Raw genomic sequence first — 51,250 nt, 5'->3', positions numbered from 1 at the left:
TTTTAAACGTTTTATTTGAAATAGCACAACAGGTTAAATTAGTAGCACCAATGGTATGCTTCAGGTCGCGAAAAGAAGTTTCGATGCCCCAGCGGAGATTGTAACAGTATTTTATATCGTCCGGTGTAAAAGCTTCTTCGGAAAGTGTAGTGATGATATTTTCAAAAACACCATCGGACACTTCAACGCGGACGATTCTTAGTTTCAGCAGATATTCATCGGAAATATCATCTGGATCAAGATAGTCGAAAGCTATGTTTTTACAAATATAGCGGTATTGTGATTCTTTTTCGGGATGTTTATGTTTCTTTTTTGATTGTGTTCTGGTCAGAATCAGTTCTATGGTTGTATCCAGTTTGTCAGGAAGAGTCTCGACTCCAAGAAAACGCTGTACATTCAAATCCTTAGCACGAATCAAAAAATCAACATGATTTTCGATTGCATGGGCAAAAACATTGTAACTGGAAAATCCTCTGTCAGCAATGAAAATGGGGGATCCCCCATAGGCATACCGATCCATAAGATTGCAGATAGCTTGAAACTCATTTTTAAGACGCCCAGGCTGAACTTCTAAATCAAGATACCGCTTAGAACATACCTCATATAAAGAGATGGTATGAACCATATTAAAACCGGATAGAGATTTGCCATTAGGCTCGTGGAAGGTGTCGGGATTGTTAGGATTTCTGGCAATGTTAAATTCAGAACCATCACACGCAATAAGATAGTATTTTCCGCGAAATTTTTCTAAGGGGAATTTAAGGTTAAATTCCTTAAGAAGGTGACGGAATGCAGAAACGGAAAGTTTGGAACGTTGTTGATAAAAAGCAGAGCCGGTAGGAAGCGAGGAATCATACTCAAAAAATTTGAGAAGTTCATGATTCAGGCATCCGCTTTCCATGGAAATGATCAGATGCATCATTTTCTTAAAATCAAGTTTGCGTTTGCGGATAAAATCTTTATCTGGATTTTTTACAAAAGAAGAAAGTGAGCGGGACATCTCATCAATAATGTCCCAAAGTATAGTTTTGACAATTTCAGGAAATGTCATAGGTAAACCTCCTTGAATCAGAATGAAATATAGTTCTAATTCAAGGGCCGCTCTCGTTACCTTAGAATTATATCGGCAACGAGAGCGGCCGCACATTTTGATTGATGTGTCAACTATAATTTATAAATTTTTGTTAGAGGTTTACCTCTTAGTGAACCAATAAGCTTAACTAAGTGACATTGGTTCAGATTCTTTACATTTCTGTCATTTTTCTTTCATTCTCTTTACAAAGCCTCTTATATCTGACCGTATTCCTTCATTTTTTTTTGACAATTTGGTCACACTTTTTTGATTTAATATGGATCATAAAGAAAGAGAGAGATCCTTTGAAGCACCTGGATCTTTCGTTTTTTCTCTTATATTTTCGATATTAGAAAGGAAGACTTAAATTATTATGAAAAAGAAATTACTTCTTACCACTTGCATCGCAGGTATCATCGCACTGGCAACCGCATGCTCTTCCCAGAGCACAACTGCTGCAACAACCGCTGCTTCTACAACGGCTGAGACAACAGCGGCTGCTGTGAAGGAGAATACAACTGCTGCTGAAAAGGAGACAACTGCCGCTGAAAAAGCAGAAGGCAAGAAAGAGGCTGATTCCAAAGCTTCCGAAAACAGCAGTGAAAAAAGCGACGAATCAAAAGAGTCTACAATGACTGGTACCATCAGTGACATAAAAGATTTCATGTTCACGGTAAGTGCTGATGGAAAGGATTACGCGTTCACCTTCGAAGCCGATAAAAAACCGGAAGGTCTCTCCGAAGTCAAGGACGGCGATAAAGTTACTGTAACTTACACCGGAACGGTCAATGAAGTAGACGCTTTTGATGGAACCATTCTTTCCGTGACAAAGGCTAAATAATATACACACGGGTGTGAAATGCGGCACCGCCAGGTCCCAAAAAAGGACCGGCGGTGCCGCGGCTAAAAGGCTGAAGGTAGTCAGCAGTTAGAATATTGACACACCACGATCTGGATCTTATCAAGCAATCGCTTAAGATTCTCATTTTCTTTCTGAAGTCTGGTGCAGCGCTCCCGGTACAGGTCCCTCTGCCTTTCAATGATACGGAAGTTATCGCAGATCTCTTTCATATCCTCGCTCTCTTCCCACGGCAGGTCAGAAAATTCTTTCCCTGCCGCTGGTTTCAGATTCTGCAGTATCTCCCCTGAACATATTTTCTTATTTGCTTCATCTGTTAATTTTTCTGCTGTTTTCATAATCTATCTCCACTGACGATCATCCACATTTTCTATCCTGTTTATTTCTGTTGTCCAGCCCTGCCCTTTTCATCCAAAACTGGAAAAGTTAAAATTTATCAAACAGCCTTCCTGGCTCTCACAATAAGATGCCAGATTGGAAGCAGATACAGGAACACCGCCGCCCCTATCGACACAAGCGGCGCCGACACAGACGCCAGCGGAACCGCACCCGCGATGGACCACGGAATGAGCGGAGCCGTAACGATTACCGAGTTTTCCATATCTATCGCAAACTTCTGCTGATCCGGCTCCAGATCCTTGCAGACCTGGTCCACCAGCATCGTTGCCAGTGTCTGGTTGCAGGCCACCATCCCCGCCACCATGGACGTCATAAGGATCGTACCAAATACGGTGATTTTTCTGCTCACCGAGCCCATCTTCGATTTTAAACCATTTAAAAGTCCGGTTTCCTCAAAGATACCTGAATAGGAGGACGAAATCGTGATGATCAGTGCCACCCGCACCATGGACATGATTCCGCCGCCGTCGATCATGGACGAGATTGATGGATCCGGAGATTGATAACCGTTGACCAGAATTTCAACGATCAGGAACAGGTCCGTGTGCTGCCAGAAAAGGCACACGCCGAGTGCCGTCATGATACTTGCCAGCATCGCCATCCGCACCTGTACCCGGAAAAGTGATAATACCATGATCACCACCGCGGGAAGAATTGGGATCAGTCCCAGATGGAATACGCCAGAAAAGCTCTCCGTCAGCGACAAATTTCCGGCTTCCGCCGCCGGAAATGCGATTCCGCAGACACCGTAAAAGGCACAGGTCAAAATTAGCGGCACGATGGCCGTCCTCACCATCAGACGGATATTGTCAAAAATATTTGTGTGGGTCAGCTCCGAGACCAGCAGCGCGCTGGTGGATACCGGCGAACACCGGTCCCCGAAGAACACGCCGGAGAGGATCGCGCCGCCTGCAATGATCTCGTTGCACCCCATTGCCTTTGCCATCGTCATACAGATCACACCCATGGTCGCCGCTGTACCAAATGCCGTTCCAGTCAGGACAGAAACCAGAGCATTTAAAAGAAATGCCATCAAAATCATTACCGACGGATTCATAAGCCCTGCGCAGTAGGAGACGATCGCCGGGATCGTTCCCGCCGCCCGCCAGAGCGCCGTCAGCATCCCGATGAGTAAAAACGTAATTAAAATATTTTTCGCCGTCTTGATTCCCTTCCAGGACATCCCGAGAATATCTCTGACCGTATAACCGCGGCTCAAAGTGTACGCGAAAAAGATCAGATATCCAAGTGCCAACGCTGCCAGGATCGGGATTCCCGCAAGGATGCACCCGATCAGCGTCACCGCGAACACGACCAGAACAGCCGTCTCACTGGTGTGTACCTTCATAATGTTTACCTCTTCCCTGTTTTCTTTCGTGAACCATTCCCTCAGCCAGCCGTTCCCTGTTCAGATATCCTGATCCACCTTTATGATTCTAGTATACGCCTGGATTTTCCACTTGTCTAACTGTATTTTCCGATATATAATACAGCTAAAAAACTGTATGTAAGTTACAGATTTCATTCTTTTACACGATTTTCCCAGTTCATTCTGGCTGTCCCGTATCCTTTATGATCAGCACAGCTGATTCGAGACTCTGCACGACACTTACAATCAAACTTTCTTTGTAACTGTTCAGTACCTTCACAGTTACATGCAAAAATCCATTCCAAATCGGCTACGCCGATGGATTTTTGCCTTTTAGCCTATGTTTTCTTACGGTCAGCGCAGCAAGTGCGCAGACCTACTGAACAGTTACCTTTCTTTTTTATATTCCGGAGGTTTTATATGAACTTTCTTTCCATGGACTATTTTCTCATGACCGCCGAGAAGCGCAGCTTCACAAAAGCCGCCGATGCTCTCCATATCACCCAGCAGACCCTGAGCACCCACATCGCCAATCTGGAACAGGAGCTGGACTGCAAGCTCTTCGTCCGCCATGTTCCCCTGGAACTCACCTACGCCGGAGAGATCTTTTGCCAGTACGCCGCAGACTTCCAGAAAAAATACCGGGCAATGCAGCACGAATTTGCCGACCTGACTAAAAATGAGCAGGGCATCCTGCGGATCGGCATCTCTTTTACCCGCTGCCACGCGATCATGCCTGCGATCATCACGGAATACCAGCGCCGCTACCCGCATATGGAGATCCAGGTCATCGAAAATGCGAACACTGGACTACAAAAAGACCTGATGGAACATAAGATCGATCTCGCCATCGCGAAGTTCCCGGATTTTCTGCCAGGGATCACTCTGAGCGATTTCTATGAGGAGGAGGTCGTTCTTCTGCTTGCTGATTCTCTGTTTCATGAGGTCATTTCCGATGCCGCCCCAGCAGATGCCCTATTTTTACATCTTCCAAAGACTATCTACTGCTCCGGCTCTGATTTCACTCATGACACCGCTGGCACTGTCTCCTTTTCTGTCCAGGATCTCCCTGCACTGACAGATTCACAGCCAGAACCGTTAATGTTAAGAAGCCCGGAAGACTTCTCGATCTTCGAACACTGCCCATTCCTTCTAAACTACGCCACAGACATCGCCGGTCAGCTCGGAAGACACTTCATCACCATGGGCAATTTCAAACCGATCGTAAAGACCCAGTCCGACAATATGGGAATGCTTCTGGAGCTCTGCGCCGCCGGAAAAGGCGCCTGCATCTCCCCGCTGAACCTTGCCATGAGCTCCCTCTCCCCTGAGCAGCGCAAAAAAATGCGGATCATCCATCTCGGACGATCCGCAAAATATAAGATCCGCTTCGGTTCTCTGGAACAGCCTTACCAGTGGAAGGCAATCCGGAACTTTATGGATGCCGCGAACGCTGCACTCACAAGAACCGGCACAACCCCCTAGCTTTACGTTCTCTATCGCATGCGGTGTGCCGTTTTTCAAATGAACAAAAATTTCTAGCGCTTCTCCTGGCTGAAAACAATCGACCTGCCGGGGCCTCTCACCCTGCCAGATAACACCAGACTGGCAGGGTCAGCATGGACATTAGCGTCGTCATAACCACGCATCTCGTTGCAAACAAGGCGTCACTGTCATATCTTGCCGCAAAAATCGCCGCCGTAGCTCCGGCAGGCATGCCGGTCATCAGAACGCTGATTCCCAGTGATGTGGCATCAAGTCCAAGTCCAAGTCCAACGACCAGTGCTGCTGCCGGGAGAATGATCAGACGGAATACAGAAAACATGGCTGTATCTTTATTAAAGATCGTTGTAATTTTTACATCCGCCAAAATCGTTCCCACGATCAGCATCGTGAGGGCGCTGTTACAATTCCCAAGATACTTCACTGTCGCCGTGATGACGGCTGGAAGCTTCACCTGAGTCACCATGCAGATCAAGCCCAGATAAATTGCGACCAGACATGGATGTGTCAGCACGTTCTTCGCGACTTTCTTCTTATCCACCTTCTCATCCGCCACAAAATAAGTTGTCCCCACCGACCACATGATGATCCGCATAGGGATCAGGAAAATTGAAGTATACAAAACTCCGATCTCATTATAGATCGCCTCTGCGATCGGATTTCCGAGAAATCCACTCATTGGAACGATCGTGCAGTACTGGAGGACTTTCCTTCTCCGCGGCACATACCGGTTAAAGATAAACTTATTTAAAGTCAGACAGACCGCCTGCATGATCACCGCCGCCAGTAAAAGCAACGCACAGGACCGAAATATTTCCATGTTGAATTCAATCAGGCACGACTTAAAGATATTACATGGGATCACCACGTTGATGCATAAATCCGTCAGACATTTCTTTCCATTGGCATCGATGATCTCCTTTTTCTTTAAGATTGCTCCGACAATCATCAATGCAAACAAGGTTCCCTGAAGACTGAATAGATCGAGTAAATTCATATATATGCCTCCCGCCTCTTTCTGATGTAAATAAATTTTTGCAGCAACTTTATAGAAGTCTTCTCACTGCCCCTGCATGTTTCTTAAATCTATCATAGCACGGTCATATTTCTTTGTATAACTGTTTTATTCGGTGAAGTGCACAGCTATTTATCTGTTTTTTATTCGAATTTCAAAAAGTACCCCAATCGTCAGTCTTTATTACAGCCAACGACCGGGGAACTTCCAGTACTCTATTTTTTCTTTACCATACAGCGCCTCTTATAAAAAGCGATTCTAAAACACCGCCCCATGCCGGAGATCTTTTACCACAACATCACTCGCTCTTCACCATGTTCCCTATTTGACTCCACCATATATCCGGCTCCGGTAAAGATTCCCGCCAGAAAAGCATGATAAAAATCTTCCTGGTAATCGTATCGCTCTTCATATCGATAAAAGAGCGGATGATCGCGTTATCGCTGGTATTTTTCCAATAACTCGCCGGTCTTGCGCTTGGGTCCGTCTGCAGCCTTTACACATAGTTCATAACGTCCCACGGACAATAGATATCAAATTCACCGAAATGGTGACCATCATACCAGACTTTTACCGTTGCAAGCTGATCTTTCCTCTTTGCATATGTCAGGATCTGGTCCACTTCTTTCTGTGTAAATCCAAAGTATTCATTCAGGCGGGTATCAGAGATCGTATCAAAAACAAAATTATTGGTTCCGGTAAAAATACTCTCTTTCGATACACGAGGACATCCGATTGACACCGCAAACTGCAGGGATGTGTTGTCCCTCAGCGCCGTACTCATCATTGCCCGGATAATCTCCAGCATGGCATCCGTCAGTCTGCCCTACACTACATTCGCAAGTTGACCGAATATTTCCCGGTCATTTTCATTTACCCGTTCACTCTTTCAAAATTGGATACTCCTACCGGGATGTTTAGTCTCTTCATTTTCGCTCCTCAAATTTAAACGTGATTTCTATACTGCGTTTTACTTAAATTTTTGCATATCCCTACATTGCAATATAATAACTTATGTACATATATGAATTTTTTCCACCCTATTCTCACTCATCTCCCTGTCTCTCAGGTATTCCCCGTACTCTCTAAGCTCACTCATACACAACATAAAAAATCCTCCATTTATCAGTCTTCTATCATTATAAGCAACAAACGAAGAATAATCCAAGGACACCATAACGCAAAAATCCCCGCCCGGAAATCCGGACGGGGATTTTATCACCTGTTTGGACACTGCCGGCAGAATCGCTCTGCCTACTTTTATTCGTTCCAGGTGCCAAGTTCAAAACTTTTCACCCTGGTATATACAATTCACGTAAATTATTTACCTGCTGCAGCCTTTGCTTCTTTGATCTTCTCTGTCAGCATCGGAACGATCTTGTTTAAGTCGCCTACGATACCGTAGTCAGCTACATCGAAGATCGGAGCGGACTCATCTTTGTTGATCGCAATGATGATGTCAGACTCTTCCATACCAGCTACGTGCTGGATAGCACCGGAAATACCGATTGCGAAGTATACGTGCGGACGAACAGTCTTACCAGTCTGTCCTACCTGAAGATCTTTCGGCTTCCAGCCGGAATCTACAACTGCACGAGAGCAGCTTACTGTACCGCCAATAGCCTCAGCGAGGTCATCAAGCAGTTTGAAGTTCTCTGCGCTGCCAACTCCACGACCACCGGAAACAAGGATCTTTGCATCCATGATATCAGCTACGTCGGATACTGCCTTAACGATCTCGAGAATCTCAACGTACTTGTTGTCCGGAGTGAAGCCCGGGTTGAATTCGATAATTTCAGCTTTTCTGCCAGCCTCACGGTCAAGCTTCTGCATAACGCCTGGACGTACTGTAGCCATCTGCGGACGGAATTCCGGGCAAGCGATTGTAGCGATCGTGTTGCCGCCGAATGCCGGACGGGTCATAAGGAGCTGACCATGTTTCTGCTCTTTACCCGGCATAGCTACGAGCGGGAAATCTCCGATATCGAGCTGTGTGCAGTCTGCTGTAAGACCTGTATGGATACGTGCGCAAACACGCGGGCCAAGGTCACGACCGATTGCTGTAGCACCGATTAAGAAGATGTCCGGCTTGAACTCGTTGATAACAGATGTGATCGCATGAGTATACGGCTCAGTTCTGTAATCCTTTAATTCCGGATCGTCAACAACGATAACTTTGTCTGCACCGTACTCACCGAGTTCGTCTGCAAGACCTTTTATGTTGGAACCAACTAAAACTGCTGTTACAGTTGTTCCTAAATCTTTTGCCAGGTCTTTACCTTTACCGATCAGCTCCAGAGCGATGCTGCTGATCTGATTGTCTACCTGCTGTGCAAAGACATATACACCCTTATATTCTGCTAAATTCATCACTTTTCACCACACTTTTCTTTTTTTGAATTAAAGTACATGTTTCTCAGTAAGTTTCTCAACAATGTAATTTGCAGCTGCGGACGGATCAAGGTTTGTCTCCTTAACGCCTGCACCCTTTCTTACTTTGTCGGAAGCCTTAGCGATCTGAGTCGGGGATCCCTTAAGACCAAGGTTGGAATCAAGGACATCTTTCAGATCTTTTCTGCCCCAAACGGTGATCTCTTTCTTGTATGCATCGAAGATTCCGCCCGGAGTCATGTAACGCGGCTCATTTAATTCAGAAAGTGCTGTAATTAAGCACGGCATTTTAGCCTTTAACATCATGTATCTATCATCGAACTGACGCTTAACGATTACGGAATCGCCATCGATCTCGATGCCCTCAGCATAGCTGATTACCGGGAGACCAAGGTGCTCGGAGATCTGCGGACCTACCTGAGCTGTATCACCATCGATAGCCTGACGGCCTGTGATGATGAGGTCATAGTCAAGGTTTCTTAAAGCACCAGCGATTGTCTGGGATGTAGCCCATGTATCAGCACCGCCGAGAACACGGTCTGTAACAAGGATACCGTTATCAGCGCCCATAGCCATAGCCTCACGAAGAACTTCCTCAGCCTTCGGAAGACCCATTGTAACTACTGTAACTTCTGCACCATACTGATCTTTTAAGCGAAGAGCTGCCTCCAGACCAGCTTTATCATCCGGGTTCATGATTGTGAGCATAGCTGCTCTGTCAAGTGTTCCATCCGGTTTGAACTTTACGCCGCCCTTAGTATCCGGCACCTGTTTTACACAAACAACGATTTTCACTGTATTTCACTCCTTATTTTCATTTATAGTTATGATCTTCCAGCTGTTAAATTATTATTTTAACAGTGCGCCGGAGATAACCATTCTCTGAACTTCACTTGTTCCTTCGTAGATCTCGGTGATCTTAGCATCACGCATCATACGCTCTACGTCGTACTCTCTGATGTAACCATAACCACCATGGAGCTGTACAGCCTTTGTTGTAACTTCCATAGCAACCTCTGCTGCATACAGTTTAGCCATTGCTGCCTCTACGCCGTAGGACTTCTGAGTAGCCTTAGCCATTGCTGCACGGTAAACCATCATCTGAGCAGCTTTTACCTTTGTTGCCATATCAGCAAGCTGGAACTGTGTGTTCTGGAACTGACCGATTGTGCGGCCGAACTGCTTTCTCTCTTTTACGTAAGCAACTGTTCTGTCAAGAGCGCCCTCTGCAAGACCAAGAGCCTGAGCAGCGATACCGATACGTCCGCCGTCAAGAGTATGCATAGCGATCTTGAAGCCCTCACCCTTCTTACCTAAGAGGTTGTCCTTCGGGATGCGGCAGTCTGTGAAAATAAGTTCATATGTTGCAGATCCGCGGATACCCATCTTCTTCTCTTTTGTACCAAAAGTGAAGCCCGGTGTACCTTTCTCTACGATAAATGCGGAAATCTCTTTCTGCATTTTGCCACGTTTCTCAACAGTGCCTGTTACAGCGATAACGATGTATGTATCAGCATACTTACCGTTCGTGATGAAGCACTTGGAACCGTTTAATACCCACTCGTCGCCGTCTAAAACAGCTTTTGTCTGCTGACCCTGAGCGTCTGTACCAGCGCCCGGCTCAGTTAAACCGAATGCGCCTAACTTCTCGCCTTTTGCAAGCGGAACGAGGAATTTCTGCTTCTGCTCTTCTGTTCCGAATGTCATGATCGGATCCATGCAAAGGGATGTATGTGCGGAAACGATAACGCCTGTAGTACCGCAAACTTTGGAAAGCTCCTCAACGCACATAGCGTATGTAAGCGGATCACAGCCCTGTCCACCATACTCCTTCGGTACCGGAATACCGAGGAAACCGTTTTTAGCCATCTTCTCTACGGTTTCAACCGGGAATCTCTCTTCCTCGTCAACCTCCTGAGCAAGGGGTTTGACTTCCTTCTCGGCGAAATCATGGAACAGTGTTCTCGCCATCTCATGCTCTTTACCTAATGTAAAATCCATGTTTTTAGTTCCTCCTTGTGAATTGTATCATGTATAACATAGGGAAATGTGGATGCTTCATTTCTCCGATGTACCTATCCATTGGACAAACGTGGTTTCCGCCCGCGTTTATCCTGTCCCGCATTTTGCGGATTCAAAATTCCCGGCATATAACCCAACATATATGCCCAGAATTCCGATTGTGAAAAAAAACACAATCTTGGTTAAAAAATAAATTTAGCGTTTTCTTTACCTCATAAACCTGCTTTCGCTGATATTTAGTGGAAAAAGTAAACGCTATCGGGTTATCTGCCTGACGGGATCAGATCCCCGTCAGGCATTTCCCATACCGGTAACTATCTCCGGATTACTTTGTGTAATCGTAGAAACCCTTGCCGGTCTTTCTTCCAAGAAGGCCGCCGCGAACCATCTTCTTAAGAAGCGGATGCGGACGATACTTCGGATCGCCTGTCTCTGTCTCAAGAACATTCATGATTGCAAGAACAACATCAAGACCAATCAGATCACCGAGAGCTAACGGTCCCATCGGATGGTTAGCGCCAAGCTTCATGGCAGTATCGATACCCTCTACGGAAGCAACGCCCTCAGCATAAATGCCGACTGCTTCGTTGACCATCGGAATAAGGATTCTGTTTACAACGAAACCTGCAGCCTCTTCTACCTGTACCGGAGTCTTGCCGATCTCTTCAGAGATCTTCTTAACAGCTTCAACATCTTCCTGCTTTGTGTTTAAGCCAGCGATAACCTCAACCAGCTTCATAACCGGTGCCGGGTTGAAGAAATGCATACCGATTACATGTCTCTCAACAGCGCTGCCGATCTCTGTAATGGAAAGAGAGGAAGTGTTTGTTGCAAAGATGCAGCTCGGTTTGCAGATCGCGTCGAGCTCTTTAAATGTCTGCTTTTTGATCTCCATGTTCTCGATCGCAGCCTCTACAACGAGGTCACAATCGCCGCAGATATCTTTCACACCAGTTGTGATCTTGTTAAGGATCTTGTCAGCCTCTTCCTGAGTCATTTTGCCTTTTGCGATTCTCTTCTCGAATCCAGCGGCAATCTTCTTCTTTCCGTTCGCTGCAAATGTTTCATTGATGTCGCAGAGCATTACCTCATAGCCTTCAGTCTGTGCGAATGCCTGTGCAATACCGGAACCCATGGTTCCTGCGCCGATAATACCAACTTTCATGATTTTATCTCCTTATATATGCAACAATGTTATGTAATCTTATCGATTTTTGAAGCCGTCCACTTTTCTCTTCTCGAGGAACGCCTTCATTCCTTCCTTCTGATCCTCAGTCTCAAAGCACTCGGAGAAATATTTCTCTTCGATAGAGATTGCGTGGTCAAGGTCGGAAAGGTAACCGTCTGTCAGGGACTCCTTGGAATTTCTGACAGCGATCGGTGCGTTGGAGGCGATCTTCTTTGCCAGCTTCATAACTGTCGGAATAAGCTCTTCCTTCGCACATACACCGTTTACAAGGCCGATCCGGTATGCCTCGTCAGCTTTGATATTGACAGCGGCATATACCATTTCCTTTGCCTTTCCGGCTCCGATCAGTCTTGCGAGACGCTGGGTTCCGCCGAATCCCGGAGTAATACCAAGACCAACCTCCGGCTGTCCGAATATAGCGTTTTCGGAGCAGTAACGGATATCGCAGCTCATTGCAAGCTCATTTCCACCGCCAAGTGCAAAGCCGTTGACAGCAGCGATCGACGGGATCGGAAGTGTCTCCAGCTTACGGAAAACATCGTTTCCAGCTTTACTGAATTCACGTGCTTCCTGTACAGTCATCGTGCTCATTGCAGCAATGTCCGCACCGGCAACAAAGGATTTCTCACCTGCGCCGGTCACAACCAGCACTCTTGTTGTACCAAGATCAATGCTGTCAAGAACAGCATCAAGGTCCTGAATAACCTCTGTATTTAACGCATTTAAAGCCTCCGGACGGTTGATGGTGATAACACCAACAAAACCGTCCTGCTCATATTTTACAAAACCCATATCGTTGTTCTCCTCAGATTTTGTCTATGCCCCAGATCAGATTAGTCTCTCTCTACGATTGTAGCACAGCCCATTCCGCCGCCGATGCAAAGAGTTGCAAGACCCTTCTTAGCATCTGCCTTCTCCATCTCATGAAGAAGTGTAACGAGAATACGGCATCCGGAAGCTCCTACCGGGTGTCCGAGAGCGATCGCGCCGCCGTTCGGGTTTAACTTGTTAAGGTCAAAGCCAAGCTCTTTGCCTACTGCTACAGACTGTGCAGCGAATGCCTCGTTAGCCTCGATGATATCGAAGTCTTTGATCTCCATGCCTGTTCTCTTGAGAACTTTTCTTGTAGCTGCAACCGGTCCGATACCCATGATCTTCGGATCTACGCCGCCGAGAGCACCGGCAACCCATGTAGCCATCGGCTTAACACCGAGCTCTTTAGCTTTCTCTTCGCTCATAACAACAACTGCTGCTGCACCGTCGTTGATTCCTGAAGAGTTACCAGCTGTAACTAAGCCGCCGTCTTTCTTGAATGCCGGTTTTAACTTGCCGAGTGTCTCAACCGTTGTTCCGTGACGCGGACCTTCATCTGTATCTACGATAACTGTCTCTTTTTTCTTCTTAACTTCTACCGGAACGATCTCGTCCTTGAATGCGCCGGACTTCTGAGCAGCCTCTGCCTTCTGCTGGCTTACTGCAGCGAACTTGTCCAGTTCTTCTCTTGTAAGACCCCACTGATCGCAGATGTTCTCAGCTGTGATACCCATGTGGTAGTTGTTGAATGCATCCCAGAGAGCATCGTTAACCATTGTATCAACTAAGGTAGCATTGCCCATACGGTATCCGTAACGGCCTTTCATCATAGCATACGGAGCCATGGACATGTTCTCCATACCACCTGCAACAACGATATCAGCGTCACCGGAAAGGATCATCTCAGCTGCCATGTTAACAGCCTCAAGACCGGAACCGCAAACTACGTTGATCGTAACTGCCGGAACTTCGATCGGGAGACCAGCTTTTAATGTAGCCTGACGAGCTACGTTCTGTCCCTGACCAGCCTGGATTACACAACCCATGTAAACCTGGTCAACAGCTTCCGGAGCTACACCAGCTCTCTTTAAAGCCTCTTTAATTACGATTGCGCCAAGTTCCGGAGCCGGGATTGTACTTAATTCGCCACCCATTGTTCCGATTGCGGTACGGCATGCACCTGCCAGTACAATTTTCTTTGCCATTTTCTTTTCCTCCTCATTATACCGCTGCCATGCTCTACACCATATAATTTTTCACAAGCAAGGCAGTATATTATGTATAACTAATAATATCACCAAACCGTTTTTGTGTCAAATAATTCTCAAAAGCTTTTTATATAATTTTTCTAAACAAATTAGAAAGTTTCCTTATCCTTTCGTACAAAAGTTACTTTTTTGCTTTGATGCGGTGTTTTGGCGCTTCGTCATGTTTTGCGAACATTTACGAAGCTTTTTCCCGGAATTATTGACCTTACACCCGGAAAATGTTAAAATAATCTCATAGTCTGTCCGTGCGGCGGTCTATATGGAAACAAGTGCTGCGGATCCGTTTGCATAAGCCTTTCCATATGTGCCGGCATAGGGCGAGCGCCCTGTGCTTCCTGCTTTCGTGTCAACGAAAACAGAAAACTCGCGCGATATATTGCTACTATATTTTTATGGTTACAAAGAGAGGGTATTGAAAATGGATTTCAAACAGATGTATCAGGAAAAGCTGGTTTCCGCAGAGAAGGCAGCTTCTGTAATCAAGTCCGGTGACTGGGTCGATTATGGCTGGACAACAGCGACACCGGTTGCTGTCGACAAGGCGATTGCGAAAAGACTTCCGGAATTAACCGACGTAAACTTCCGCGGCGGTATCTTAATGTGGGTGCCGGAGATCTTCAAGATTGAGAATCCGGCAGAACATATGACCTGGAACTCCTGGCATATGGGCGGTATCGAGAGAAAAGCGATCGCGCAGGGCTTCAGCTACTATGCTCCGATCCGTTACTCTGAGCTTCCAAGATATTACAGAGAATCCCAGACTAAGCCGGACGTAGCTGTATTCCAGGTTTCCCCGATGGACGAGCACGGTTTCTTCAATTTCGGACCGAACGCTTCCCATATGGCGGCTGTATGTGAGACTTCCAAGGTCGTTATCGTGGAAGTGAACGAGAATATGCCGGTATGCTTCGGCGGCACTGAAGAGGGCGTTCATATCTCTCACGTTGACATGATCGTGGAAGGTGACAACCCGGCGATCGCTGAGATGGGCGGCGCTGCTGCTGCAAGCGATGTCGATGAGGCTGTCGCAAAGCTGATCCTTGAGGAGATCCCGGACGGTGCATGCTTACAGCTTGGTATCGGTGGAATGCCGAACGCGGTCGGCGCTCTGATCGCGAAATCTGACTTAAAGGATCTCGGCGTTCATACTGAGATGTATGTTGACGCATTCGTGGATATCGCAAACGCCGGAAAGATCACTGGCGCAAGAAAGAATATCGACAAAGGCCGTCAGGTATACGCATTCGGCGCAGGTACAAAGAAATTATATGACTATTTAAATAAGAACCCGGAGTGTATGTCCGCACCGGTAGACTACACGAACGATGTCCGCACGATCTCTGCTCTTGACAACTTCATGTCCATCAATAACGCTGTTGACCTTGACCTCTTCGGTCAGGTAAACGCAGAGTCCGCAGGAATCAAGCACATCAGCGGAGCCGGCGGACAGCTCGACTTCGTTCTGGGCGCTTACCTTTCCAGGGGCGGAAAGAGCTTCATCTGCTGCTCCTCCACTTTCAAGAAGAAGGACGGCACCTTAGAGTCCAGAATCGTTCCGACTCTGGCTCCTGGCTCCATCGTAACCGATACCCGTGCGAATATCCACTATCTCGTTACTGAGTACGGTAAAGTAAACTTAAAAGGTCTCTCCACATGGCAGAAGACCGAAGCGATCATCTCCGTAGCGCACCCGCAGTTCCGCGACCAGCTGATCGCAGAGGCTGAGAAGATGCATATCTGGAGAGCAAGCAACAAGCGCTGATTATAAATAAAATGCACAACAGGGGCTGTCAATGGCAGCCCCTGTTGTTGTATAATATGATCATGCATTCAGGATCGGATCCATCAATGTGATCCCCTTTTCATTTGCAAGCTTCCGTCTGCATATTTCCAGAAGAGGCTTCTGATATGGGGACTGGTCCTCCGTCCGGTACAGATAGTAGAGCGTTCTGCTTGGCGGCTCCACATCGAGTTCATGGATCGATACCGGCGTCGTCTTTAAGATGCTTTTTGCGACAGAGATCGGAAGAAACGCCCAGTTATCACCGTTCTGGGTGAAATACTGTAAAAATCCCATCTCATCCAGATAAACCTGTGGAACTGCCGCGCTGTTGAAATAATAGTTATGCCAGGTGTCAAAATTCTGATCCCACTGTGTCCGGATTTCCCGGCGCGGATCCAGCTCTGAGACTTTGATGTTGTGGGGAAGATTCAGATCTTTTCCCACTATCAGGCACAGTTTTTCCTTAAATAATACCTCCGTCTTTACCTGTGACGAATACATCGGATCCGTGATAAAGGCGATGTCCACCGTCTTGTTGTTTACATAGCTGTAAGCTTCACTCGAATGAAGTGTCGTCACATGGAGGCTGCATTCCGGCGTATTCCTTATAAATTCCTGAAACACCGTTGGCAGCATGAATGCAAGGAGGCTTCCAACACTGGCCACATAAAAACTCTTCTCATTGCTCAGCAATGCTTCCTCCTGAGTCTCATTCCAAAGTGCCTGCCAGCGGTGTGCAATTCCAACAAAGGCTCTCCCCTGTCTTGTCAGCTCCACATGACGGACTCCTTTATTCCGGATAAACAGGGAATAGCCCAGTTCTTCCTCCAGTGCGCGGATCCGACGGCCGAGAGCCGGCTGTGTGATATATAATTTTTCTGCCGCTGCAGAAAAGCTTCCGCACTGGGCGATCTTCAAGAACGCTTCAATTTCAAGAAACGTCATGTTCGATTCTCCTTCCTGTGCCACAACACCAACATGTTCGATATCTTTTTTGCGTGAGCATCTTCATTTCATGCTGTTTCGTTCCAAATGTTAATATTTATATTTATTATATCAAAACAGAGAAGCTTTTACAATTCTATCAAACCAGCTTATGATTTTTGGCTCAAACGGTATTTTGCGCCCTATATGCCTGGACGTTTAAAAATGTTAAGCTTTATTAATATTTAATATTATAATTTGTCACTTATTATTTTCTCATAACCATTTTACTTTCCTGACAAACCATGTTATAATACTCTAATGGAAGGAAGAGCCGCACCAACTCTTCCCGAAACTTTCTTCTCATTATATTATAACGCGATATTTAAAACGCACAGCCGCCTTGGAACGATATTTGGGGTATCGTCCTTGGCGGCTGTGTTCGTTATTCTGATTTGTTGACATTGTTCTCTTCTTGCCGGATGCTGCGCATCCGACAAGAAGCGTCGGGCGTCGCCCTTATAGAAAAAGGCTCTCAAACCACTGAGAAAATGTAAACATTTTTCAGTGGTCCGAAAGCCTTTTTCTGCAATGTCAACTTTAAGCGTTCAGTTCTTTCTTATAAACCTCAATGACTTTCTTCATCGCCTCCGCACCCGGAGCACCGATGGTCACACGTTTCTCCACGCATGTCTTCATGGAGATCGCATCGTAAATATCTTCCTCGAATACCGGACTGATGGACTTGAACTGTTCCAGAGTCAGATCATCTAATGCCTTGTTCTCGTTGATGCAGAGAAGCACCAGCTGTCCGATGATCCCGTGGGCATCACGGAACGGAACGCCGTGGTTTACAAGGTAGTCCGCAGCATCTGTGGCATTCGTAAAGCCGTTCTTTGCGCTGGTTTCCATCACATCTTTGCGGAATGTCATCGTGGATACCATTCCTGTGAAGAGTAAGAGGCAGCCCTTTACGGTGTCGATGGCATCGAAGGTCAGCTCTTTGTCTTCCTGAAGGTCCTTATCGTATGCCAGCGGAATTCCCTTCATGACTGTCAGCATGGACATCAGGGCACCATAGACACGGCCGGCCTTTCCGCGGATCAGCTCCGCGATATCCGGATTCTTTTTCTGCGGCATAATGCTGCTTCCGGTGCTGTAAGAATCATCCATCTCAACAAAACGGTACTCGTTGCTGTTCCAGATGATGATCTCCTCGGAGAAACGGCTCAAATGCATGGCGATCGTGGAGAGTGCTGCCAGAAGCTCAATGAGGTAATCCCGGTCGGATACGGAATCCATGCTGTTTAAGGTTGGTCCGTCAAAGCCTAAAAGCTCTGCTGTGTACTCGCGGTCTAACGGGTATGTGGTTCCGGCAAGGGCACCGGATCCTAATGGGCAGTAATTCATGCGCTTTCTGATATCTGCAAGACGTCCCCTGTCACGGCGGAACATCTCGTAGTAAGCACCTACATGGTGAGCCAGAGTTACCGGCTGTGCTTTCTGAAGATGGGTAAATCCCGGCATGTAGGTGTGGAGATTTTCCTCCATAAGCTTTAAGAGAACCTTAAGAAGTCCCTTTAACAGGACATCTGTCTCATCGATCTCATCTCTTGTGTAGAGCTTCATATCGAGAGCGACCTGATCATTTCTGCTTCGCCCGGTGTGGAGTCTCTTTCCGGCATCTCCGATCCGTTCGATCAGGTTCGCCTCAACGAAGGAATGGATATCCTCGGATTCCGTTGTGATTTTTAAGGTTCCGTTGTCGATATCTTCACGAATACTCTTTAAGCCGGCAATGATCGCGTCACGGTCTTCCTCTGTGAGGATCCCCTGTTTCGCGAGCATCGTCACATGGGCGATGCTGCCTGCGATATCCTGTCTGTAAAATTTCTGATCGAAGGAGATGGATTCATTAAAATTGTGTACTAACTGGTTCTCTTCCTTCGTAAATCTTCCGCCCCAAAGTTTCATGTCTGTTCCTCCGTTGTCTGTTTTTTATGATCTATATGTTTCTCCGATTCCGGCATGTCGGGAATTTCGGAATCCGGTTTCTCCATTTCATTTAAGTTCTCTTCCGGTTCTTCATCAATCTCCGGAATCTCTTCAAATCCTTCTTCATCCACACGTTCTTCTGATTCCCGCTGCATTCTCCGGATCCTGAGCATCCGTGCTCGATCTCTCCGCCTCTCCATCTCTCTGCGCAAAAACCATAAAAAGATCAGGATCACGATCGATCCGCCTGTGATCAGGACGCCGGGCTTTAATCCCTCCGGGAAATAAGAAAAATCGATCACATGGTCCCCTGCGCCCACATCGATGGCGAGGAATGCGCCGAACGCTTTCCTCGTCTCCACCTTCTGCCCGTCTACCTTCACAGTCCAGCCCTTATCGAAGGGGATCGATGTGAAGAGCATTCCAGCCCGGTCAGCAGTTACAGTTCCGGAAAGCTTCGTATCCTTCCAGCTCGTCAGATGCATCGGCATCCGGTTCAGACGGTCATAGACCTGAATCATGGCATCCTCGGAGAACCGATAGGCAATGGCATTCAACTGCTCCCCCGCCTCATCTGCCGTGAGCTTCACTTCATATCCCGGAGACAGGGTTCCGAGTTCCAGAAGATATCCGCGGTCTACATTGCCAAATGACTTTGAACCCGACGGCAGATCCGCTTTCACGTTCTTCACCTTCTTATTCAGAACGAACACATAGTATTCCCCGGTCATATCCGGTGTGAAGGTGAACGTATTTTTATTCACTGTTCCGCCTGTATCTACAAGAACTTCGTCTGCCCCTGTGACCAGACACAGATCATTCTGTACTTCCGCGGGATTATCCATCTCATACTGCCAGTTCTCCTCAATATCCGAAGGAAGAACAAAGCCTAGCGGCAGTGTATACAGGTTCTCATAGAGATATGTCCCGCCGCTCTCCCTCAAATACATCATAAGCTCCGTGTTGGACACTGCATCGGAATAGAGCGCATATTTTACGGAAAAGATGCTGTCCACAAGCGGTGTGCTGCCCGTGATGCTGTAGGCGTTCGTGGAGGACTCGCATCCAAGCTTCTTAAAGATCTTCGAAAGATCCGCGTTTGCCGTTGAGGAGAACAGGGATACCGACGGGAAATTCATCCATGCGCCGTCGTTTTTCGTCTTCCTCGTCTTTTTCTCCACCCGGTAGAAATCCGATGCCGGTTCCAGAGAATCCTTCAAGATCCGGGCCTCTTCGTTATCCGCAGTGTAGGATTCACGGCTCGTGGTCGTGACACTCGTCACGGTTGTATTGATGGCTGCCTCCATGGAGACCAGCGCCAGCGCCAGAAATCCGGCTAAGGCCCGCCTTCCTCCTTTATAAATGTAGATCAGTCCCGCGTAAGCCGCAAGGAAGATGATCGCCACATAGTAGACAATAAAGTGGAAATGTTCCTGTGTCACCAGCTTTTCTGCCAGAAGTACAAAGCAGATGCTTCCCCAGAACGCGACAGCAACATACTTTTTCGGTGTCTCATCCAGATGCGCATAAGCCCGGAAGCAGATAAACAGCATCAGGAAGATATAGATGAAGGACTGTCGGCACGGAAGGCTGTTCGGATAGTGGAATCCATGCCAGATAAAATTCAGCACATTCATGGAAAAGCTTGCAAAAAAGAGCAGCAGCAGTCCGCAGTACACAGCCTTTTCTTTCACAGAGATCTTCTTACATGCCAGATATAGCAAAAAGAAGAGAAATACCGCGACGCCGCAGTAAATATTTGGCCAGTGGTCCAGACCGATCTCCGTCTCCACATTTCCGATATGGCGGGCGATCATGTCGAAGATCGGGAAATAGGAAGTCCACGCCTTTGGGAAATCAAAGTTGCCGGATGCCGTGCTCTGGAGCGCACAGATCTCCGGCAGCAGAACTCCTGCCGCGAGTCCGCCGGAAAGCAGGGAGTAGATTCCAAATCTCACGCAGCTCTCCGCGTATTTCCTTACCGGTCCCGGTTCTTCCAAAATAAGAAGTGCGATGAAATAAAGCACCAGAAACAGGCAGGTCATGATGGATATATAGTAGTTGGACAAAATGGAAAGCCCAAGGGTCACGCAGTAGAGCATTCCCTTCTGTTCCCTCACAAGACGCTCCAGTCCGTAAACGATCAGCGGGAAGAGGAGAATGCAGTCCAGCCACATGATGTTCCAGCTGTACGCCGCCATATATCCGGACAACGCATAAAAAATCCCGAAAAATCCGACACCCAGAATACAGTTTTTACTGTGCTGCTTTAAATACCAGGCAAAGCTGAGTCCCGAAAGTCCGATCTTTATGACGATCATGATCGTCATGAATTCGATGATCAATTTTTTCGGGCAGAGCAGGATCAGCCAGTTTAAAGGGCTTGCGAGATAATATGCGTAAAGCGCCGCAAAATTAACCCCCATTCCCACATCCCAGCTGTACAGAAGACTTCCGCCGGTCCGCAGCTTATGCTGGAACTCTGAGAAGAACGGGGCGTACTGATGATACATGTCCGTCCTCAGAAAGCACCTCTCGCCGAACGGGAAGATCCCTCTCTGGGCAAATATGCAGATCATAACGAGTACCGGGACAAAAAACGCGATCATAAGACCGTCTCTCGACTTTAACACCGGCACCGTTCGTCGTTTCTTCTTACGCGCTTCCGGGATTCTTTCTGGTATTTCTTCCCGGACTGCATCATCAATTTCTTTTATTTCTGTCATACCGTAAAACTCCTCCGTCTACGCAAAAGGTATTTCGCACTCCAAGATCTGATCCGGTCATTTCTTTTTGTCATTCGTAAAAATCAGGATCTTGCTAAACACATAATTCAGTATCACGACCACGACTGAGATCAGAAGCTTGCAGAGAAAGAACTCCATCTTCATGAGATCCACCATAACAAACAGTGCCGCGAGATTAAACAGGAAGGTCGCTACCCGGCAGAGAACAAATGAAACAAATTCTCTCCATACCTTCCCCGGATTCAGCGTATGGCTCTCAAACACCCACCACTTATTCGTCACAAAAGCGAACAGCACCGCAGCCACCCACGCAATGGTCTGAGCAGGAACCGGATCCATCTTCCATATATAATATAGAAGATTTGAGATCGCATAGTCGATCACTGTTGTCAGGACACCGAAGATCAGGTAAGCGATCCCCTCGCGGGCCAGACCGGACTTTCTCTTTCCTGTCTCCTGCTCCGCCGGATCATCCGGTTTCTTTTTCTGATTTATATCTTTTTCTTCCATAAATAATTCCATCCCTCTATCTTTCTCGATAGTCTTTTTCATTTTAGTATACCAACGCAAAAAAGTAAAGGACTGACAGCCGGTAATTCGGCTGTCAGTCCCTCTTTTTTTACGATCATTTCAGTTTTTATTTCTCCGGCAGCCTGTCTGCCGTTTTTCCCACTTTATTCAGCAAGAAGCTTGTCGATACTTACAAGTTTTACGCATACACAGAAAATCTCAGCTGCAAGCTTCAGATCTTCCAGTGTCGGGAAGGACGGAGCAATACGGATATTGGAGTCATGCGGATCCTTGCCGTATGGATAGGTTGCACCTGCGCCTGTCATAACAACACCGGCATCCTTACACTTTGCAACGATCGCCTTCGCGCATCCATCAAGAGAATCGAAAGAAACGAAATATCCTCCGTTCGGTTTTGTCCACTTACCGATCTCAAGTCCGGCGAGCTCCTTATTTAAGATCTCGTCAACCGCCTCGAATTTCGGGCAGAGGATCGCGGCATGTTTTGCCATCTGAGCCTTGATTCCATCAAGGTTCTTGAAGAAGCGCACATGACGGAGCTGGTTGATCTTATCATGGCTGATAAACTGTACGTTCATCTGTTTCTTCATATCTTCGATATTCGCCTTGGATGTAGCGATTGCGGAGATAGCGGAGCCCGGGAATGTGATCTTCGCTGTGGAACCGATCTTATATACCATATCCGGATTTCCGGCTTTTGCACACTCGGAGAGGATATCAAGGATATGATCCGGATGATCCGGGTGTAAATGATGTACGCAGTAAGCGTTATCCCAGATGATTCTGAAGTCTTTTGCTGCCGGCTTTAAGTTTGCGAATCTCTTTACTGTTTCGTCGGAATAAGACTGTCCGGACGGGTTCGAATAAAGCGGAACGCACCAGATGCCTTTTACGGTCTCGTCGTTATTTACATATTTTTCAACAAGATCCATATCCGGACCATCAGCTGTCATCGGAATATTGATCATTTCGATACCGAAGTACTGGGTGATCGCAAAGTGTCTGTCATATCCCGGAACCGGGCAGAGGAATTTTACTTTGTCGAGTTTGCACCACGGAGTGCTTCCGCAAACACCATGTGTCCAGGCACGGCTTACCGTATCAAACATCAATGTCAGGCTGGCATTTCCGTACATAACGATATTTTCAGCCGGAGCATCCATCATAGCTCCCATCAGCTCTTTTGCTTCCTGAATACCGGTCAGGATTCCATAGTTTCTTACATCGCCGTCAGCGGAGATATAGTCGCTGGAGCTGTTTAAGACATCCATCATCGGAAGGGAAAGGTCGAGCTGCTCCTTACATGGCTTGCCACGTGCCATATTCAGGCTTAAATTTTTTCCCTGATACTCTTTGTACACAGCCTCAAGCTGCTCCTTTAAAGATGCAAGTTCTTCCTTTGACATTTCGCGGTATGGTTTCATGTCAGTATCCTCCTCATTTTTTCGTTTTTTACAGCACCGAAAACCCCTTACGGTGTCTGTCCCCTATGACTATATTATAATCGAAGACCGAAAATCTTACAACACAAAAAATAAAGTTTCGCCCTATTTTTCTCACAATTTTGAGCCTTCTTACAAAAATATCTTAACCCTCGCTCCGTTGACTTTTTTTTAACAATAACGTATCATTATATTATTGATTTTTATCGAACAGCCACAGAGGGGGATACCGAATGATAAATGAAAATAAGAGCGTCAGGGATCTGAAACGCATGGTTCTGATCGGAGCGATCGTCGCCCTCGTATCCCAGCTCTACTGGAATCTTTTTGTATATAATTTCCGTATCTCTTCTTCCGTTATCGTGCTCCCGGTCCTCTTAATGACGCTGGGAAAAAATCTTTCCACGACGATGACCTGTTCGGTAACTGCAGTGATCGTTTTTCTGTTCCGACTGATTGCAGCGGTAAACGGTGGTGCTGATCTCATAACATCCGCGGAAAATTTATTTCCAAACGCGGTCTTCTATTTCTGCTACGGGATCATCTTTAACGCCATGATCCCCGGAAAACATACCGTGTCCTTCAGCCGGTTATTTCCGGCGGTCTTTTTTGCAGATTTTGGATCGAATCTGGTGGAACTCTGTATCTCAGAGAGCTCACTCCACACTATGACACCGGAAAAGGCCGGATACCTTCTCCTGATCGCCCTGTTCCGGACTTTCCTCACAAGCCTGATCTTAATGGCGGAAAGTCACTACCGGACTCTTTTAAAAAACGAAGAGCACGAGAACCGTTACCGCCGCCTGTTCTTAATGACTACAGGCTTAAAGAATGAGATCTACTTCATGCGGAAGAATTCCGAGGAGATCGAATCCGTCATGGCGAACGCCTATAAGCTCTACGAGAAGTTAAACGAGATGGACGTGCCGGATGATATGAAGCACATGTCACTCTCCATCGCGCGGGATGTCCACGAGATCAAGAAAGACTATATCCGGATCATTCAGGGAATTGAGGAGGAGATCTCCGAGGAATACGATGAGAAACGGATGAGCTTTCAGGATATCTTAAAGATCCTTGAAGACACCACCTACCATATGCTGGAGGCGAAAAATGTCCATATCCAGCTGGAGTTCCGATGCTCGGACAACTTTATGACCGAGGAGCACTACGAACTCATGGCCGTGTTAAAAAATCTTGTCAACAATGCCATTGAGGCCATCGAATCCGACCGGAAGATCGGCACGATCTGCATCGAAGAGCACCTTCGTAACGGGAACTACATCTTCTGTGTCACAGATGACGGACCGGGAATCTCACCGCGCCATCTGCCGAACATTTTTAAAATGGGATATTCAACGAAATTTGACCATAAGACCGGAAATATCTTCCGCGGTGTCGGCCTTTATGGGGTAAAAATGACCGTGGAGGAACAGTTTAAGGGAACCATCGAAGTGAGATCGGAGCAGGGCAGCGGAACTGCCTTTACCGTTGTGATTCCGGCGGCTTCCCTTGTGGAGGAAGAATTATGAGAATCTATATCGTAGAAGACGACCTGTCCGTCATCAACATTTTAGAAGACATCATCGAGACACAGGGACTCGGAGAAATCTGCGGCGATTGCGGCGGAGAGCCGGCAAACCTGTCCGACGTGCTGCGGGCAAAGCCTGATGTTGTCCTCGTCGACTTTTTCATGCCGGTAAAGGACGGCGTTGAATTTGTAAAGGAGCTGCGGGCTGTGAACACCACGGTCAAATGTATTATGATCTCCCAGGTGTCCGCCAAGGAGCTGATCAGCAAGGCCTACAGCGCCGGGATCGACTTCTTTATCAGCAAGCCGATCAACCTGATCGAGGTCCGTTCCGTATTAAAAAATGTGGAACAGCAGATCACAAATGAACACACTCTGGCGAATATCCGCCGGATGTTCATGAACGAGATCGACCATATGCCAAAGGGAACGAATCCGGAATCAGATGACTACGGCAGGAAATTAAAATACATCTTAAACCGCGTCGGCATGTCCGGAGAAAAAGGATGTCCGGATATCATAAAGATCTGCGAATATCTTCACGAGAATCATATTCCTGTATCCAATTTAAGTGTGTCGCAGATGTGCGAGGCGGTCAGTGATTCCCCGAAAAATATGGAGCAGCGGATCCGCCGTACCATCGCAGCCGGAATGTCCAATATCGCCCATATGGGAATCGAGGATTTCATGAACGAGACCTACACCCTGTACTCCGGAACCCTGTTCTCCTTTGAGGATGTGAAGGCGGAGATGGACTATCTCAGAGGAAAGCGCTCCTCAGGAGGGAAGGTCAGCATCAAAAAGTTTATTGACGGACTGATGCTGGAAGCAGAGCGCTAAAACATATTAATTTCTATACGCCGGAATATCTTTTTTCGGCGTATTTTTTGTGGGTTCAGAACTTTTCACATGTTTTCAACTATTACATGTAGAAATCTTGTTAAGAATTTACAATTTTTTGTTAAGTAATTTTTGTAACTTTTTGTAACTTTATGATTTTTTTTGAAGGAACATTCTTATACTCTGACCATAAAAGGTATGGAGGTATAAAAAACTATGTTACAAATTGAACTTAACATGTATCAGGCAGTCGCAGTTGCTGCTCTCGTTCTGCTTCTTGGACGTTTCCTTGTAAGCAAGATCCCATTCTTAACAAAATACTGTATTCCTGAGCCGGTTGTCGGCGGCGTTGTTTACGCAGTTGTTCACCTGATTTTAAGATCCGCAGGAATCCTCGAAATCTCTTTCGACAACACTTTACAGTCCTTCTTCATGACTGTATTCTTCTGTAGTGTTGGTTACACCGCATGTTTCCGTCTCTTAAAGAAGGGCGGCGTTCAGGTACTCTTATTCCTGTTAGTTTCCATTATCATGGTTGCTCTTCAGAATGGCCTTGGCGCTGTACTTGCCGGTGCTTTCCATCTCGACCCGAGACTTGGTCTTGCGGTTGGTTCCATCCCGATGGTCGGCGGACATGGTACCGCAGGTGCATTCGGACCGGTTCTTGAGGAAGCTGGTGTTGCAGGCGCTAACGCGGTTGCGATCGCATCCGCAACCTTCGGTCTTGTTGCCGGCTGTATGATCGGCGGACCGCTCGCTTACCGTCGTATCCATTCCCTGAACTTAAAGTCCACAGAGACTGCTACCGGCAGTGATGAGGTTACAGTTGATAAGAACGAAGTTACCGGCGCGATCGATTCCAGAAGATTCCTGGACAGCGCATTATACCTTGCAATCGCAATCGGTGCCGGCACGATCGTTTCTTTATTCCTTAACAAGTTAATGACATTCCCGAGCTACATCGGAGCAATGGTTGTTGCTGCTATCATCCGTAACATTGTTGACGCAACCCACAAAGATATGCCGATGGAAGAGATCAGCACGATCGGAAGCTTCTCTCTTTCCTTATTCCTTGGTCTCGCAATGATGGGATTAAAGTTATGGCAGCTTGCAGAGCTTGCACTTCCGATGATCGTAATGCTTGCGGCACAGACAGTTCTCATGGCAATCTTCGCTTACTTCGTAGTATTCAACCTTCTCGGAAAGAACTACGACGCAGCCGTTATGACATCCGGCTTCTGTGGATTTGGTATGGGCGCTACACCGAACGCTATGGCAAACATGCAGGCGATCACCGCAAAGTATGGTCCGGCTCCGACCGCATACTTCGTAGTGCCGTTAGTAGGAAGTCTGTTCATCGATTTCTTCAATGCACTTATTATTACGACATTTATGAACTTCCTGTAAGATCCAATTTGGGATCATAGATTGTAACTCTTGAAAAAGGGCCCGCACCGGAATCCTGGGGTATGTTCCGGTGGCCGGGCTCTTTTTCCTGTCTGAAATTTAATTGTAAATTTTTCTGAACGACCAGAATCTCTCTTTATCTTCCTGAAAACAGTTCTATCCCATCGATCATCTGCAGTTCTTCTCTCACACACTGAAAAAATCTTCGGATCTGATCATCCATCCGGTTCTCTTTTGTGAATCCATAGATCGTCATGTCCTCCGGTCCGCCTTCCATCGGACAGATCCACACGTCTTGTCTCTTGAATCGCCTTGCAACAAGAAGCGGGATCACCGCCCATTTTTTTCCATTCAGAAAATATTCCAGAAATTCCATCTTATCCGCTGTGAGACTCGGATTTGCATCCGGCGGAAACCATCGGCTGTGCCAGATATCATATTCCGGATTCCACGGCAGCCGGATCTGTTCTTCCGGATCCAGCATATCCGGAGTCACTCGCCCCGTTTCTCTCCAGCTCTCACCACCGGCAAACACGAACGGCTCCCTGAACACCAGGAACGGAACTATTCTTCTGGAATTTAAAAGATCCGAGACCAGAGCCACATCAACACTTCCATTTTCCACATACCCATAAATATCAGAAGAACGCCCCGTCTTAAATTCAATGCTGCAGGTGTCCCGAGCGGACATCATTTCTTTCAATACAGCCGGCATCAGATAAAAAGCAATGCTGTTCACTGTGCTGACCCGCAGAAGCGGACTTTTCTTTCTTCTCGGTATCTCCTCCGCCTCCCTGTAAAGTGTCAACAGGCGTTCCGCGACCGGAACGAATTCTTTTCCATTCTCTGTAAGTTCCACACTTCTCTGACCGCGTCCACGCTCAAAAAGGCTGTATCCCAGTTCCTCTTCCATCGATTTCATTCTGCGGCTCATAGCCGGCTGTGTGATAAAAAGCCGTTCTGCCGCTGCTGAGATACTGCCATACTGGAGAACTGCCAGGAATGCCTCCAACTCTGTTTTTGTCATAATGATCTCCGTTTTCTCCGATTTTCTTTACTGCAAATATTTTATCCTGTTCAAAATATATCATTTTGATTATATTTTACTTTTTAATTATTCATTTTTCAATTAATATTTTCTGTGATACACTGATTTCTGTGAAGGTACTGAACCATCAGATTTCGCACCAGCCGGAGCAGCGCATAGAATTTGGAGTACGCAGTGCGGAACATCCGGTATCAGAAGATTATATTTCAGGAGTACATAACCATGAACCAGACCTCTTTGCTTTCCGGCAATATCCGACAGCAGATCTTAACCCTCGCCGTTCCACTGCTGCTTGGAAACATTTTACAACAGCTTTACAACACTGCCGACTCACTGATCGTGGGCAGATTTCTCGGCACCAACGCCTTTGCCTCTGTGGGAATCTCCGGCAGTCTTATGAACCTTTTTATCTTCATCCTCGACGGCTTCTGCGCCGGGATCACGGTAATCCTCGGTCAGTTCTACGGAAGCGGTGACAGAAAAAAATACCGCGAGGAAGTCTTCACCGCTCTTCTTCTCGGCATGATCATCGCCCTTATCATCAGCGGTGTGTGTACCGTCTTTCTGGATCCGATCTTAAACCTGATCCACACCCCGGACGAACTCATTCCTTACGCTGAATCCTACCTTTTCATTATCCTCGCAGGGCTTCCTTTTACCTGTCTTTATAACCTTTTATCCGGAATCCTGCGGTCTATCGGCAACACCAGAGTTGCCCTGTCTTTTCTCGCCGCCGCCATCACAGTGAACATCGCTCTGGACTTTCTCTTTATCGGCATTCTGAGACTTGGAACCGGCGGTGCTGCCGCGGCCACGATCCTGTCACAGTTTTTCTCCGTAATCTGCTGTTTTCTGTATCTGCGGGATACTTATCCGGGACTGCTCTGCCGCAGAGAAGATATTGGTGCTCATAAGGATCTTATGATCCACACTCTGCGCTACGGTCTCATCTCGGCGCTTCAGGCCTCCAGCCTGTATATCGGAAAGATTCTTGTTCAGGGCAGTGTCAATACACTCGGAACACCGGGAATCGCTGCCTATACGGCAGCGACCCGCATTGAGGGATTCGCGAATTCCTTCGGTGACAGCGGAGGAAATGCGGTCTCCGTCATGGTCTCCCAGAATCTTGGGGCTGGAAATCATGACCGGGTGAAAAAAAGTCTATTTGGGGGGCTGATGTTAAACTGGACGGTCTGTGTGGTGATCTCCCTTTTCATGTTCTTTGGTTCCAATCCTGCACTCCGGCTGTTTTTGAGTTCTTCAGACGAGCTGGCTCTCTATTACGGAAACAGTTATATAAGACTGATCTCTGTTTTCTATATATTCTGCTTTACAGGAAGTGCTTACATGGGATACTTTAAAGGACAGGGTTACATGGTCATCGCCTTCTGCGGAACAACCCTACACATTATTTTCCGTGCGATCTGTTCCGCCATCATGATCGGAAAGATGGGGCTCACCGCGGTTGCTCTCTTTTCCGGTCTCGGCTGGATACTCTGTGTGACATTCCTGACGATCAATTTTATCCGAATCGCAGGGAAAAACGCAAACATTCCATTCTCCCATGATCCGAACTGACGCCGGGTCCTTGTTCCCGTGCAGGGAGGCGGGCAAATTCTGAACTGAAAGGGTTGTATAATACAGTGGCCGTGGCAGAATCGTATCATTTCCCCTTGCATTCTCCCTCCTACAGTGCTATAATGTTCAATATCTTGATAAATATTTAATTTTTGAACATCGTAGGAGGTTTCAAATTATGAGTTCCAAAAATTCCGAAACACCCTTAAAAGACCGGATCGACTGGGTCACTGTGATCGTACCGTTTCTTGCAATCCTGGCGCTCTGTGTCTGCTTCATCCTGATGCCGGATGCATCAAAGAGCGTTCTCGACACGATCCGTTTTATCCTTGGCGATACCTTCGGCCTGTTCTATCTTGCCGTCGGTCTCTTTGTCTTCCTGCTATCCCTGTATCTGGCATTTTCCAGATTCGGTACGATCCGCCTCGGGAAACCGGATGAAAAGCCAAAATATCCCCTCTTCGTCTGGGCGAGCATGATGTTCACCTCCGGACTCGCAGCCGATATCCTGTTTTACTCCTTCTGTGAATGGATCCTTTACGCGAACGATCCGCATATCGCAGAGCTCGGTTCCATGCAGACCTGGTCCAGCACCTACCCGCTGTTCCACTGGGGTCCGATCCCGTGGGCATTCTATCTGGTACTCGCCGTCTCCTTCGGCTTTATGCTTCATGTGAGAGGCTGTCATAAGCAGAAATATTCAGAAGCCTGCCGCGCGCTGCTCGGAAACAAGGTAGATGGGATTTCCGGAAAGCTCATCGACCTTCTGGCGCTCTTTGCGCTCCTCGCAGGAACCACAACGACATTTGCACTGGCGACTCCGTTGATGTCCCAGGTACTGACGACCCTGTTCCACCTTCCATCCTCCAAATGGATAACGATCGCGATCTTAGGCGTCACCTGCGTCTTCTACACATATGCCCTGCTCCACGGCATGAAGGGGATCTCCCTTCTTGCAAAGTCCTGCATGTATCTGTTCTTTGCCCTGCTCGCATATGTGCTGTTCCTCGGCGGTGAGACACGGTATATTCTGGAGACAGGCTTTGCGGCTGTCGGAAATCTTGCTCAGAATTTCCTCGGCCTCGCAACCTTCACAGACCCGCAGCGGACCACTTCCTTCCCGCAGACATGGACGATCTTCTACTGGGCCTACTGGATGGTGTGGTGCGTGGCATCTCCGTTCTTTATCGGATCCATCTCCCGCGGAAGAACGGTGCGGCAGACGATCCTCGGCGGATATGCCTGCTGCGTCAGCGCCACCTGCCTGAGCTTCATTATTTTAGGAAACTACAGCCTCGGACTCCAGGTGAGCGGAAAACTTGACGTGATGGCGATCTACGCCGCCGGAAATGATCTCTACACAACGATCATCTCCATCATCCAGACACTGCCGCTTGCGCCACTTGTCCTTGTGCTTCTGATCGTTGCCATGGTAGCCTTCTACGCCACCAGCTTCGACTCCATCGCCCTTGTGGCTTCCTCCTACACCTACCGCCAGATCACAGGCGATGAGGAGCCCCACAACGCCGTAAAGGCCTTCTGGGCGATCATGCTGATCCTGCTGCCAATGGCGCTTGTATTTTCCGACAGCTCCATGGCGAACCTGCAGAGCGTGTCCATCATCGCGGCGTTCCCGGTAGCGTTCGTGATCCTGCTGATCATCGCCAGCTTCTTAAAGGACGCGTCGGATTACCTGAAATCATAAAATAGGAGCTACGAAACGTACGGATCGATCACTTTCATCATAAAGTTTGATCCGTACGTTTTTCTTAAACAATTTGTAATTCCCCTGCCACACATTTACCACAAGTTGAAGGGAAAATACCATTGTCATAAATCGGAATTCTGGTATAATAGAATATGTAAACAATTTGAGAATTTTCAGCAGCCGTGAAAACAACGATCTGGCTGCTGTTACAATTTCTATGAGGAGGAAAATTAAATGAGAAAGAAAAATTTCTGCCTGGCAGTACTTTCCGCATCCGCAGTTCTCGCTCTGGGTGCTTCATTCAGTTCTTTTGCTGCTTGGAAGTCCGTAAACAGCGAATGGGTCTACACTGACAATAATGGCAACAACGTGACAAGCGCGTGGAGATCTGACAACGGCGAGTCTTACTATCTCGGCTCTGACGGATATATGGTCCGCAACACACTTCTTGAGGACAACGGAAACTACTACTACTTAAGAAACGGCGGCCAGATGTTAAAGAACGGCTGGCGTTTCCTTGAAAACCCGAGTTGGCAGGGTGACGATAAAGTCGGCGACGCAAGCTGGTACTACTTCGACAATAATGGACGTGCGCTCCGCACAACAGGCGATACTGTAAAGATCGCTGATATCGGCGGAAAGAAGTTCGCGTTTGATATGTATGGAAGAATGCTCACAGGCTGGATCACAGCTGCCGGTGAGAATATCTCCGATGATTCCGACTGGGCAACAGCTACATACTACGGTGACTCGGAAGGCGACGGAAGTCTCGTTACAAACGCCTGGGTATACATCAGCGTTAAGGACGATGACAACGAGGACGATAACGAGCCGACTTACCACTTCTACTTCGCTTCCAACGGTAAGAAGACCGTCAGCACAGAGAAGACCATCGGCAATGTAAAATACACCTTCGATGACAGAGGTGTTGCTCAGGATTCCTGGGTACACAACAGCGACAAGGGTACTTGGAAATATTACGGTGATGAAGAGGAACCGAAGCTTCATACCGGTTGGTTCCAGGCTGTTCCGTCTAAAGAGTTAAACAGCAATGACCATGAAAATGGTACGACTCATTGGTATTATGCAAACTCCAAGGGCGAGATCACTATTCCTACTGCCGACGGCGAAGTTGGAGTTGCTAAAACAATCGATGGAAAATCCTACTTATTCAACGAGGACGGAGAGATGCTCACGGGATTAAGAATTCTTACATACGATGGTTCTAAAATCACCAAGATTTCTTCTGAAGTTGATTCCATCGATACCATCAAAAATATGGATTCCGACACCAAAAAATTATTATACCTTTCCGACAGTGGCGCTGCAAAAACAGGTACAACTACCATCAGCCTTGATGGTTCCACATATACCTTCAGCTTTAAGTCTAATGGTTCTCCAAGAGGTGTCGGCGAAACCGGTATCTCAGACGGATATATCTATATGAACGGTTTACGTCTGACAGCTGATGAGGATACAAAGTACCAAGCCGTTACATACAAGGATCAGGAATACCTTATCAACGAAAACGGTACGATCCAGAAAAATAAAAAGAACATAAAAGACGCTGACGATTACTATTATTGCACAGATAGTAAGGGTGTTTTACGCCATGAGCGGAGCACTGAGAAGTGTACGATTAAGCATTAACCTTCCACCTAAATACACCGCAGATGTTGACAATATGTTTTTAGTATTTACTATAAGCTTCTACAATCTGCAATTGAGGGCATCTTCACTGACTTGGCGAAGGTGCCTTTTCTTTTTCTACATATTGCAATTTCCTGTCAACAAAATTTTCTCTTCCTGCACCTTTACCATTTCACCTCTCCCTGCCTGATTTTCCTCTTCTTCCTGACACACCTCCGCCACAGATTCCTCAATGTTTCACCACAAAGTATTCACAGCTTAATCACATTTCACTGATATACTTATTTTATCAAAAGGAAAACATAACCAACCAAAAAATTCAGGAGGTTTCACTATGAAAAAGAAATTTATGACTCTCGCGCTTACCGCAGCAATGGCTGCTTCTATGGGAATGACTGCTTTCGCAGGACAATGGGTACAGAACACCACAGGCTGGTGGTGGCAGGAAGACAACGGCTCCTACCCGGTATCCCAGTGGAAATGGCTGGATGGAAATAAAGATGGCATCTACGAATGCTACGCATTTGATTCAAACGGATATATGTACGCGGATACAACAACCCCGGACGGCTATACAGTAAACAAAGAAGGCGCCTGGACCATCGGCAATTCCGTACAGTTAAAATTTGCGAAAGATATGCAGAATGAATCCGGTTCCAACGACAATACCGCTGCTGATAACAGCACATCTGACAATACTGTTTACACAAACGAGGATATGGTCGGAACCTTCCGGATCAACGACGAGAACAGAGAAGATTACTTTGAGTTTATGCTCGGTGCCGGCGATTCTATTGCGGCATTCTACTATGATACCGACGGAGATACCCATATATACAACTTCTCTAAAGTCAGCAATACAAAATACCGCGATTCCTCCAATTCACGTAATCTGACGATCGTAGATTATGATACGATTATTGTAAACGACAGAACCTATATCAGGGACTAATCGCTAATAGCGAGCTGACCACTCCATTCCTTGAAGACATGAAGCTTTCTTCCTGTCGACTATAATTTCTATACCCGTTCCCAGCCCTCGGCATGAAATATTCCTGCCGGGGGCATCTATGATACAGAAGCATATAGAAAAAGCGTATCAACCGATGTATTATCACATCTTTTGATACGCTTTTTTCATGATAACAGTTCCGCCTCACGGCATTCCCGTCTCTTTCTATTCTACGTCCTGTCCGCCCTTCACCTGCGGCCGTCCAAGGCTCTCCCACTTCAGGTAGGCACTGATAAAGCCGTCGAGTCCGCCGTCGAGCACCGCATTTACGTTTCCGCTCTCGAAGCCGGTCCGGTGGTCTTTTACCATCGTGTACGGCTGGAGTACATAGGAACGGATCTGGCTTCCCCATCCGATATCTTTCACATCGCCGCGGATATCGGAGAGCTTCTCCGCGTTTGCCTGCTGCTTTAACATATACAGCTTTGCCTTTAACATCTGCATCGCCTTGTCCTTGTTCTGGAACTGGGAACGCTCATTCTGGCACTGTACAACAACGCCAGTCGGGATATGGGTGATACGGACCGCGGAGGATGTCTTGTTGATGTGCTGTCCACCGGCACCGCTGGAACGGTAGGTATCAATCCTTAAATCATCCGGATTGATCTCGATATCAAGGTCTTCCTCGATATCCGGCATTACATCGCAGGATACGAAGGATGTCTGTCTCTTTCCGTTGGCGTTGAACGGAGAGATCCTTACAAGGCGGTGTACACCTCTCTCGGACTTTAAGTAACCGAACGCATTCTCTCCGTTGATCTGGATCGTAACCGACTTGATTCCGGCTTCCTCGCCGTCCAGGAAGTCGAGTACCTCCACCTGGTACCCTTTTCTCTCTGCCCAGCGGCAGTACATACGGTATAACATGCTGCACCAGTCACAGGACTCTGTTCCGCCCGCTCCGGCATTCAGTCTTAAGATCGCGTTGTTGTTATCGTACTCCCCTGTGAGAAGTGTGCGGAGACGGAGTGCGTCGAGCTCAGATGTGAACTCGTCGAGCATCTCCTGGATCTCCGGAACGATCTCCGGATCATTTTCCTCATACCCCATCTCGATCATCAGACCGATCTCTTCGTACTGATTCTGGAGCTTGTTGTACTCTGCGACCGTATCTTTCAGGTTTTTCGCTTCCTTCACGAGTCTCGTGGATTTCTCCGCATCCTCCCAGAAGCTCGGCTCCTCCATGGTCTTGTCCAACTCGTCGATCCTTCTGATCTTCGCTTCCAGATTCAGGGAGTCCCTGACCTCCTTCAGTGGAGTTTCATATGTGGATAATGTATATTTAAACTGGTCTAACTCAACCATAGAATCTGTCCTTTCTAATAACATTTCACCAAGGCCGCCTGTTCCCTGTGCGGACCATACGGAATGTTACCTTTCTTATAATGATTTAACAAGGTCAGCGCAGAGGTTCCGCGCTGACCATCATTTCATAAAACAATTGGTATTGATCCTATGCTAACGGTTTTCTTCCGCAGCACTGTTTATATTTCTTGCCGGATCCGCACGGACACGGATCATTCGGGTAGATTTTCTGTGTCTGACGTCTCTGCGGAGCTCTCGCCGCGGAATCGTCACGGTTTGTACCTGTAACCTTGGCAGCCGGCTCTCTCTCCACCTTCTCCTCTACACGGATATGGCAGAGAATACGGATCGTATCTTCACGGATCGCCGCAGTCATATCATCGAACATCTCGTAAGCGTTCATCTTGTACTCTACGAGCGGATCACGGTTGCCGTAAGCCTGTAAACCGATACCTTCACGGAGCTGATCCATATCGTCGATATGGGACATCCACTTGTTGTCGATCACCTTCAGGAGAACGACACGCTCGATCTCACGCACCTGCTCTGCATCCGGGAATTCTGCCTCCTTGGATTCGTAGAACTTCGTTGCCAGTTCTTTTAACATGTGCTTGAATTCGTCCTTGCTCATCTTGCTGATCTCGTCAGTCAGCTCGATCGGCTTTAACGGGATGATCGGAAGAAGAAGATCATTTAATTCCTTGAAGCCCCAGTTCTCCGGAGTCTGCTCGTCACTGACGGACATATCCACAGCGCCCTCAACGATATCGTTGAGCATCTTCATGATCAGCTCACGCATGTTCTCACCGTCGAGTACCTGACGGCGCTCAGCATATACGACCTCACGCTGCTCGTTGTTGACCTCATCGTACTTTAAGAGGTTCTCACGGATACCATAGTTGTTCGTCTCGATCTTCTGCTGTGCTTTTTCGATCGCGGAAGATAACATCTTGTGCTCGATCTGCTCGTTCTCCGGAACGCCGAGGGCATTGAACATGCTCATTAACTTGTCGGAACCGAAGAGGCGCATCAGATCGTCCTCAAGGGAGATATAGAAGCGGGACTCACCCGGATCGCCCTGACGTCCTGCACGTCCGCGGAGCTGATTATCGATACGTCTGGACTCATGACGCTCTGTACCAATGATCTTTAAGCCGCCGAGAGCCTTTGACTCGTCGTCAAGCTTGATATCGGTACCACGGCCTGCCATGTTCGTCGCGATAGTCACCGCGCCGTGAATACCGGCCTGAGCTACGATCTCAGCCTCCAGCTCATGGTACTTTGCGTTTAAGACTTTATGCGGAACCCCGCGCTTCTTTAACATCTGGCTTAACATCTCAGATGTCTCGATGGTGATCGTACCGACGAGGACCGGCTGTCCTTTCTCGTGGGCCTTTACGATCTCCTCAACAACTGCATGGAATTTCTCTTTCTTTGTCTTATATACCGCGTCATTTAAGTCTTTACGGATAACCGGACGGTTTGTCGGGATCACGATAACGTCCATACCGTAGATATTGCGGAACTCTTTCTCCTCCGTCTGGGCTGTACCGGTCATACCGCCTTTTTTCGCATACTTATTAAAGAAGTTCTGGAATGTGATCGTTGCGAGGGTTCTGGACTCTCTCTTAACGTTTACATGCTCCTTCGCCTCAATGGCCTGATGGAGACCATCGGAGTAACGGCGGCCCGGCATGATACGTCCTGTGAACTCATCAACGATCAGGACCTCGTCGTCCTTGACCACATAGTCCTTATCGCGGAACATGAGGTTATGGGCGCGGAGGGCAAGGATGATATTGTGCTGGATCTCCAGATTTTCCGCATCCGCAAGGTTGTCGATATGGAAGAATGCCTCGACCTTCTTAACACCCTGTTCTGTCAGGTTTACGACTTTCTCTTTCTCATTTACGATGAAATCGCCGGTCTCGGTGATCTCCTCGCCCATGATGGCGTTGAGCTTGTTAAACTCGCCGGATTCCTCACCGCGGACTAACTGCTTTGCGAGAACATCACAAACCTCATAGAGCTTTGTGGATTTTCCACTCTGTCCGGAAATGATAAGCGGGGTTCTCGCCTCATCGATCAATACGGAGTCCACCTCATCGATGATACAGTAGTCGAGATCACGGAGTACCATCTGCTCTTTGTAGATCGCCATATTGTCACGAAGGTAATCGAAACCGAGCTCGTTGTTTGTAACATAAGTGATGTCACACTGGTAAGCGGCTTTTCTCTCCTCGGAGGTCATGGAGTTTAATACCACGCCGACCTTTAAGCCGAGGAACTCATGAACCTGTCCCATCCACTCAGCATCACGTTTTGCCAGATAGTCGTTGACGGTTACGATCTGAACACCTTTTCCAGCCAGGGCATTTAAGTATGCCGGACAGGTGGAAACAAGAGTTTTACCTTCACCTGTCTTCATCTCAGCGATACGTCCCTGGTGAAGGACGATACCACCGATGAGCTGTACCGGGTAGTGCTCCATCTTTAAAACTCTCTTGGCCGCCTCTCTGACGGTTGCGAATGCCTCCGGCAGAAGATCGTCCAGGGTCTCCCCCTGTGCGAGGCGCTCTTTGAATTTTCTTGTCTGATCCTTTAATTCTTCATCAGACATCGCCTGCATCGTCGGACGCATTTTTTCGATCTTATCGATGATCGGGTAAATATACTTTAATTCCCGGTCACTGTGCGTACCAAATACTTTTTCAACAAAATTCATTCTGCTTGTTCTCCTACATAAATAAATATACACATGCAGCGATACCCTTTTATCCATCTCGCGGGAGTTATCCACGGATACACGGTCTTTCAAACGCCGGAGCCGGATTTTATCCACATGACGCATGGTTCATCTCACATCAGGCCACTGCATACAAGTTTCTATATCTGAATCGTTTTTGATGTCCGCTGCTCCGTCCTGCGGGATTTTACCGCATAACCGCATACGTCTGCATCGTACAATCCTTAATATTTTAACACCTTCCGGGTTTTTATTCAATGACTTCATGTAATTTTAACATTTCGTACATAAATCCTTATCTCTGCCTGCGCAATTCCCGATAAAACTCCCTGCTACATCTTCTCGCAGCCGCATCGTCCATCTGCGCCGCATCCCTGCTGTTTTTTCTAAAACCGTTTTGACAATTTTTCGACAATTCAATTTTTTCCTCTTCGACATCTCCCTGACTCCTTCCCCCGGCTTCTCCCTCACTTCTGTCTATTTTTCTCTCTTCCTGCCGCTTTTCCCCTTTAAATGTACAACTTGCACAAACCATACATTCGATTGTCTGGTTATCCACTTTATCCACACTCATCCACCGAAATTATGTGGAAAGTTGTCCACCTCGAGAAATGCCGATTTCACGCCATTTCGCAGTTATACACCAAGTTATCCACATTATCCACAAGTTTTTTCCTCCCCATCGGTGGATTTTACGGTTCCTTAATATTTGTTTTATTTTTGTGAACATCTTATAAAATTTACATTTCCGACAACTTTTTTGCCCAATCCCATTGACAAACCGGGAAGGCTTCATATAGTTTTTGAGCTTTTATACACCTTTTTTTACCTTTTTAAATTTTCTCATTTTTTATGTATTTTGGTTGTCTTTTACAGAATTTTGTGTTATACTTAAGTCATCCCAAACAAAGGAGTTGATTTTATGCGTTACACGATCAGCGGAAAAAATATCAACATTACACCAGGCTTAAAAGATGCCGTGGAAAGTAAATTAGGAAAACTGGAGCGCTATTTTTCTCCTGATACTGAAGTACAGGTAACATTGAGCGTAGAGAAAGGACGTCAGAAAATAGAGGTTACGATTCCTGTTAAAGGCAGCATTATCCGAGCTGAGCAGGATTCCAGCGATATGTATGTATCTGTTGATCTCGTTGAAGAAATTATCGAGCGTCAGATCAAGAAATATAAGACAAAGATCGTTGACAAAAAGCAGAACGCCTTAGCATTTAACGAAGCCTTCCTTCAGGAAGAATCCGAGCCGGAGGAGACCGTTAATATCGTAAAGACAAAACGTTTCGCAATGAAACCGATGGATGCCGAGGAGGCTTGCGTACAGATGGAACTCTTAGGACACAACTTCTTTATGTTCCTCAACGCTGATACAAACGAAGTCAATGTAGTTTATAAGAGAAAAGGAAACTCTTACGGACTCATTGAACCGGAGTTCTAAAGAATCCTGAAACTTAATAAGAATGAATAGCCGGGCGGCAGCGTTGATGTGGGAAACCGCACAGTGACTGAAATGCCAGGCAGCAAAAATACAGGCGGTACTTGATTTTAGATTAAGTACCGCCTGTTTATTATGTTTAGATGCCCTTTATCAGTTGCCAACTATTCTTTTCTTCATTTTTGAGTTTCCTTTGCACATGCCGCGCAAGCCTCACATGCGCTCTTTGCGACCGCCATACCGCCCATGGAAGTCTCCCTGAGTTCTGACGGAATCGACCGTCCCACCGCATACATGACACCGATGGTCTCGTCAATCGGGGTGATGCTCTTGATTCCCGCCATAGAAAGTTCCGCGGAGATCAGAGCATTTGACGCCCCCATGGCATTCCGGTTCTGACATGGATTTTCCACAAGTCCGCCGACGGGATCACAAACAAGTCCCAGAATATTCACGATCGCGAAGGATGCCGCGTCGAGACACTGCGCCGGTGTTCCGCCGAAAAGCTCCACAGCCGCTGACGCTGCCATGGCACTGGCCGCTCCCACCTCCGCCTGACATCCGCCCTCTGCTCCGGCTGTCGTGGCATTTCTCGTAATGAGGTATCCCACTGCCGCCGCGTTAAATAACGCCTGGCAGATCTCCTCATCCGTAAATCCGTAGTTTTCCTGCAGGGAACAGCAGACTCCCGGAATTACACCAGAAGAGCCAGCCGTCGGTGCCGCAACGATGAGTCCCATGGACGCGTTGACCTCGAGAACGCCCACCGCATAGGCGATCGCCTTTGAAACCACATCCCCACAGAGATTCTTCTTATTTTCCCTCAGCGTGTGGAGCTTTCTGCTCTCCCCGCCGATCATGCCGCCCATGCTGACGATATTTTCCTTTAACGGCTTCTTCGCCGACGCCTGCATGATGGACCATGCTTTCTTCATTTTCGCCCTTGTCTTCTCCGGATCCTGCTCCAGAAACGTGGTTTCCCGCTCGAACATGGCCTCAGAGATCTTTTTATTTTCCTTTTCGCAGTACTCTAAAAGTTCTGCACCATTTATAAAATTCATCGTTTCTCCCCCCATCAGTCCAGATTGATCGCCGGAACCAAAAGAACGTTTTTCACAGCCTCAAACCCCCGCAGCGCGTTAATCACCTGGCTGGAGACCATAGTATCCACCTCGATGATCGCGTAGGCCATCTTGCCCTTGCTCTCGCGGTAAAGGCGCAGGGAACCGATATTTAAGTCGTAAGCGCTCAAAACGGCCGTCACGAACGCCAGCGTACCCTTTTTGTCGATGTGCTGGACAACAATGGTGCTGTAATTTCCGGTAAGATCAACATCGACGCCGTTTAACCGCGTGATGACCGCATTTCCGCCGCCAATGGACTTTCCGCGCAGGGACATCTCATTTCCATTTTCGTCCTTTACATAAATGTCCACCGTATTCGGATAGATCTCCTTATCTGTGAAGTTTTCCTCGAAGGTAAAGTCAAGTCCTGCCTCTTTCGCGTGCTCAAAGGAATCGCGGATCCTTTCATCATCCGGGTGATATCCAAGGATTCCGCCGACTAATGCACGGTCTGTTCCGTGTCCATGGTAGGTACGGGCGAAGGATCCGTAGAGCACAAAGCGCACCGCCGCCGGCTTCTCCACCATTTTTCCGGCAATAAAAGCGATCCTCAGTGCCCCAGCCGTGTGGGAGCTTGATGGTCCGATCATGTTCGGCCCCAGAATGTCGAACGTTCCGATCTCATTCATACGTGTTTCCTCACTTTTACATATTGTATTTTGTTGTTCCGCAGGTCTGCGCACCTGCCGCGCTGACCATAAAAACATAAGCTGAATGGCAAAAATTCCTATCTAAAATGAATTTTTACATACCTCTTTAAAGGCTCTGAGAAGTTATATCTTCTGCCTTCATATTTTGGATTTGTATCCGGCATTTTCCCGGAACCCGCATAAATGCTTGCGAAGCGCGTATTTAAGCCATTTTTCGCATATGCAGTAACTTCTCATATCGTGGCATAAAGTGGCATATTTTGAAAAATTTTGTCGTAAATCTGTCGTAAAAAATCCATCATTTCTGACTATGAAAGTCTCAGTTTTCCTTCCAGATTTGCAAAAGAATTTTTCTATGCCGTTGCTTCCGCATAGATATTCATCGTGGTCGAGATATCCGAATGCCCCATGATTTCCTGAATGACTTTCAGATTGGTTTCATTTTCGCAGAAGCGGGTACAGAACGTGTGCCTCAGATTGTGAACTGAAAAATCCCGAATCAGCAGTGGCTCCCGTTTTTCCTTTTCAGCCAGTTTCACTTCATCCCGATTGTGATCTCTTATAATCCGTTTAATTGCACGATTTATAGTCATCGGGTTATGAAGATTCTGCTCCCTGTTCAGAAAAACAAAATTGGAATATCCATCTATCGTCGGAGATTTCAGCTTGAACCGTTTCTGATTCTCACGTTCCTGAAGCAACGCTTCCCTCACCTCTGACAGCATCGGAACTACACGATTGCCAGCGTTCGTTTTGGGCGTTGTAAGACGGAACCGCCAACCATCGTAGTCACGGAAACGGTAAATAACATTATGGTTGATGAAAATCTCATTATTCTCAAAATCACAATCATTCCATCGAAGACCAATCGTTTCACCAATCCTACATCCCGTTCCAAGCAGAAATGTAAACAGTGGCATCCAGTGGCTATAAATCGGCGAGGTTGAAACAAACTGAACAAATGCTGCCTGTTCTGCCTCTGTCAGTGCATGCCTTTGTGGCTTCTCCCAACAATGGCTTTTCTTGATATCACCCTTAAGCCCGTCTGATGGATTACAGCGAATATAACCATCTCTCACCGCCAGTGTAAATGTCGGATGCAGCAATGAATGGATAATCTCCAGGCTGTTCGGTTTAAAACTCAGGTCATTGATCAAGTAATTATAAAATTCCCGAATATCAGAATACTTAATCAAGCTGATTTTCCGCATTCCAAATTTCATACGTACGAACTTATCGTACATATACTTATAATTCGATCTGGTGGATTCTTTCAGTTCCGTCTTGCCACTGAAATAGATATCAAAAACATCATTTAAAAGGATGTTCTGATTTACAAAAAGGATTCCATCCTCCACGTTTTTCTCGGCCTGTTTCCGCTTCTCCCGAAGTTCCTTTAACGTTCCAGCATACACACTATGCCTGCGGCCATCTGCACCTTTATATTCGTAGCTGCCATCTTTTCTCTGGCTCTCACCGTCTTTTAAAACGCGTCCCTTTGAATCTTTTCTTGAATCTTTCATAAGTTCTCCTTCCATTTCCATGGAAAGAGCTTTGCTTAAGATATATTTTTGTTTAGCAGAGTTTGGATCCAACCGGAATCTTATCATCCAGCATTAACAGGTTCACAATCTCATCTTCCCCTTCTTGCATTCAGCAGAAAGAAACATGCCATGGGATACAATTCCCATCATAGCTCTCGGCGGGATGTTGACAATCGCAACTAAGGTCTTGCCAACCAGTTCCTCCGGTTCGTAATATGAATGCATTCCGGAAAGAATGGTACGATCTGTTCCGCTACCATCATCTAATGTAAACTGCAGCAGCTTTTTGGATTTTTTCACTGCAACACAGTCTTTTACTTTTACCACTCTCATATCTGATTTGCAGAATGTATCAAAATCGATATCTGCTGCATCATAAGGCTCTACTACAACCTTTTCTGCATCTTCTGTGGAAGTCTCAGCGGTTACTTCCTCTTTCTCTGCCATTTTATCCATTTCCGTTGGCTTTGTCTCCTTTTCTCGTCTTCTCAAACAATATTTTACACTAAGGCGGTATGATCGTAAACAAGTTCGATTGATCCTGTGAATTTTGAATTTTTCGTTACAACAATAAACATACTATGATTCATCGTGTAGCAACCATGTACCCTTTTTGGAAGGACCTACATGTTCCACCAAACCATCTTTCTTCATTTTATTGATATGATACCTGACTCCGGCCACTGATAATCGCATCTGATCTGCGATTTTCTTCACAGTAATCGTTGGCTGTTCTCGCATGATTTCCAGAATCCTGGTTGCGGTTTCCGCATTAGCTTTTTGTTTTTTAATGTTAGTATTGGTTTTTGTGTTAGTGTTAGTGACTTTTTCTGTGTTAGTTTTTATGTTAGTGTTAGTGACTTTTTTTGTGTTAGTCTTTATGTCCGTATCTCTTTTCCGATACATGTTTACCCTAAAATCCCCATCAAAATCAATCAGTTCTGGTTCAGGCAAACCATATTCCGCACAGGCCTCAAACAATCTCGGTATTCCGGTTCCCCATTTCTCAATAATTTTCATATAGGCAAAGGCTCTTGCAATTGCAGGATTTCTCGGTTTTGAATACCCCACCATCATTTTAGAAATGGTGACATTATTTAGGAGCATCCCAGGCGAAGTTACTTCCAGTCTATCATCAAACAATGCCACCTGAATACTCCCCTGTTCGAGATAGCTACGATGTGCTACAGCATTTGCAATAATCTCGCGAATACTGTCTGTTGGCAATTCATACACATCCTGTCTGTACATACCCTTTATCGTCATTCCCATATTGATTTTTTCAAGGACATACCGATATGCAGCTTCCATCTGTTCCTGAATGGGACCCTCAAATTCTCTCCTGTCAACAAAATACGCACGGTTTGTTCCTTTAAACACACCACACTGGATAGTAGGCTGCTGTGGCATTCTTCCAGTTAAAAGAGCATATGCATTTGTGGGATATATACCACCTTCAGACTCCTTCAGTACACCCCAGGAAATCAATGTGTTCTTGGTTACCTCTTTTATCTTCGCCTTCTCACTATCCTGCCATGTGTTGGCAAGAGCAGTTTCTTTCATACTTTTGCAAAGTTCATTGATGTCACTATCTGAAACCGTCATGTTCTGGCATATTTCACTATCAAAGTGGCGATTCTGCCCTTCTAAAATCAGTTCCTTTAGCATATACCCTTCCACATGTCTGGTTGTGCCAGATGCTCTTACATAAGTACCATCAATCATCCCCTGTGATTTTATATAATATGGACGCTGTGCACCTGGTAAAATTTCTACAACAATCACCGTTTTATCTTTAACTGTCTGTAAAGCCACATCCGGTCTGATGGCTGGTTCACACGCATCAGAAATTGCGTTGGTAATGGCATCCATGGTTTTATAAATATTTTCCGTATTCATTCCCACAATTTCTAATGTCTTATCGTCTACTCCGAAAACAATCTTGCCACCTTTACCATTGGCAAAAGCCACCACTGTTTTCATATATTTTTCGCTCTTATCAGGTACCGTCACCTTATACTCGATATTCTTTGATTCGCCAGAAAACAGCATGTTTTCTTTCATAGCAATTACCTCTTAGAGTTCTATGTTTACAATGCTTCTCATCAATTCTATCCTTAATCAGTTTATTTATTCTTTATCATCTTTTCTGCATCTTCTCTTCTAATACAATAATATATATAATATACAGGGGGTGGTAATCATACCTTAGCCAAGCGCTTCCCAGGTTTTTCAATATCCTTTTTTATACTTTTGTCGTAAATCTGTCGTAAATGACCAATTTTTCATCATCGAAACACCCTGCAAAGTCTTATTTTAAGCTATTCTAACTTATCAACAGACTTCATTGTCGGGATTTTTACACACTGCACTATTTCTTATTATACACAATAAGGAGCTGTTTTTCCACAGCTCCTTATTTTTTCTTTATGATCTTTTCTTTTATCTTTTACCCAGTTATCCTGAAGATCAATGGACATCTGCTGCTGGAACAGATTGCTGCATAATAAATTCCTGCAGCTCTTAATCTAAGAAGGTAACCGCTTTCGCCGGAGTACGGTAGTACGCCGTAGAAATAATAATGCCGGTCTTTGATGTGCTGGCGTGGATGATCTTTCCGTCGCCGATGTAGAGGGCAACGTGGTTGATCGTCTTTCCGCTTGCGTAGAATAACAGGTCGCCCGGCTGGATCTGGTCGAGGGAGATTTCCTTGCCGTTTGCCGCCTGGTCTCTTGAGGTACGTCCGGTCGTCACACCGAAATGCTCAAAGATACGCATCGTAAATCCGGAGCAGTCAGCTCCGTTCGTTAAGCTTGTCCCACCGTATACATACGGATTGCCAAGGAACTGTTTCGCATATGCAACGATCGCGGTGCGGACTGCGGAATTGTAGACTGCGCTTCCCGGACCGTTCTGGGTACTCTGATATGAGCCGGAGGTTCCTGTGCTGCTGCCGGTGGAAGTTCCGCTTCCGCCGGGGCCTGCGGTACTGCCGGTATCCTGATTTCTGGTATTCTGGCTTGTGCCGGTCTGGGGGCTCTGGCTGCCCTGACTATTCTGTTCTTTCGTCGTTCCGTTATCCGCGTTCGGATTCTGGGCAATCATTCCGATCGTGGAGGACGGGGTGTCCTTATTTGCGGACGCAGTCTCCTGTCCTGCTTCTTTCTTTAACGCTTCGACCTTCGCGATAGCGTCCTCCGCCTCTTTCCTGATCCTTGCGTCCTCTTCCGCTTTCTGGCGCTCTTCCTCGACGCTCACGGCCTGCTTGAACTCCACGCGCTGGGTGACATAATCTTTATGTACATATCCGCTCAGGGATTCATCGACCTGGATCTCGATGAAGTCTCCCTCTTCCTTCACTTCCAGGTACTCAGCGTCCTTGGAAAGTGTGGTGAGTACCGCACTGTCGGTGCTCGGCTGTTCGCGGAGTCTTAAGCTGTCAGCGCTTACCGTCACATAAACCGTACCTATATCTTTCGCGATCCTCTCCGCATCAGCGCCGGTAATAAAGTATTCGGATTTTATGTAACCGGTCACGTTACCGGACTTGATCTGATACCAGGTTCCGCCTTCTCCGTCCACTGTAGCTAAGATCGTTGCTGCGCAGTTGTTGTAGATCTTGCCGACGATACTGCTGGAGGTATTCGCCTCGGAACGGATATTTACATAGTTGCTGACGTGGGAGATTGCCACGTTGTCATAAGCCGACTGTTTATTTCCGACGGTGGTAAGTCCCGTTCTCTCACTCACCTGCACCGAAAGGGTTTCCGCCGCATAAGCGATCTGCGGCATCATGAGCGCCACGCTCAGACCGCAGACCGCGATAATTCTTCCTGCTCTGTTCATAGATCGTTTTTTCTCCTGTCTATCTGCTGCCGCTGCCGTATCATACGGAATTTTCAGTTCAGAAAATTCCTACTCTATACCATACAGGTACTGTTCTACAGACGCAACGCAATTTGCCCCGTCTGCCACTGCCGTAACGACCTGGCGGAGCGCCTTTGTACGGACGTCTCCTGCCGCGAAGATTCCCGGAACATTCGTCTTTCCGTCCTCCCCGGCCGCAATATATCCTGCCGGATCCATATCTACGGATCCCTTAAATTCTTCACTGTTCGGGGTGATTCCCACTGCGACGAACACGCCGTCCACAGCCAGATCTCTCTTTTCCCCGGTCTTTTTATTGAGAAGCTTCAGTGTCTCCACTTTTTCCGTTCCACAGATCTCCTCCGGCACAGTATCCCAGAGAATTTCCACGTTTGGAAGCTCCATCAGGCGCTTCTGCAGGCTCTTCGCTCCGCGGAATTCATCTCTCCTGTGGATCACGTAGACCTTCTCACAGAGTCTCGCAAGGAAGATCGCGTCCTCAAGGGCAACATCCCCGCCTCCGACCACCGCCGTTATCTTTTTCCGGAAGAACGCGCCGTCGCAGGTCGCACAGTAGGAAACGCCTTTTCCCGTAAGCTCTGCCTCCCCCGGGATGCCAAGCTTTCTGTGGTGGGCACCGGAAGCGATAATGACCGCTTTCGCGAGTCTCGTCTCCTTTTTTCCCACTACCTGACGGATCACAGGCGGGTGTCCCGCTCCCGCTTCTGCCGCCTCTAAGACTTCGTTCTCATCCGCAAGGTCCGCGGTCTCAATTTTTAAGACCGTATCCTTCGCAAACTCCACGCCCAGCTTATCGGCATGCTCCCGGAATTTCATTCCCAGATCGAAGCCGCCGATCCCCGGAAGTCCCGCATAGTTGTCTACCTCATATGTTGTAAGCACCTGTCCGCCGCTCATCATCTCTCTTTCAATCACGAGGGTCTTTAACTCCGCACGTTTTGCGTAGATCGCAGCCCCGAGTCCCGCCGGACCGGAACCGATAATGATCAAGTCATAGATCTGTTCCATGATGCCTCCAATCTCAGTATTTACACCTGTTTCCTATCGTCTTCTGTCCGCACCACGCGGTCAGTCAGCACACAATGCGGCTTCTATAGTATAGCACCATACATATCTATTATACAATCAATTTTCCCGGAATTTAAGTGGCATTCCTGTGGCAAAATTTACCATTAATATGATGTGAGAAAACGCAGACATGCAAGTGAGTATGACCGCATTTTCCTTAAGGGCGTTACCGATAAATTTCAGGAATTGACCTTCATAATATTTTGGCATAGTGAATTGTCCTGAATTTATAAAACTATTGATGTCTTTCTGTTATAATTAAGATACTGTCAGCAAATCAAATGATAGCTGCATGGGAAGAGCCCCATTCGTTTCCTGCAATTTTTTTGAAAAGAGAATCGCAGCTGCACATATATATCAGGCTGCGGTACACATTATGATTTTCAACAAAGAAGAAAGAACCTACTGGATCGAAAGCTACAAGAACTTCCCAACCTCAAACATCTCCGACGCAATGGATAACCTCGGTCTCCGCTCCGGAGTCGTCCTTGGACTCCACCCGTTAGATGTTTACCAGCCGCGTACCGCAGGCTTCGCGAAGACACTCCGCCAGATGCGCAGAAAAACCGCTTTCGACGGGAAATCTCTGACAAAACAGGCTTCCATTATCGACAGCCAGGCGGAGTACGGTGACCTTCTCGTCATTGAGGCCAATATCCGCGGCGGAATGAGCTTAAATGAGGCAAGACTGCAGAAATAACCATATCGAAGCCGAAAGCCATGACTGCATTGATCCTGATGCGATCATGGCTCTCTTATTTACGCGAACAACGAGCCAAAGTCCATGCGCTGCCCGGACTGCAGTGGATTTTTCCGGAATCCTATTGTAATTCCGGTGTTATTCCCTTAAAATATGCATATCTGCCGTTTTCATCAATCCTCGGAATTCTTATAGTCCGATCATTTCCGGCAGCTGTGATCTCATCAAAAAGCAACGTAACTATTCAGTACCTTCATAGTTACGTGCAAAAATCCATTCCAGATCAGCTTCGCTGATGGGATTTTTGCCTTCCAGCCTATGTTTTCTTACGGTCAGCGCAGCAAGTGCGCAGACCTACTGAACAGTTACAAAGCAACAAAGTTTTATACGCAAATAGGAGTTCATTATGAAAGAAACAGTTCTCGTCACCGGCTCATCCCGCGGGATCGGACGGGCGGTGGCTTTAAAATTTGCTTCCTGTGGATACCGGATCGTGATCAACTGTGCCCGAAGCACAGATCGGTTGGAAGAAGTGAAAAAAGAAGTTGAGGCGCTGGGCGCAGAGTGCCTGGCGGTACAGGCGGATGTCGGAAATTCGAATGACTGCCAGCGTCTTTTTAAGGAAATCGAGTCCCGCTTCGGCCATGTGGATGTCCTCGTAAACAACGCCGGAATCTCCATCATCGGCCTTTTACAGGATCTAAGTTTCGAGGACTGGAACCGAATCCTCTCCGCGAACCTGTCCTCTGTCTTCCACTGCACGAAGCTGGCGATTCCGGGAATGATCCACAACCACAGCGGAAAAATCATCAATATCTCCTCCGTCTGGGGCGTCTGCGGTGCCTCCTGCGAAGCGGCCTACTCTGCCACAAAAGGCGGCGTCAACGGTCTCACCATGGCCCTCGCCAAGGAACTCGCCCCCTCCGGCATTCAGGTGAACGCTATCGCCTGCGGGGCCATTGATACGGAGATGAACGGATTTTTATCTGATGAGGAGCATGAGATGCTCTTAGACGAGATTCCCACCGGCCGCATGGGAAAGCCGGAGGAAGTCGCAGATCTCGTCATGAAACTCGTAGAAGCACCGGATTACCTGACCGGTCAGATCATAAAAATGGATGGTGGCTGGATCTGATCCGGCCACCATTTCTTTCTGCTTTAAAAACGCAGACAATCCTGCAGATAACGCGCATGCGCCTGAAGCGCAGCAATAATCTCCTGTCTTCTCTTCTTTATCATCGGACTCATTCCCGTCAGGCTCACACTTCCAAACAATTCATTATGATATCGATTAAAGATCGGCACTGACAGCGCTGATACTCCGGTAAAAAGAGCGTCGTATTCTTCTGAATATCCATTTTTACGGATCCGGTATAACTCCACGTCAAAATTCTTCTGCTTATCCTCGAAAGACTTCTGGAACGGTGTCATCGGCATTCTTTCCAGATATTCCGCTCTTTCTTTTTCCGATAAATATGCCAACAGAATCTTTCCGCTTGCAGAATCATACAGAGATATCTGTGGTGACACACGCTGAACAATAAAAGGGCAGTTTGTCGGTTCAGTTGTGTCAATCACTCTCAATTGCTTTTCTTCCATTGCAAACATGGTTCCGTTTAACTGGAACTGATTACTTAACGCCAGCAGTCTGTCATGACCCCGGTCAATGCACATGCTCTGGCGCGTCCCGGCAGCGAGACAGGCTTTGTTAAACAGCGCCGCCCCCAGCATATACTGCCCATTTCCATTCTGGCTGATATATCCATTCTGGTAAAGCGTACTCAGGATTCCATGGACTGTGCCTTTGTTCAAATTGAGCTGATTGCTGATCTGTCCCAGCGTCAGGGCAGAATTTGTCATCGTAAAGCAGTTCAGTATGTTGATCGCACGCTGAACCGATTGGATCTGACGTTCCGTGGCCTTTGTATTCTTTTCCGTAACATTTTTCGATTCATCCAATGGCAAAATACATCCTCCTGTCAAACAGAGTTTGATATTGTCAAAAGCAAGTTGACAATTATTGTCATTTTATCATTCCTATGCTATATTGTCAACACAGTTACAAAAGTTCCATTTTTTCGGCCGAATAACTAGAACATTCATATCAATCAACTAAAAAAGGAGAAAAAAGCATGGTGAATTCCAATAATGTCACTCGTAAATTTACTATGAAAGAAAAACTTGCTTCCCTTGGTCCCGGCTTTGTGATCGTGGGATCATTCATCGGCCCCGGAACCGTAACAAGCTGTACACTGGCAGGTGCAACTTACGGTTTCACACTTTTCTGGTGTGTTGTCTTTTCCGTTATCGCAGTTATCGTCATGCAGGGTATGGCGGCAAGGATCGGTATCATCACTCAGGAAGGTCTCGCAGAAAACATGAAGCATGACTTTGCAGACCGTCCGCTTCTTCGAAACATTTTATGTGGCCTTGTCATCATCGCGATCACCATCGGCGGACTCGCATATATGGGCGGTGACCTTACCGGAACGGCAATGGGAGCCAGCGCACTGACCGGTGTTCCGACAAGAATCATGGCTCCGATCTTAGGAGTTATCGTTCTGATCGTTCTCCTCTTTGTCGGTGATGCTGTTAAATATCTGGAAAAGCTTTTAAGTGTATGTGTCACCTTAATGGCAATCGTCTTTCTTATGACAATGCTCATTGTTCGCCCCGATTTTG

Annotated in this window: 42 protein-coding genes (1 of these 42 only partly in view); 14 read left to right on the top strand and 28 right to left on the bottom strand. The window is 47.0% G+C overall.

Annotated features, from left to right (window positions below; all coding sequences use genetic code 11):
• Positions 1-1,051 (bottom strand): IS4 family transposase (locus tag DW677_RS09725; protein WP_117567066.1); only part of this gene is annotated, 1,051 nt, incomplete at its 3' end.
• A gap of 394 nt (positions 1,052-1,445) precedes the next feature.
• On the opposite strand from DW677_RS09725, the gene DW677_RS09720 reads away from it, so the two are divergent.
• On the top strand, positions 1,446-1,913 hold the full coding sequence (locus tag DW677_RS09720; RefSeq protein WP_015553774.1) for a hypothetical protein: 468 nt from the start codon (positions 1,446-1,448) through the stop codon (positions 1,911-1,913).
• An 80-nt stretch (positions 1,914-1,993) separates the two neighbouring features.
• Here the strand turns inward: DW677_RS09720 and DW677_RS09715 are convergent, their stop codons facing one another.
• Both DW677_RS09715 and DW677_RS09710 read right to left on the bottom strand, forming a co-directional pair.
• Positions 1,994-2,269, bottom strand: a complete 276-nt coding sequence (locus tag DW677_RS09715; RefSeq protein WP_117470194.1) for a hypothetical protein — start codon at positions 2,267-2,269, stop codon at positions 1,994-1,996.
• A gap of 98 nt (positions 2,270-2,367) precedes the next feature.
• Positions 2,368-3,678, bottom strand: coding sequence for a Na+/H+ antiporter NhaC family protein (locus tag DW677_RS09710; RefSeq protein WP_117567065.1), 1,311 nt, complete (start codon positions 3,676-3,678; stop codon positions 2,368-2,370).
• Between the two features lie 441 nt (positions 3,679-4,119).
• Between DW677_RS09710 and DW677_RS09705 the strand changes: the two genes are divergently transcribed.
• Complete coding sequence (locus DW677_RS09705; protein ID WP_117567063.1) at positions 4,120-5,184, top strand: LysR family transcriptional regulator; 1,065 nt, start codon at positions 4,120-4,122, stop codon at positions 5,182-5,184.
• 97 nt (positions 5,185-5,281) lie between these two features.
• Here DW677_RS09705 and DW677_RS09700 read toward each other — a convergent pair whose 3' ends face one another.
• From DW677_RS09700 to DW677_RS09665, 8 genes are all read right to left on the bottom strand, one after another.
• Positions 5,282-6,199 (bottom strand): AEC family transporter, encoded by a 918-nt coding sequence (locus tag DW677_RS09700; RefSeq protein ID WP_117513105.1) that lies wholly within the window; start codon positions 6,197-6,199, stop codon positions 5,282-5,284.
• A gap of 514 nt (positions 6,200-6,713) precedes the next feature.
• Positions 6,714-7,025, bottom strand: a complete 312-nt coding sequence (locus DW677_RS19190) for an AAA family ATPase (protein ID WP_347473124.1) — start codon at positions 7,023-7,025, stop codon at positions 6,714-6,716.
• 512 nt (positions 7,026-7,537) lie between these two features.
• Complete coding sequence (locus DW677_RS09690) at positions 7,538-8,587, bottom strand: electron transfer flavoprotein subunit alpha/FixB family protein (protein WP_117567062.1); 1,050 nt, start codon at positions 8,585-8,587, stop codon at positions 7,538-7,540.
• 30 nt (positions 8,588-8,617) lie between these two features.
• On the bottom strand, positions 8,618-9,403 hold the full coding sequence (locus tag DW677_RS09685; protein WP_117470189.1) for an electron transfer flavoprotein subunit beta/FixA family protein: 786 nt from the start codon (positions 9,401-9,403) through the stop codon (positions 8,618-8,620).
• Positions 9,404-9,457: 54 nt separating this feature from the next.
• Positions 9,458-10,609 (bottom strand): acyl-CoA dehydrogenase, encoded by a 1,152-nt coding sequence (locus tag DW677_RS09680; RefSeq protein ID WP_117470188.1) that lies wholly within the window; start codon positions 10,607-10,609, stop codon positions 9,458-9,460.
• Between the two features lie 346 nt (positions 10,610-10,955).
• On the bottom strand, positions 10,956-11,795 hold the full coding sequence (locus DW677_RS09675) for a 3-hydroxyacyl-CoA dehydrogenase NAD-binding domain-containing protein (protein ID WP_117513117.1): 840 nt from the start codon (positions 11,793-11,795) through the stop codon (positions 10,956-10,958).
• A 39-nt stretch (positions 11,796-11,834) separates the two neighbouring features.
• A complete protein-coding gene (locus DW677_RS09670; protein WP_117567060.1) occupies positions 11,835-12,611 on the bottom strand; it encodes an enoyl-CoA hydratase-related protein in 777 nt (258 codons plus the stop codon).
• 41 nt (positions 12,612-12,652) lie between these two features.
• Positions 12,653-13,837, bottom strand: coding sequence for an acetyl-CoA C-acetyltransferase (locus DW677_RS09665; protein WP_117470186.1), 1,185 nt, complete (start codon positions 13,835-13,837; stop codon positions 12,653-12,655).
• A 481-nt stretch (positions 13,838-14,318) separates the two neighbouring features.
• Between DW677_RS09665 and DW677_RS09660 the strand changes: the two genes are divergently transcribed.
• Positions 14,319-15,662 (top strand): butyryl-CoA:acetate CoA-transferase, encoded by a 1,344-nt coding sequence (locus tag DW677_RS09660; protein WP_117470185.1) that lies wholly within the window; start codon positions 14,319-14,321, stop codon positions 15,660-15,662.
• Positions 15,663-15,722: 60 nt separating this feature from the next.
• Here DW677_RS09660 and DW677_RS09655 read toward each other — a convergent pair whose 3' ends face one another.
• The 5 genes from DW677_RS09655 to DW677_RS09635 all read right to left on the bottom strand — a co-directional run bounded on the left by DW677_RS09655 (position 15,723) and on the right by DW677_RS09635 (position 23,304).
• Positions 15,723-16,628 (bottom strand): LysR family transcriptional regulator, encoded by a 906-nt coding sequence (locus tag DW677_RS09655; RefSeq protein WP_117470184.1) that lies wholly within the window; start codon positions 16,626-16,628, stop codon positions 15,723-15,725.
• Between the two features lie 579 nt (positions 16,629-17,207).
• Positions 17,208-18,581 carry an argininosuccinate lyase gene (gene argH / locus DW677_RS09650; protein WP_015553788.1) on the bottom strand — a complete coding sequence of 458 codons (1,374 nt, stop codon included), beginning with the start codon at positions 18,579-18,581 and terminating at the stop codon, positions 17,208-17,210.
• On the bottom strand, positions 18,578-21,328 hold the full coding sequence (locus tag DW677_RS09645; protein ID WP_117567058.1) for a YfhO family protein: 2,751 nt from the start codon (positions 21,326-21,328) through the stop codon (positions 18,578-18,580). The genes argH and DW677_RS09645 overlap by 4 nt, the downstream gene beginning before the upstream one ends.
• Positions 21,329-21,385: 57 nt before the next feature.
• The gene (locus DW677_RS09640; protein WP_158553000.1) at positions 21,386-21,859 is read right to left on the bottom strand and encodes a GtrA family protein; all 474 of its coding nucleotides are present in this window, start codon (positions 21,857-21,859) and stop codon (positions 21,386-21,388) included.
• 164 nt (positions 21,860-22,023) lie between these two features.
• Positions 22,024-23,304 (bottom strand): aminotransferase class I/II-fold pyridoxal phosphate-dependent enzyme, encoded by a 1,281-nt coding sequence (locus DW677_RS09635; RefSeq protein WP_015553791.1) that lies wholly within the window; start codon positions 23,302-23,304, stop codon positions 22,024-22,026.
• 251 nt (positions 23,305-23,555) lie between these two features.
• Between DW677_RS09635 and DW677_RS09630 the strand changes: the two genes are divergently transcribed.
• From DW677_RS09630 to gltS, 3 genes are all read left to right on the top strand, one after another.
• On the top strand, positions 23,556-24,854 hold the full coding sequence (locus DW677_RS09630; RefSeq protein WP_015553792.1) for an ATP-binding protein: 1,299 nt from the start codon (positions 23,556-23,558) through the stop codon (positions 24,852-24,854).
• The gene (locus DW677_RS09625) at positions 24,851-25,693 is read left to right on the top strand and encodes a response regulator (protein WP_117567057.1); all 843 of its coding nucleotides are present in this window, start codon (positions 24,851-24,853) and stop codon (positions 25,691-25,693) included. Before DW677_RS09630 ends, DW677_RS09625 begins: the two co-directional genes overlap by 4 nt.
• Positions 25,694-25,909: 216 nt before the next feature.
• A complete protein-coding gene (gene gltS / locus DW677_RS09620) occupies positions 25,910-27,100 on the top strand; it encodes a sodium/glutamate symporter (RefSeq protein WP_015553794.1) in 1,191 nt (396 codons plus the stop codon).
• 136 nt (positions 27,101-27,236) lie between these two features.
• Here the strand turns inward: gltS and DW677_RS09615 are convergent, their stop codons facing one another.
• Positions 27,237-28,127: a LysR family transcriptional regulator gene (locus tag DW677_RS09615; protein WP_117567055.1), complete on the bottom strand. Its 891-nt coding sequence runs from the start codon at positions 28,125-28,127 to the stop codon at positions 27,237-27,239.
• Between the two features lie 243 nt (positions 28,128-28,370).
• Between DW677_RS09615 and DW677_RS09610 the strand changes: the two genes are divergently transcribed.
• From DW677_RS09610 to DW677_RS09595, 4 genes are all read left to right on the top strand, one after another.
• Positions 28,371-29,726, top strand: coding sequence for an MATE family efflux transporter (locus DW677_RS09610; RefSeq protein ID WP_117567053.1), 1,356 nt, complete (start codon positions 28,371-28,373; stop codon positions 29,724-29,726).
• Between the two features lie 178 nt (positions 29,727-29,904).
• Positions 29,905-31,431 (top strand): BCCT family transporter, encoded by a 1,527-nt coding sequence (locus DW677_RS09605; protein ID WP_117470177.1) that lies wholly within the window; start codon positions 29,905-29,907, stop codon positions 31,429-31,431.
• Between the two features lie 237 nt (positions 31,432-31,668).
• On the top strand, positions 31,669-33,084 hold the full coding sequence (locus tag DW677_RS09600; protein ID WP_117470176.1) for a cell wall-binding protein: 1,416 nt from the start codon (positions 31,669-31,671) through the stop codon (positions 33,082-33,084).
• A 334-nt stretch (positions 33,085-33,418) separates the two neighbouring features.
• On the top strand, positions 33,419-34,036 hold the full coding sequence (locus DW677_RS09595; protein ID WP_015553797.1) for a hypothetical protein: 618 nt from the start codon (positions 33,419-33,421) through the stop codon (positions 34,034-34,036).
• A gap of 225 nt (positions 34,037-34,261) precedes the next feature.
• Here DW677_RS09595 and prfB read toward each other — a convergent pair whose 3' ends face one another.
• The 3 genes from prfB to DW677_RS09580 form a co-directional block, all read right to left on the bottom strand.
• Positions 34,262-35,401, bottom strand: a complete 1,140-nt coding sequence (gene prfB, locus DW677_RS09590) for a peptide chain release factor 2 (protein WP_117567069.1) — start codon at positions 35,399-35,401, stop codon at positions 34,262-34,264.
• Between the two features lie 148 nt (positions 35,402-35,549).
• Positions 35,550-38,126 (bottom strand): preprotein translocase subunit SecA, encoded by a 2,577-nt coding sequence (secA, locus tag DW677_RS09585; protein WP_021905488.1) that lies wholly within the window; start codon positions 38,124-38,126, stop codon positions 35,550-35,552.
• Positions 38,127-38,442: 316 nt separating this feature from the next.
• Positions 38,443-38,715: a hypothetical protein gene (locus tag DW677_RS09580; RefSeq protein WP_133304050.1), complete on the bottom strand. Its 273-nt coding sequence runs from the start codon at positions 38,713-38,715 to the stop codon at positions 38,443-38,445.
• A 354-nt stretch (positions 38,716-39,069) separates the two neighbouring features.
• Between DW677_RS09580 and raiA the strand changes: the two genes are divergently transcribed.
• A complete protein-coding gene (gene raiA / locus DW677_RS09575) occupies positions 39,070-39,597 on the top strand; it encodes a ribosome-associated translation inhibitor RaiA (RefSeq protein ID WP_015553800.1) in 528 nt (175 codons plus the stop codon).
• Positions 39,598-39,770: 173 nt separating this feature from the next.
• Here raiA and sdaAA read toward each other — a convergent pair whose 3' ends face one another.
• The 7 genes from sdaAA to trxB form a co-directional block, all read right to left on the bottom strand.
• The gene (sdaAA, locus tag DW677_RS09570; RefSeq protein WP_117503186.1) at positions 39,771-40,655 is read right to left on the bottom strand and encodes an L-serine ammonia-lyase, iron-sulfur-dependent, subunit alpha; all 885 of its coding nucleotides are present in this window, start codon (positions 40,653-40,655) and stop codon (positions 39,771-39,773) included.
• Positions 40,656-40,669: 14 nt separating this feature from the next.
• Positions 40,670-41,347 carry an L-serine ammonia-lyase, iron-sulfur-dependent subunit beta gene (gene sdaAB / locus DW677_RS09565; RefSeq protein ID WP_015553802.1) on the bottom strand — a complete coding sequence of 226 codons (678 nt, stop codon included), beginning with the start codon at positions 41,345-41,347 and terminating at the stop codon, positions 40,670-40,672.
• Between the two features lie 374 nt (positions 41,348-41,721).
• A complete protein-coding gene (locus tag DW677_RS09560) occupies positions 41,722-42,891 on the bottom strand; it encodes a tyrosine-type recombinase/integrase (protein WP_117567052.1) in 1,170 nt (389 codons plus the stop codon).
• A gap of 102 nt (positions 42,892-42,993) precedes the next feature.
• On the bottom strand, positions 42,994-43,359 hold the full coding sequence (locus tag DW677_RS09555) for a methionine--tRNA ligase subunit beta (protein ID WP_242990578.1): 366 nt from the start codon (positions 43,357-43,359) through the stop codon (positions 42,994-42,996).
• A 132-nt stretch (positions 43,360-43,491) separates the two neighbouring features.
• Positions 43,492-44,976, bottom strand: coding sequence for an RNA-binding domain-containing protein (locus DW677_RS09550; RefSeq protein WP_117567050.1), 1,485 nt, complete (start codon positions 44,974-44,976; stop codon positions 43,492-43,494).
• A 459-nt stretch (positions 44,977-45,435) separates the two neighbouring features.
• Positions 45,436-46,758 (bottom strand): C40 family peptidase, encoded by a 1,323-nt coding sequence (locus tag DW677_RS09545; protein ID WP_117567048.1) that lies wholly within the window; start codon positions 46,756-46,758, stop codon positions 45,436-45,438.
• A gap of 69 nt (positions 46,759-46,827) precedes the next feature.
• On the bottom strand, positions 46,828-47,808 hold the full coding sequence (trxB, locus tag DW677_RS09540; protein ID WP_015553807.1) for a thioredoxin-disulfide reductase: 981 nt from the start codon (positions 47,806-47,808) through the stop codon (positions 46,828-46,830).
• Between the two features lie 436 nt (positions 47,809-48,244).
• Here trxB and DW677_RS09535 point away from each other — a divergent pair, with 436 nt between their 5' ends.
• Positions 48,245-48,568: a hypothetical protein gene (locus DW677_RS09535; RefSeq protein WP_147324201.1), complete on the top strand. Its 324-nt coding sequence runs from the start codon at positions 48,245-48,247 to the stop codon at positions 48,566-48,568.
• Between the two features lie 403 nt (positions 48,569-48,971).
• Positions 48,972-49,703 carry a 3-oxoacyl-ACP reductase FabG gene (fabG, locus tag DW677_RS09530; protein ID WP_117567047.1) on the top strand — a complete coding sequence of 244 codons (732 nt, stop codon included), beginning with the start codon at positions 48,972-48,974 and terminating at the stop codon, positions 49,701-49,703.
• A 23-nt stretch (positions 49,704-49,726) separates the two neighbouring features.
• On the opposite strand, the gene DW677_RS09525 is transcribed toward fabG, so the two are convergent.
• Positions 49,727-50,533: an IclR family transcriptional regulator gene (locus DW677_RS09525; protein WP_117567045.1), complete on the bottom strand. Its 807-nt coding sequence runs from the start codon at positions 50,531-50,533 to the stop codon at positions 49,727-49,729.
• Between the two features lie 167 nt (positions 50,534-50,700).
• Between DW677_RS09525 and DW677_RS09520 the strand changes: the two genes are divergently transcribed.
• A protein-coding gene (locus DW677_RS09520; protein ID WP_015553811.1) for an Nramp family divalent metal transporter crosses the window boundary here: on the top strand, positions 50,701-51,250 show its start. 692 nt of this gene lie beyond the right edge of the window; only the first 550 of its 1,242 coding nucleotides appear in the window; the start codon lies at positions 50,701-50,703; its stop codon lies beyond the right edge, outside the window.

Source organism: Clostridium sp. AM25-23AC (genome assembly GCF_003435125.1).
Taxonomy (GTDB): domain Bacteria; phylum Bacillota; class Clostridia; order Lachnospirales; family Lachnospiraceae; genus Pilosibacter; species Pilosibacter fragilis.
Note: the sequence above shows the minus strand (reverse complement) of the source record. Positions and strands in the feature narration are given on the sequence as shown.

Bases quoted from the DNA above. Each gene is read 5' to 3' on its own strand.
- DW677_RS09720 (WP_015553774.1), top strand. From the start codon at position 1,446: ATGAAAAAGAAATTACTTCTTACCACTTGCATCGCAGGTATCATCGCA.
- DW677_RS09715 (WP_117470194.1), bottom strand. From the start codon at position 2,269: ATGAAAACAGCAGAAAAATTAACAGATGAAGCAAATAAGAAAATATGT.
- DW677_RS09710 (WP_117567065.1), bottom strand. From the start codon at position 3,678: ATGAAGGTACACACCAGTGAGACGGCTGTTCTGGTCGTGTTCGCGGTG.
- DW677_RS09705 (WP_117567063.1), top strand. From the start codon at position 4,120: ATGAACTTTCTTTCCATGGACTATTTTCTCATGACCGCCGAGAAGCGC.
- DW677_RS09700 (WP_117513105.1), bottom strand. From the start codon at position 6,199: ATGAATTTACTCGATCTATTCAGTCTTCAGGGAACCTTGTTTGCATTG.
- DW677_RS19190 (WP_347473124.1), bottom strand. From the start codon at position 7,025: ATGCTGGAGATTATCCGGGCAATGATGAGTACGGCGCTGAGGGACAAC.
- DW677_RS09690 (WP_117567062.1), bottom strand. From the start codon at position 8,587: ATGAATTTAGCAGAATATAAGGGTGTATATGTCTTTGCACAGCAGGTA.
- DW677_RS09680 (WP_117470188.1), bottom strand. From the start codon at position 10,609: ATGGATTTTACATTAGGTAAAGAGCATGAGATGGCGAGAACACTGTTC.
- DW677_RS09675 (WP_117513117.1), bottom strand. From the start codon at position 11,795: ATGAAAGTTGGTATTATCGGCGCAGGAACCATGGGTTCCGGTATTGCA.
- DW677_RS09670 (WP_117567060.1), bottom strand. From the start codon at position 12,611: ATGGGTTTTGTAAAATATGAGCAGGACGGTTTTGTTGGTGTTATCACC.
- DW677_RS09665 (WP_117470186.1), bottom strand. From the start codon at position 13,837: ATGGCAAAGAAAATTGTACTGGCAGGTGCATGCCGTACCGCAATCGGA.
- DW677_RS09660 (WP_117470185.1), top strand. From the start codon at position 14,319: ATGGATTTCAAACAGATGTATCAGGAAAAGCTGGTTTCCGCAGAGAAG.
- DW677_RS09655 (WP_117470184.1), bottom strand. From the start codon at position 16,628: ATGACGTTTCTTGAAATTGAAGCGTTCTTGAAGATCGCCCAGTGCGGA.
- argH (WP_015553788.1), bottom strand. From the start codon at position 18,581: ATGAAACTTTGGGGCGGAAGATTTACGAAGGAAGAGAACCAGTTAGTA.
- DW677_RS09645 (WP_117567058.1), bottom strand. From the start codon at position 21,328: ATGACAGAAATAAAAGAAATTGATGATGCAGTCCGGGAAGAAATACCA.
- DW677_RS09640 (WP_158553000.1), bottom strand. From the start codon at position 21,859: ATGGAAGAAAAAGATATAAATCAGAAAAAGAAACCGGATGATCCGGCG.
- DW677_RS09635 (WP_015553791.1), bottom strand. From the start codon at position 23,304: ATGAAACCATACCGCGAAATGTCAAAGGAAGAACTTGCATCTTTAAAG.
- DW677_RS09630 (WP_015553792.1), top strand. From the start codon at position 23,556: ATGATAAATGAAAATAAGAGCGTCAGGGATCTGAAACGCATGGTTCTG.
- DW677_RS09625 (WP_117567057.1), top strand. From the start codon at position 24,851: ATGAGAATCTATATCGTAGAAGACGACCTGTCCGTCATCAACATTTTA.
- gltS (WP_015553794.1), top strand. From the start codon at position 25,910: ATGTTACAAATTGAACTTAACATGTATCAGGCAGTCGCAGTTGCTGCT.
- DW677_RS09615 (WP_117567055.1), bottom strand. From the start codon at position 28,127: ATGACAAAAACAGAGTTGGAGGCATTCCTGGCAGTTCTCCAGTATGGC.
- DW677_RS09610 (WP_117567053.1), top strand. From the start codon at position 28,371: ATGAACCAGACCTCTTTGCTTTCCGGCAATATCCGACAGCAGATCTTA.
- DW677_RS09605 (WP_117470177.1), top strand. From the start codon at position 29,905: ATGAGTTCCAAAAATTCCGAAACACCCTTAAAAGACCGGATCGACTGG.
- DW677_RS09600 (WP_117470176.1), top strand. From the start codon at position 31,669: ATGAGAAAGAAAAATTTCTGCCTGGCAGTACTTTCCGCATCCGCAGTT.
- DW677_RS09595 (WP_015553797.1), top strand. From the start codon at position 33,419: ATGAAAAAGAAATTTATGACTCTCGCGCTTACCGCAGCAATGGCTGCT.
- prfB (WP_117567069.1), bottom strand. From the start codon at position 35,401: ATGGTTGAGTTAGACCAGTTTAAATATACATTATCCACATATGAAACT.
- secA (WP_021905488.1), bottom strand. From the start codon at position 38,126: ATGAATTTTGTTGAAAAAGTATTTGGTACGCACAGTGACCGGGAATTA.
- raiA (WP_015553800.1), top strand. From the start codon at position 39,070: ATGCGTTACACGATCAGCGGAAAAAATATCAACATTACACCAGGCTTA.
- sdaAA (WP_117503186.1), bottom strand. From the start codon at position 40,655: ATGAATTTTATAAATGGTGCAGAACTTTTAGAGTACTGCGAAAAGGAA.
- sdaAB (WP_015553802.1), bottom strand. From the start codon at position 41,347: ATGAATGAGATCGGAACGTTCGACATTCTGGGGCCGAACATGATCGGA.
- DW677_RS09560 (WP_117567052.1), bottom strand. From the start codon at position 42,891: ATGAAAGATTCAAGAAAAGATTCAAAGGGACGCGTTTTAAAAGACGGT.
- DW677_RS09555 (WP_242990578.1), bottom strand. From the start codon at position 43,359: ATGGCAGAGAAAGAGGAAGTAACCGCTGAGACTTCCACAGAAGATGCA.
- DW677_RS09550 (WP_117567050.1), bottom strand. From the start codon at position 44,976: ATGAAAGAAAACATGCTGTTTTCTGGCGAATCAAAGAATATCGAGTAT.
- DW677_RS09545 (WP_117567048.1), bottom strand. From the start codon at position 46,758: ATGAACAGAGCAGGAAGAATTATCGCGGTCTGCGGTCTGAGCGTGGCG.
- trxB (WP_015553807.1), bottom strand. From the start codon at position 47,808: ATGGAACAGATCTATGACTTGATCATTATCGGTTCCGGTCCGGCGGGA.
- DW677_RS09535 (WP_147324201.1), top strand. From the start codon at position 48,245: ATGATTTTCAACAAAGAAGAAAGAACCTACTGGATCGAAAGCTACAAG.